We start from the raw sequence: 56764 nt of genomic DNA on the forward strand, positions 1-56764 counted from the left end.
CCGGGCGAGGCGTCCTCGCGGTGCAGCTCGTGAATCAGCATCGGCAGGTTCTTCGGGCCGCCGAACACCGGGTCGCCGCCCTCGCCGTTGAGCACCACGTCCGCCCCGTCGGCCGAAACCGCCTCGGCGAGCAGCAGGTTGGGCACGGTCAGCGGGTCGCCGACGGGGCTGTCGAGCAGCGCGACCGTCTCCGGCAGCCGGGCCGCGACCGCGGCGCCCGGCACGGTCAGCACCCGGTGTTCCGTGCCGCAGTGGGCGGCGACCAGGCCCGAGTAGGCCAGCTCGTCCTGGGTGTCCCCGCCGAAGCCGATGGAGTAGGAGCGCACCGGCGCATCGTGCAGCCGGGCGGCGAGCGCCGTGACCAGGCTGCTGTCGACGCCGCCGGACAGCAGCACCGCGACCGGCCCGGCGGCGGGCAGCCGCCGCGCCGTGGCGTCTTCGAGCAGTGCGCGCAGGCGTGCGGCGTGCTCCGCGGGCGGCAGCTCCTCGACGTCCTCGGCCGGCTCCCAGAACGTCTCCTCGGTCCGGGTGCCGTCGGCCCGCAGCCGCAGGCAGCGCCCGGGCGGCAGCTCGTGGACGCCGCGCAGCAGCGTCTCCCGGCCGGGCAGGTAGGCGAACGTGAGGAACGACCGCACCGCGGGCAGGTGCAGCCCGGTGCGCAGACCCGGCCAGCGGCCGAGCGCGCGCAGCGAGGTCGACGCGGCCCAGGCGGTGCCCGCGCGCGCCGTGAACAGAGTGCGCGCGCCCACGTGGTCGCGGATGAGGACCAGCTCGTCGCCGTCGGCGACGGCCAGCGCGAACATGCCGTCGGCCGCGGCCAGTCCGGCGGTGCCGAGCTTGGCGTAGCAGTGCAGCAGCAGTTCGCCGTCCGGGCAGTCCCGCGGCACGGCGCCCGCGCCGAGCCGGGCGCGCAGCTCGGGCGCGTTGAACAGCGTGACCTCGCCCACCGCCGTCAGCCCCGCCGCCCGGAAGGGGCCGGTGGCCGTGCCCGGACCGTCGAGCAGCCCCAGCGCCTGCCGCCCGGCGGCCGTCACGGAACGGCCGCCCGCCGCGGCGAGCAGCCCGGCCGCGCCCTCCGCGGCCAGGCAGGCACCCCATCGCGCCACGTTCCCCTCCCCCTCAGCCGAAATCGTCCTCGGCGCCGCCCGCGTCGCCCCAGTCGCCGTAACCGGCGTCCTCGCCACCCTCGCCGCCCTCGCCGCCGCCCGCCCCGCCCACCTGCGCCTCGGCCTCCCGCCGGAGCTCCTCCTCCTCGTCCGGCGAGAGGAAGGCCGGCGGCGCGAGGACCGCGCCGACCAGGGCGCCGCCCGCGACGGCGGCGAGCACGGTGCCCATACGCCCGCCCAGCGACGTCCTGTTCACCGTCAGCACGCCGTTGCTCCACAGCGTGCGGCCGTAGCCGCCCTCCCGGCCGTACAGCACCCGGCCGTTGTCGAAGGTCCGTTTGACGAGATCACGGCCGAGCGGCTCGTCGGTGCCCGCGTCGCCCCTGTCGTCGCGCCACCTGACCTCGCCGCGGCTGCCGCGGCTGCGCCACTCCTGACGGCCGTCGGAGTACCGGCGGTGCACGGAACGGTCGGCCAGCAGTTCGTCCGTGTAGGTCGTCTCCTGCGTGTGCGGCTGCGACACTGCCTCTCATTCCGTTTCTTCAGGTGAGTGGTGTGAGCGGTGTGAGCGGTGCGGGCCCGGCGTTGCTCATGCGGCGGGCCAGCTGAGGAAGCCGACTTCGCGCGCGCGGCGCAGCCCGGCGGGCGGCGGCCTGCGCCTGATCTCGCGGACCAGCCGGTGAACGGTGCGCAGCAGGGCCGCCGGGCGGACCGCGGCCACCTCGACGGCGCGCCCGCGGCCGAGCCAGCGGCGCTCCCACGGGTCGGCCGGGGTGTCCGCGGCGGCGGCACCGGCCGCGGCAGAACCGCGCGGGCGGTGCGGCAGGTGCAGCGCGCCGGCCTGCCGCGGGCGCAGCCCGATCGGCACGACCCCGACCCCGTCGGGGACTCCGGCGAGGCCGGCGGCGTGCGCGGCGAAGGCGAGCCCGGCGGGCGAGGCGTCGTGCAGCACGTACACCGTGGCCCGTTCTGCCTGGGTGAGCATCGTGGACACACCCGGGTCGAGGGGCAGTTCGCCCGCGCCGTAGACGGGGCAGGCGGACTCCATCGGCAGCCCGTTGGCCCGCAGCATGCGGGCGATGTCGTCCGACTCGCACACCAGCAGCCGCGGCAGCCCGTAGTCGAACAGGTCGGGCTCCGGCGTGTGGTGCCCGGCCGGCCGGCGGGTGGGCGGCGCGGCGGGCGGCAGCAGCCCCGGCAGGTCGCCGGCGCGGCGCAGCGCGGCCGAGAACGCGGCGGTGCGTACGGGCGGTCCGGTGCTGAACGGGAGGCGGCGCGGCGCGCGGTGCCAGGGGCGCAGCCCGCGGCACAGCTCGTAGTACAGCTGTCGCTCGGTGAACCGGAGGCCGCCGGGGTCCGCGGCCCGCTCGGCGGCGGCGCGCAGCGCGCGCTCAAGCAGGGCGTGCCGCGGGCTCACGCCGCCTCCGGCCAGGTGAGGAAGCCGAGTTGCCTGGCCTCGCGCCGGGCCGGGTCGGCGGCTTCCGCCGCACGCTCCGCCGCGCGCCCGGCCGCACGGTCGACCGCGGCGAGCAGCTTGGCGGGCGGCACCGCGGCCACCGGCGACCACCAGCCGTCGGCCACCCACGCCACCTCTGCCTCCGTCAGCCGCGCGGGCGAGGTGCGCAGGGCCTGGATCTGGGCCGCCAACTCGGCGGCACGCAGGGGTCTGGTGCGCAGCAGGACGGCTCTGGCCCGGTCCCTGTGCATCACGGAACGCGGCAACAGGCCGACGCCCTGGGCCCGTTCGCCCAGTGCGGCACGGGCCGCGGCGAAGAGGGCAAGACCGTCGGCGCCCGCGTCGTGCAGCACGAGCACCGGAACGTCCTGCGGGACCTCGTCGAGGCGGGCGGCCAGGGCCATGCGGTGCCGCTCCTGAACGCCGTTCGCGGCGAGGCAGGCCAGCACCGCGCGGTCGGGGCACAGCAGCGCCAGCGCGGGCGCCCGGACGGGGGTGGGCGCGACCCGGGTCTCGTCCACGCAGCCGGCCGGCAGCGCGCCGTAGACCTGCTGCCACCGCACCAGCTCGGTGCCGCGGAAGTCGTGGAGCTGCATCGGCACCTCGACCCGCCCCCAGCGCCTGGCCTTCCGGCGGCCGGTCACGACCGAGATCACGGCCAGCACGAGCAGCGCCAGGGCGATGAGGAGGGCGATGACGAACGCGTCGGAGCCGAAGTCGGTGGCGGCGCCGGTGATCAGCACGGCGACGGTGAGCATGCCGAACGCGACCGGCAGACAGCCCTCGTAGTCGTGGTCCACCGCGGGTATGCGCCCGCGCGCCGCGGCGTACCAGAGCTGCGGAACGGTGTAGGTGTGCCGCCCCTCCGCCCCGAGCCGCCCGGCGAGCCGGTGCACGCGGACGTCGTGGAGCTGCAACGGGTTTTCCTTGGGTTCGAGCGCGAACGGCCGCTTGCAGGACGAGCACGTCCGGTCGGTGCGCTCGGTGCGTTTCAGCTCCGTCTTGCAGCGCGGGCAGATCATGCGGTCCCCCCTTGTTCCGCGATGTGCCGGGGCGATCGTACACGAGCAACGCGCGGCACGGGAGATGCCCGCGGGGCCCGGCAACCGCGCTGTTAGCATCCGGGAGTAATTCCGCCGCGCCGTGACCGCGCCTTATCGCCCGGGGAGTTGGCCGTTTTGTCGAATGAGCGAATGAAAGTCAGCGCCGACGCGGAGAACGAGGTGCACGACGTCGTGGGTTTCACCGATGCCGCGCGGTGCGTCGTGACGCCGGTGCTCGAACTCCCGGCGGACGCGGCGCTGGCCGTCGTCGGCGCGTTCGCGCGGCTGGTGCGGAACGCGAAGTCAAGTGCTGCGGCCACGACTCCGGACGGCGACGGGATCGTGCGCTCCCAGACGTTCGAGGAGGGCGACGTCTACATGCTGGAGTCGCCTTTCGACGACTTCTTCGCGGACCGCTACCTCATGGATTTCTACAACGTGGCGGAACGGGACTTGTGTTCGCGTATGCACGTCCACACCGGTTTGCGCTTCGTGCGCATGATGACGGGCCCTGATACGAGAATCCGGGTGAGCAGTCTTTCGCCGTTCGACGTGCGGAACGTTCCCGGGGTGACGCCTTTTCTTCCCCGCATGTTCGAGGACGCGTTGCCCGACGCGCCGCCCGGGGCCGCGCGCACCCGGTACAACCTCGTGGTGCCGCCCTGTTCCTTCGTCGACGTGCAGATACCGCGGGGCGTCAGCCACCAGTTCAACGCGGTCGGCGAGCACGCGGTGATCGACTCGGTGCACCCGGAGGAGTCCATCGAGACCTTCCGGGAACGGATGTCGGGCTTCCGGATGATGGCGCAGACGGTGTTCCTCGCGGCGGAACTGCCGTCGGCGGCCAGCTGTTCCGACCTGCCGGAGTGAGCCGCGCGCCGCCCGGGGCGGGCGGCGCGCGGCGGGCGTCAGAGCGCGACGCCGAAGTCCTGCGCGATGCCCGCGAGGCCCGCGGCGTAGCCCTGGCCGACGGCGCGGAACTTCCAGTCCGCGCCGCTGCGGTACAGCTCGCCGAAGACCATGGCGGTCTCGGTGGCGGCGTCCTCGCTGAGGTCGTAGCGGGCGATCTCGGTGCCGCCGGCCTGGTTGACGATGCGGATGTAGGCGTTCCGCACCTGGCCGAAGTTCTGCTTGCGGGAGTCGGCGTCGTAGATCGACACCGGGAAGACGATCTTGTCGATGTCCGCGGGGAGCGCGGCCAGGTTGACGTTGATCTGCTCGTCGTCGCCCTGGCCCTCGCCGGTGCGGTTGTCGCCGGCGTGGACGATCGTCTGGTCCGGCGTCTGCTTGTTGTTGAAGAACACGAAGTGGCTGTCCGAGTACACCTTGCCGTTCGCGTTCACGGCGATGGCGCTGGCGTCCAGGTCGAAGTCGGTGCCCGTGGTGACGCGCACGTCCCAGCCGAGGCCGACGACGACGGCGGTCAGGCCGGGGGCCTCCTTGGTGAGCGAGACATTTCCGCCTTTGGACAGCGATACGGCCATGAGGTCTCCTTGGGCTCTGGGTGCCGGTCGGACCCGGCACCGGACAGGACTGCTCCCCAAATTACGGCACCGCCCCGGCGCGACGCGGACCGGCCGCCCGTCCCCGGCCGCCCACGGGGGCGGCCGGGGACGGCCGGGTGTCATGCCAGGGACAGCGCCTGCTGTGCCGCGCGCAGCCCGGACTCGACGGCGCCCTCGATGTAGGCACCGTGCCAGCCCTGCGCGATGTCGGCGCCGGCGAACAGGATGCGCCCGTGCGGCTCCTCGATCTGCGGGAACAGGTCGAGCAGTTGGTTGGGCCTGCGCAGCCCCCAGCCGCCGCGGGACCAGGGGTCACGCCCCCAGTCCTGCGAGCGGTAGTCCAGGACGGAGGTGCCCGGCAGCAGCTGCTGTACGGCCTGCTGCACGGCAGCCGCGTCGCTCGTGTCGAGCGAAGGGCCGGGGAAGGCCACCATCAGGCGCCCCTCGTCCAGTTCCTGAGCGGACATCAGCATCGCGATCGGCGCGCCCTCCTCGGCCTGGACCGTCACAGCCTCCTTGTTGCTCACGTGGAGCCACATCTTTTTGGAGTGCGGAACGCCGATGCCGTCGCCGGCCGCAGCCGCTTGCGCCGGGGGCAGCCCCGGCTGGAAGGAGATGTGCTTCCACACGTTGGTCGGCGTGGCCACGACGACCACCGGCGCGGCGAAGGTGGCACCGCCGGTGGTCTCCACGGTGACCTGCCCACCGGACTCGGTAATACTGGTGACCGGAGAGTCGAAGCGCACGTCGGCCTGTGCGTCGGCGAGCATGGCGTCGAGCAGCGCGGTCATGCCGCCCGCCGGCTTGTCGGCCGTCGACAGGAAGCTACCGTAGGTGCCGCCGGCGAGCTGGAACCACTGCGCCATACCGGTGAGTGCGCCGATGGTACTCGGGCCGCCCGAGTACATCGAGGTCTCGCCGTTGAGCCGCATGAACTCGGTGGGCGAGAGCGCGATTTCGTCGAGCCGGTCGGCCAGGGACTTCCAGTCGACGCCCTCCAGCAGGTCCCTGCGGTACAGGGGCTCGGAGGGGCGCTCGAAGTAGTCGTCCGCGCCGGCGTAGAACTCGGCCCACAGCGGGCTGAGGACGGCGAGGGCTTCCGTCGGCGTCATGCTCTCGAAGCCGTTTTCGGACGGCAGCATCATCCGCTCGGGGGCCACGTCGATTTCCGTGGTGATGCCGTAGCGGCTCAGCTCCCGCTGAACCAGCACCTGCTGGGCTCCCACCCAGCCGCCGCCGACCTCGACCTGTGCACCGGCAAAGGTGTCGGTCCAGATACGGCCGCCGACCCGGTCGCGTGCTTCGAGGATTATGGAGCTCATTCCCTGGGCGGACAGCTCACGAGCCACTGTTCCACCTGCATAGCCTGCGCCTATGATGATGGCGTCCGCTATCTCGTCCCCCGCCGCATTCCTCCTCGTTGCGGCTCGGGCGATTCCGGCGGTCATTCCGGAGGCTGCCGTGGCGGCGGCGGTCGCACCGGCCGCCTTCAGCAGCGAGCGTCGCCCGACGCGCCATTGGGTTGCAGGTCTTGATGCACGAGAGTTCACGAAAGTTCCTTGTTGGTCGGCTGCCTTTCAGCGAACGGCCATGGACGGCGCCTTCGCTGTCCGGCGCAATCGGTTCGGACGCCGCGCTCCCCTCGGCGCGGTGTCGGGTAGGTTATTCAACTCCCATGAGCAGAGGCCCGGTTGGGCTTCTCTGGTTCCCGATGTGAGGGAACCCTCAAAGGAGGGTGTGGCCGTCGTGGTCGGCATGGGATACCGCCTCAGCGGACACGACACCGTTCGCACGGCGGCGGCTCCTTGCCGCGTTCCGCGCGAACGGCACCATGACCGAACGGGACCCGTTTCAGACTGCGGTCATGAGCCTCACAGGTAATCGGTCCCGGGTTCGAGTCCGAGGAGGACGCGCCCCTGGGCTTCCAGCGAGCCGATGGGGGCGAGCAGCCCGTGCAGCGAAAGCGCCAGGATGTCCCGGTGAATGCGCTGGAACTCCTTGCTCCGCGAAATGGCCGAGGCCGGGCTCAGCGCGGCGAGTTCGCCGACCGCCTCCTTCGTCGTCTGCACGATGTGGGCCACTTGGCCGCGTACCGTGGCCCGTTCCGCCAGCGTCAGGGGCTCGCCGCGGTCCGCGCGCCCCTGGATCGGCCGTAGGAACGACTCCTGAAGCGCCTCGCACGAGGCGATCTTGTTGGTGGCGACCGCCACCTGGATCTGGATGTGCGGATGCTGGTTCTGCTCCGCCCAGTTCGTGTAGGTGATGCCCTTCCCGGGGAGCGCCTGGGTGAACGCGTCGAGGGCGGCCCGGCCGAGGCCGGTGAACACCGAGGCCCCGCCCGCCAGAATGTAGCTGAGCAGGTGGTAGTTCCGGCCGTGCACCTCCGCATTCCAGCGGTTGCCGGTGGCCGCCTCGTACACCGCGGCGTCAACGACGCGGTGGGCCGGCACAAAGACGTCCTTCGCCGTGGAGGTGACGCTGCCGGTGCCGGCCGCGCCGAAGACATCCCAGTCGTCGCCCGTGGACAATGCGGATGTCGGGACCAGCGGGAACAGCTCCTCGGTCCGCCCGTCCGGGTACTCGGCGACCGCCGCGCACACGTTCCACTCCGCGCCTTTGACACCGGTGTTGAACCGCCAGGTGCCGGTGAGCAGGTAGCCGCCCTCGGTCGGCACCAGGGTACCGGATGGGGTGAAGCCGCCGGAGACGCGCACGCTTCCTCCGGCGAACACTTCGGCCTGGGCGCGGTCCGGGTAGAGGCTCGCCATCCAGGCGGTGGTCACCCAGACCATGGCGACCCACCCCGTGGAGCCGCAGTAGCGCGCGATCTCGGCAAGCAGCGCCGCCTGCCGTTCCACGGGCAGGTCGAGCCCGCCGTACCTCTGCGGCACGGCGGCGGAAAAGACTCCCGCCTCGTCGAGCAGCCTGACGTTTTCCTCGGGAATCCAGTTTTCGTTCTCGGCCGACAAGGCGTTGCTCCGAAGCACGGGCGCGACTTTGCGCACCGCATCGAGTGCCGCCATGAATTCCGCTTCGCGGACGGCCATCCCACTCTCCCTACGTGACGTTTCGGGTACCGGTGTCAGCGATGACGCAAAAGGGGGGTTCGAGAAGGCTAGCGAAGCGCCGCTCACTGGCTGGTAACTCCGTGGCAGGACAGGGCTGTCGCCTGCCGCGGCCCTCCGTTGCGGACGCGTGACTGCTAATCTCGTGGGATGGAGACAACGCCACTGCGTGCCCGGAAGCGGTCGGCGGCGGGCAAACCCGTAGTCGACACCCGCGAGCGCATCCTCCGGGCCGCCTCCCGCCTGATGCAGCGTCACGGATACGACGGCACCGGGATCAAGCAGATCTCCCAGGAGGCCGACGCGACGCTCGGCTCCGTCTACCATTTCTTCCCCGGCGGGAAGCAGCAGCTGGCGATCGAGGTGATCCACCGCGGTGCCCAGGAGTTCACCGACGAGCTGAACGCCGTGTTCGTCGCCGAGGAGGACCCGGGCTGCGGTATCACGTTGTTCACCCGGCTGCTCGCGGAAGGTCTGCGGGCCTCGGACTGGATGGACGGCTGCCCCGTGACGACCACCGCGCTCGGCACCCACGGCCGCCTCCCCGAGCTCCAGGCGGCGGCGGCCGAGGCGTTCGCCGGCTGGCGCGCGCTGGTCCACGACAAGCTGCGCGCCACGGGCTTCACCGAGCAGGATGCGCTGGCCCTGTCCCACACCGTGATCAGTACGGTCCAGGGTGCTGAGCTGACCGCCCAGGTTTCGCGGGTCGGCGATCCCCTGGATGCGGCGGGGGCCCATCTGGCCCGGCTGATCGCGAGTTACCGCTGAGGGATCGGCCGGGCCGCGCGTGGCCGACGACGAGGCGACCGTGCGGGGAGGTCAGGCCGAGGGCTTCTTCATGATTTCGAACAGGCTGGTGAAGCTGTCATTGGCGTGGCCCTCGGCGATGCCACGCTCGAAGACCTTCAGAACGGCCGCGGGCAGCGTGGCATCGACGCCGGCGTCGATGGCGGTCCGCACCACGTGGTCGACGCTGGCCACGCCCATGGGGAGCCGGTCGACGTCGCCCGGGTGCTCGCCCTCGTCGATGCGCGCGGTGTAGAAGCCGAAGAAGTCGGGCATCCCGGCGACGGTGCCGGAGACGTAGGGCAGCATGTCCTGCGCGGAGATGCCATTGGCGTTCGCCACGGCCAGGGCATGCAGCCAGGCGAGCGCGGTGGTCCAGAAGACGTCGAGCTGAAGCTGGTAGTACAGCGCCGCCAGGCCCTGGTCCTCACCGCGGTAGTCGGTGCCGGTGAGGACTTCGAGCACGCTCTTGTTCGCCTCGAAAACGGCCTTCGGACCGCTGTAGAAGGTGAACGTCTTCGGGTCGCCGATGCCGACGGGCGATGCCTGCACACCGCCCGTGAGGTACTGCGCACCGTACTCGGACGCCCAGGCCGCCGCAGCGCGGGCCTTGTCCGGGGTGTCCGAGCTGAGGTTGACGAGGGTTCTGCCGCTGAACGCGCCGGTGGCGTCGTCCAGGATCGCGTACATCGCCTCATAGTCGGTCAGGCTCAGGATGACAAGCTCGTTGGCGGACACCGCTTCGGCAGGGCTCGCGGCCAGGGTGGCGCCCTTGGCCACCAGGTCGTCGGCCTTGCTGGCGGTCCGGTTCCACACCGTCACCGCGTGGCCGTTGTCCAGGAACGTGCTGGCCATGGCGTGCCCCATCGGGCCGAGCCCGATGACCGTGACCGGCTGCTTCGACATAAGGACCCCTTGTTATAACTCACTGGATGGATCGCTCTATTGACAGGGAGGCTAACACGAGCTCTGGAGCGAACGCTCTAATCTCCGTCGCGACGCGCTCAGTTGACCGTGCGTCGGGTGGCCGCGCGGTGATGCGCCGTCAGGCGTTCCAGAACGTGCACCACCTCGGCGGGAGTCGGCGCGCCGAGGACGTCGCCTCGCAGGGCAGCGGCGCCGCTTTCGAAGGAGGGGTCGTCGAGCAGCCGGGAGACCACCGCGCGCATGTCCTCCACGGTGTGCTCCCCGTGCCGCACCATCAGGCCGGCACCGGCCTCGGTCAGGTACGTCCCGACGACGGGCCCCTCGATGACGTTGTCGTCGTCGATGGCGACGAGCTGCGGAATCCCGGCGACGGCGGCGGCACTCATCGAGCCGGCCCCGCCGTGGTGGATCACCGCGGAGCACGTCGGCAGCAGCTGGGTGAGCGGGATGTAGTCGACGGTGCGCACGTTGTCCGGCAGGTGCGCGATGCCCTCCAGCTGCGCCTTGTTGAGCGTCGCGACGACCTCGACGTCCAGGGCCCCGAGCGCGTCAAGCAGGTTGGCGATGAGCGGCTTGCTGTCCTTCCCGAACGCCCGCATCGACGCGCCCAGGGTCAGCGCGACCCGCGGGCACCCCGAGGATTCGTGCAGCCAGCCGGGCATCGCGCCGGAGCCGGTGTAGGGGACGCAGTTCATCGGCACGACGCGCCGCTCGGTGGGCAGCCGCAGGCCGGCCGGCATTGGGTCCACCGTCCACTGGCCGTGGAACAGGTCGTCCTCGACCGCGAGCCCGTACCGTTCGGCCATGGGCCGCACCGCCGCGACGATCGGGTCCTCGTCCTTCAGCGCGCCCGCCAGCTCGCGCTTGCGCCGGGCGAACAGGTCCGTGGACCAGCCGATGAGGTCGAGTCCCCACAGGAGCCTGGCGTGCGCGGCGCCCACCACCCGGGCCGCGACGGCGCCGATCGGAGTCGTGGGGTCCCACAGCACCAGGTCGGGCTGCCAGTCGCGGCAGAACGCCACCAGGGCGTCCAGCACCGGTTGGGGCCCCTCCGGGTCCGCGCCGATCGGCTGGAGGTCGTTCACTGCGGGAATGGCGTAGTCCCGGTGGCTGCGCCAGACGTGGAAGCCGACCGGGTCGTCCTGGCCGATGGCCATGGCCTCGGTGATGCGGTCCATCGTCCGCAGCGTCTCCTCGGATGCCGGATTGCCCGCACCGACGGAACGCGCCAGCTCCACTTCGTCGACGAGCGGCGCCGCGGACAGGCCGACACCCGCGATCGTGTCCGTCAGGGTCGGCCGGGACGCCACGCACACCTCGTGCCCCGCCGCCCGGAGGGCCCATGCCAGGTGAACGCTCGGGTAGAGGTGCGCCGCCGCGGGCCAGACGGTGAACAAGACTCGCACGGAAGACTCCTCGGGTTTCGCCGTGTGGCGCGCCACGGCGGACCGTCGCTGCGGCGAACCACCGGGCGCCGCAGGCACGGTCGTCCCGCCGCCGCACCGAACCGAAGGAGAGCGTAGTGATGCTTAGCCACCCCTCGGTCACCCCGAGGTAATCGCCGCCCGGCAGGCGGGGCGCCGTCGTCACCCCCATCACGTCAGGCACGCCGGCGAAGCCTAGGATGGCCGGCGTGCAGCTGGAGTTCGCTGATATAGCGCCGGGGGATGACCGGCTCGAGCGTGATGTGGCGCCTCTGATCCGGGCCTTGCGGCCGGGGCTGACTGCCGAGGGGTTCTCCGCGTTCGCCGGGGAGGCGCACCGGCAGGGGCTCGTGTTCACCGCGGCCTATGACCGGGAGGGCCGCTGCCTGGGGGTGGCCTCGCACCGGGTGCTGGCGACCAGCCGGGGCAGGCTGCTGTTCGTGGACGATCTGGTGACGGAGCGGGAGCGCCGTTCCGGCGGGGTCGGGCGGCTGCTGATGGACGAGCTGGCGGGCCGGGCCGCGCGGGCCGGGTGCGTCAGGGTCGAGCTGGACTCGGGCACTGCGAACCACGGGGCGCACCGCTTCTACCACGCGTGGCGCATGTCGATATCCGCGCTGCACTTCGCGCGAGAGGTGCCGGGGGAACGCTGACGTGCTGCGGGCCCGGCCACCGCGAGGTGGCCGGGCCCGCCGGCCGCCGGGAAGGGTCAGGCGGCACGTTCGGCGAGAATCCTGGCCAGTTCGAGACGCTTGATCTTCGTGGTGGCGGTCTGCGGCAGGTCCTCGTGCTTCCACTGCACCGGCTCGGCCATCTTCGGCAGGCCCGCGACCGCGGAGCGCCAGGCGGCCAGGTCCAGCGGCTCGTCGTCCCGGGTGCAGACGATGGGCGTGGCCACGTTGTTCTCGTCCGGCACGATGACGACCTCGACGAGGTTGTCCAGCTTCCCGAACAGCTGGTCCTCCACGGCCAGGGTGCTGCCGAAGTCCTCGATGAGGTCGACCTCGCGGTCCAGCAGGTGCACGCAGCCCCACTTCGTGCGGTACCCGACGTCGCCCATCCGCCACCAGCCGTCGGTGACCTGCGCGTCGTAGCGTTCCTGCTCGCCGAGGTAGGTGACGATCCGGCCGTCGCTGCGGACCTCGATGTACCCGGGGTGCTGCTCCGACGGCGGCTTCCCGTTGCGGCTGACTACCCTGACCTCGGTCATGCCGGGGATGGCCATGCCGACGCAGCGGCCGTCCGCTTCGAGCGCGCGCCGCTTGGAGAACGCGCGGGCCACCGCGGGGCCCACCTCGCTCTGCCCGTACAGCTGCGCGAACAGCGGCGCACGGCGGCGCGTCGCGTGCAGCAGCCGGTGCACGGTGCGCGGGTGGATGGCGTCGAACGTGCTGCTGAACAGCTTCACGTTGCGCAGCGGGCCGCGCGGGTCGTCGGCCAGCTCCTCCCACTGCATGAACGAGTTGGGGTGCGCCTCCAGGATGCCCGGCCGCAGCTGCGCGAACAGGTCGGCGACGTGTTTCGCCTCCGACTCGACCAGCATCACGATCGGGAAGCCGCGGAAGAGGGAGATGGCAAGCGCGGTGAAGATCCGGGAGTGCACGAACGACACGTGCATGGCGATCGTTTCGCGCCCGCGGACGATCGGCGAGAGCGCGGACACCTGCGGCCGGTAGCGCGCCTGAAGGGTGCGGCCGGTGTGGACGGCCAGCTTCGGCGTGCCGGTGGTGCCGGAGGTGTGGGTGATCAGCGTGGGGTGTTCGGGCGGCATCGTCAGGCCCTCGACGCGCTCGGCACCGGCCAGCGCGTGCAGGTCCGTGGCGTCCGCGTGGCTACCGGAGGTCAGCAGCACCCGCTCGCTCAACTCGAAGATGTTTTCCGGCAGTTCCTGTTCGATCTTGGCCTGGTCGGTGACCAGGTGCGGCCGGTCCGTCCGGCGCACCAGTTCGGCGACGGTCTGCCCGTCGAGCTTCGGCGACAGCAGCACCGGCACCGCGCCGACCCGCGCGACGGCGCACGCGAGCAGCACGATGTCGAAGGCGTTCGACTTGTAGATGACGACTCGTTCGCCGGGCCTGACCTTTGCGGCCCACAGCCGCGACGCCATGTCGGCGACCGTCTCGGCTATTTCGGCGATGGTGGCGCGGCGCCCGAGCTGCGGCGCAATGTCGAGGTCGTGGTCCAGGACGAGGATGTTGGACGGATGACGTGCCGCTGCGCGCTCGAACAGTGACCCCAGCCGGAAACCACGGTTTGCTATGCGTTGCAGAATCATGCTTTCACGCTCTCACCAATAGATTTCGGGGCGTACGTCGGCAACACCTGTACGGAGCGGCTCCACGACACAAGGGGAGGAAGAGATGCGAAATGAGAACACGCGCCGGGCAGCTCGACCTATACGGCCCCATAGCCTGGCAGCGCCCGTTCCCGCCCTTCAAGGCGCGGCCGGTAAATTTGTCAAGTCGCCGCGGGGGGCCGGCCGCGGGCGGCAGGAGTTGACAGACAATGCGCGGCTTCCGCGGACGGGCGGGCGGATGCGCGACGATGGCGTCATGCACGCAGCCTTCATCGAGCAGCTCGGCTCCCCGGACGTCATCCGCTACGGCGAGCTGCCCGCGCCGCGGCCCGGGCCCTCGGACGTGCTCGTGGACGTGGCGGCGACGACGGTCAACCCGGTGGACACGTTCGTGCGGTCAGGTGTGTTCCGCACCCCGCTCGACTTCCCGTTCGTCATCAGCCGTGACCTCGTGGGCACGGTCGCGGAGACCGGCGGCGACGTGCGGGGCTTCGCGCCGGGGCAGCTCGTGTGGTGCAACAGCCTCGGCCACGGCGGGCGGCAGGGCGCGGCGGCCGAGCGGGCCGTGGTGCCCGCGGACCGGCTGTACCCGCTGCCCGACGGCGTGGACCCGCGTACCGCGGTCGCCGTCGTGCACCCGGCCGCGACGGCCTACCTGGGGCTGTTCACGCACGGCCGGCTGCGGGCCGGTGAGACCGTCGTCGTGGCGGGCGGCGCGGGCAACGTCGGGGGCGCGCTGGTCGCCCTGGCCGCCTGGGCCGGGGCCCGCGTCATCGCGACGGCCAGGCCCGGCGACTTCGAGCACTGCCGCGCCCTCGGCGCGGCCGAGGTCGTGGACTACCGGGCCGAGGACCAGTGGGAACGCATCCGCGCCGCCGCCCCGGACGGCGTCGACGTGTACACCGACACCTCGGGCCGCAACGATCTGGCGCGGGCGGTCGGGACACTGGCCGTGCGCGGGCGCGTCGTCGTGCTGGCCGGGTCGGGGTCGCGGCCCACGCTGCCGGCGGGCGAGCTGTACATGAAGGACGGCTCCGTCGTGGGCTTCGTCATCTCCCGCGCCCGCGTGGCGGAGCTGGCCGAGGCCGCGGACGTCATCAACACCCTGCTCGCCGGGGGCCTGCTGCGCCCGCGGGCGACGGAGGTTCTGCCGCTCGCCGCCGCGGGCGAGGTGCACCGCCGCATGGAGCGCGGCGAGCTGAACGCGCGGCGCGTCATACTCCGGCCGGCGGGCGCCGCTCCCGCTCGGTAGGGGTGCGAATAAGGGTTGGCACCCGCAGCCCGCGTGGCTAACGTCTAGTCTCCCCGGAGGGTTATGCGGAATTCCGCCCGCTCTTACCGTGAATGCCTCGCGCGCGGTTCGCCGACTGGCCGGAATCGCCGCGGCGCGCGGCTTTGCCTCCGCTTCCCGCTGCCGCCCGGCGCGTTATCCCGCCGAGTGCCGCCGTGCGGCAGGACCGGCGCCTAGGGGACGGCTAGGGGCTGACGGCGGGGGCTGACACAAGTAATCTCGCTCTCGCCAATTGACCGGGGAAACCTCACTGCGTGCATGCCGAATGCCGGCACGACTGCGTCACGCCGCGAAAAAGCCGAACCGCCTTTCGGGGGACACTTCTGCCTGCTCGGAAACGAGTGGCGTTGCGGCAATGCGGCGGTACGACTGCGCGCGTGCGGCAATGCCTTGACGATTCGGAGTTGCTTCAGATGATGACCGAGTCAGGTAACGACATGCACGCGGCGCCGGCCGACGCGTCGGACGCGGCGATCGCCGTCGCGGCACGCTGAGCGTGGCATGCCGCCGCCCGGTGCCGGGACCCTCTCCGCACCACCCGCCCGACACCACCCGCGGTGAGGTGAGCTGACCGCCCACCACGCGCCCCTCGGAACGATGTCCGCCCGCGCAACCGATCCGAAGCGAACGCCGAGCGATCACGGATACTCGGCGGAGATGGGGGAACATGATCGTGGAAGCCGATGTCGGCCTGACGCGTAACGCGCCCGCCGCGCCCGCCGCGCCCGCGTCATGGAGCGCCGAGCGCAGTAGCGAGGCGCTGCGCGACCTCTGCCAAGTGCTGTTCGCCTCCCTTCAACGCAGCGACCAGCGGCGGCGTGGCATGGACTACGTCCGCGGATTGATCCATGTGGAGGGCCGCAAATCGATCCGCAACATCGCCTCCCTGCTCGGGGGCGGACAGGCGGTCGAGCAGAGTCTCCACCACTTCGTGTGCGATTCCACGTGGCAGTGGGACCCGATACGCGAGGCGCTGGCGCGGTACGTGACCGCTGCGGCGCCACCGCTCGCCTGGGTGGTGCACCCCCTGGTCATCCTGAAATCGGGGGACAGCTCGGTCGGGGTGGAACGCCACGCCTCGCCAACCTCCTACACACAGCGGGCAGTCGGCGTGTGGCTGGCGTCGGAGCACACGGCGTGCCCGGTCAACTGGCGGCTCCTGCTGTCCCGCTCGTGGGTGGAGGACCCGCTGCGCCGCGAGCAGGCATGCATTCCGGAGCAGACACATCCCGAGACGCTGGGGATGTGCGCGGTGGAGGCAAGCCTGCGGGTGGCCCGCGGCTGGCGGCTGCCGGCCCGGCCCTTGCTCGTGGACGCCAGGGAGATGGACGCCCCGGCCGTACTCGGGCGGCTGCGAAAGGCGGGACTGCCCCAGTTGCTGCGCGTGGACGGGCGGCTGCGGCTCACGGTCGCCGACGACGCGCTACGCGCTCACAACGGCGGGCAGTTGTCGGCCGAGGAGGTCATGCGCGTCGCGGCCCCGCTGCGGCGGCCGTGTCTGTGGCGCGCGCCGGACGCATCGCCTGGCGTGCGAAGGGGCACGCTGGCCGCGGTCCGGGTGCGGGTACCTTCGCCCGCGGCCGGGGCGGCGGCCGGACGGCAGGGCGGGGAGTTGCTGCTGCTGGGCGTGGCGGAAGCCGGTCAGCAGTGGCCGGCCGAGCTGTGGCTGACGGACGCGGTATCGCTGCCCCCGATCGCTCTGGTGCAGCTTTCGCGACTGATGCAGCGCGTCAGCCGGGATCTCGCCGAGATCGGCGACCGGGTCGGCATCCGCGACTTCGTAGGCCGTTCTTTCACCGGCTGGCACCGGCATATCACGCTCGCCTCGGCCGCTCATGCGGTGGCCGCCCTGTCCCGACCGACCGCACGGCAGTTCGAACGAGCTTCGTAAGCCGATGCGTTCCTCGGGGTGTTTCTCGTGAGCAAATGCCGTTTGCCGACCACCCCCTGCGTATTTCCGCGGCTCTTACACCAACCGGAGAACACTCTTCTCCGCCTTCGACATCTTTCCGCGTCTTCGCGGTGGGTTTTCGATGGATCGAACGTCGTCCGCCGTTTGTTTCGCCACCTGTTACCGGAGGGTCGCATTCCGCGGATCGGCACGAACGACCACAACACGGGCGCATGTCACGATGCCCGCGCCGATCTCGACGGCAGATAAAAGAGCAGCCCCTCAAACCCCCCAAAAAGCAAACATCCGGTTACCGAATCGACCGGCGGCGCGGCCCCACGGCGGCGCGGCAACAACGTTGCATTAGTGTTTGTCCGCACGCCGTGTCAACCCCCTAGACGCCCGCGAATCGTCACGCCGTGCCGACGCATCATTGGGGTAACGGGCACGTGGAACGTATGCCACACTCATTGGGCAGTGATCTCCAACACGGGGCCAACGCGGGAGCATCGAACTGCGGCGAATCCGGCGGGAGCTAGCGCGGCGTACGAGCATACATGCGCCCGCGCACTATCCGCGCCGGATCGTCCCGGTGCGTACTTTGCCGTGCTCTGACCACGCACGGCGGCCGCACCGGCCGCGTGGCCCCGCGCTGGGACACACGGGGACGATCACGGCTGCCGCCATGACCAGGCGACCTCGCGCAGCGCCCCCGTGACAGCCCGACGTTCAGGGGGAACGGGGATGCATCAACAACACCGTGGCGGCGATTCAGGCCACCCGCGCGATGCGGGACGACACAAGAAGTGCGCCCGGAGGCATGGGCATCGTGCCGGTCCGCGCACAGCAGCAGGCGGACGCGGCGGTCGTGAACTACCGCCGATTCCTCCGGCGTTCCTGTCGCCACCCCCCGCAGGTCGATAGTCCACATGACTTCCCCACGCCTCACACAGGACAGCTTTGCGTCGCAATACCCCAATTGCCCGACTATCGCACACGAGGAGGCTCATCGAGTGGTGTTGGTGCAGCGCGAAGAAGAGTTCATGCAGGTCCGGATGACATTCGACGACTGCCGCGGGAAACGACGAGGTCACGCCGTCCTCATCTCAGGGGCCGTCGGCAGCGGCAAGACCTCGCTGCTCGAATCGCTGAACGAATACTTCACCGAGGAGGGCGGTCGCGTCCTGCGCGCCGTTGGTTCACAGTCCGAACGCGACATTCCGCTTGGTGTCATCGGACAACTGCTGCACGGCGCGTCCTTCCCGGAAAAGACACGACGCCTCGTGGAAGGGCTGCTTCCCGAGCACGCACCGGCGGCTCCTGCCATCAGAGGGCAAGGGGCCGGGCCGAGGCCGTCGCTGGAGGGCCGACATCAAGCCGCGGTACTGCACCGGTTGTTCACGTCCCTCAGCGAGCTGGCGCGGAGCGGGCCGCTCGTTCTTGCCCTTGACGACGTCCAGCACGCCGACTCCGCTTCGCTCCACTGTCTCCTCTACGTCATCCGCCGGCTGCGGCACGCGCCGATGATGGTGCTGATGACCGAGGCGCCCATGCTGCGGCTGCCGCACCCGCACTTCCGTGCGGAGCTGCTCAGCCAGCCGTACTTCTCGCGCATCGCCCTCCAGCCGCTGACCCGCGATTCGCTGACGCGGCTCGTCGGCCGCAGCCTCGACCCGTCCGTGGCGCGGAAGATGGCGGAGCGGGCGCGGGCCATCACCGGCGGCAGCCCGCTGCTCGCCCAGGCGCTGGTGGACGACCCGCTGGCCCAGCTGACGGAGCCGGAGTACGCGACGCCGCCGGGGGGCGGCGGACCGTTCGACCAGGCGGTGCTCGGCTGCCTCTACCGGCACGAGCCCGAGGTGCGGCAGGTCGCGCAGGCGCTGGCCGTCCTGGGCCGCAAGACGTCCGTCGACATCCTGGACCAGGTGCTCGACATCACCCACGAGTCCGCGGTGCGCGCCGTGCACATCCTGCGGATATCGGGCCTGGTGGAGGGCAACGAGCTGCGGCACCCGCGGATCACCCGCTCGGTGCTCGGGGACCTGTCCGCCGAGAGCCGCCGCTCGCTCCACTCGCGGGCGGCCGAGGCACTGCACAACCACGGGGCCGAGCCGACGGTCGTCGCCGACCATCTGGTGGCGGCCGACTGGGCGGAGGACGCCTGGGCGGTGCCGGTCCTCCAGGAGGCCGCGGCGCACGCGCTGTCGCTGGGACGGCCGGAGTTCGCCGGGGCCTGCCTGCGGCAGGCATGGCGGGCGGAAACCGACGAGTCGCAGCGGGCCGACATCAAGGCGCTGCTGGTCAAGGCGCGCTGGCAGGTCAACCCGCTGTCGGCGGAGGCCCACCTGCCGGACCTGCTGGACACGATCAGGCAGCGGGGCGCCTCGGTGCCGGGCGCGGTCGCGGCGGTGCCCTCGCTGCTGTGGCAGGGCAGGTCGGGAGAAGCCGGCCACCTGCTGGCGCAGTTCGAGCTCGACGACGAACGGGACACGGCCGCCGCGGCCGAACTGCGCGTCATGCACATGCTGGTGTCGCTGTGCCGCCCCGAGTCCCTGACCGACGCGCACTCCACGAGCGACGCGTACGGCGGCCCCGCGCGCAATCCGGTGGTGAGCCCGCATCTGGAGGCGCTGACCGTTCTCCACAAGGCGCTCTTCCCCACCCCGGACTACGACGTGGTGGCCCGCGCGGAGCAGATCATCCGGCGGCACAACAGCGAGGTCGGGGCGCCGGGACTGCTGGCGGGCCCGCTGCTGGGGATGCTGTATGTGGGGCGTTCCGACCGGGTCGCGGCCTGGACGGACACGCTGCTGCACCACTCCACGGTGCGGCACGCCCCGATCTGGCAGGCGATCCTCGAAGGCATCAGGGCCGAGGCACTGCTGCGCCTCGGCGACCTGCGCGGCAGCGAGCAGCACGCGCGATCGGCGCTGGAGTCGATCACCCCGCAGGCGTGGGGCGTCGCGGTGGCCGGGCCGCTCGGCACGCTCATCACGTGCGCGACCGAGGCGGGCCGACACCACGAGGCGGACACCTGGCTGGCGTATCCGACGCCGGCGAGCATGTTCCAGACGCCGCTGGGTCTGCACTACCTGGTCGCCCGCGGCCGCTACCACCTGGCGGCCGGCCGGCCGCACGCGGCGCGCGACGATCTCCAGCAGTGCGCGGAGCTGATGGAGAAGTGGCGTCTCGACCTGGCGGGCCTGGTGGCCTGGCGGCTCGAACTGGCGCAGGTGCACCTCGCGCTCGACAACCGGGCGGAGGCGGCGCGGCTGCTGCACGAGGAGACCTCGGGCGAACGGCGCGTCGATGACCGCACCCGCGGCAGAGCGTTGCGATTAATGTCCAGGACGGCGGTGTCCGACCGCAAGAAGAGACTCCTCTCCGAGGCCGTCGACGTGTTGCAGGCGTCGGGTGACAAGGTCGAGCTGGCCCGTGCGCTGAGCGACCTCGGGCACGCGCTGCACCGTTCGGGGGATTCGGGGCGACCGCACATGCTGATCCGCCGCGCCTACCAGCTGGCGCTGGAGTCGGGGGCGGAATCGCTGGCGGACCGGCTGATGCGCAGCGGCTCCGCGGAGGGGCTGGTGGCGCAGCAGGAGGTACCGCAGGGCGGGCACGGGCTGAGTGAGGCCGAGCTGAGGGTGGCGGCCCTCGCGACCCTCGGCGACACCAACCGGCAGATATCGAACAAGCTGTTCATCACCGTGAGCACCGTGGAGCAGCACCTGACACGGGTGTACCGCAAGCTCGGGGTGAAGCGCCGGGTCGACCTCCCGGCCGAGCTCGTCGCATATGCCGAAGAGACGCGCGACGCGTCGTCGGAAGCGGTGTGACGGCGGAGAGTCCGCTCACTTTCCGTCGGTCCCCCGGTGTCGCAGCCGGGCCGGGCAGCCCGACAGGCCGCCCGGCCCGGCTCTCTCATGTCCGCAGCAGCTCCGCCACGACGCCGCCGAGTATGTCCTCGCCGCCGCGGGTCAGCACCGATTCGGCGTGGAACTGGAGGGACGCGAAGTGCGGCCCGCGCAGCGCGTGCACCTCGCCCGTCTGCCGGTCGCGACTGACCTCCACCACGCCCGTTCCGGCGCATTCGACCTTGTCCTCCCGGCTGTGGGCGGCGAACGTGTTGTAGAAGCCGACGTGCCGCGCGGCGCCGAAGAAGTCGATCTCGTACTGCGTGCCCTGGTTGGGCACGGCACGGCGCCGCACGTCGAAACCGAGCCGCAGGCTGAGGACCTGGTGGCTGAGGCAGACCGCGAGGAACGGGCGGCGTTCGCGCAGCAGCCGCGCCGTCGTCGCGTGCAGGTGCGCGATCTTGCCGTTGCCGGTGTCGAGCGGATCGCCGGGGCCCGGCCCCATCACCACGAGATCCTGGCCGTCGAACGAGTAGGGCTCGTCGAAGCGGCGCACCGAGACGGCCAGGCCGAGCGAGCGCAGCTGCTGTCCGAGCATCGAGGTGAAGTTGTCCTCCGCGTCGACGACGAGCACGCGGCGGCCGGCCAGTGCCGGATCGTGCCGCGTCCGTTCGGTGTCGGGGCGCAGCCAGAAGTCCGCGATGGTCCCGTTGCGCCGCTCCATCGCGGCCCGCACGTCGGGGTGTTCGGCGAACCCGCCCTCGGCGCCGGTCAGTGCCCCGATCAGCGCGGACGCCTTCGCCCTGGTCTCGGCGACCTCGCCCGCCGGGTCGGAGTGGCGCACGAGGGTGGCGCCGGTGGCGATGCGCGCGGTGCCGGAACTGTCGATGTCGGCGGTGCGGATGAGGATGGAGGAGTCGAGCGTCTGCTCGCCGTGCCGGTCGCGGCCGATGAGGGCGACGACGCCGCTGTAGTAGCCGCGTCCCTCCCGTTCGAAGGCGCTGATGACGCGGGCGGCGCTCTCCAGCGGGCTGCCGGTGACGGTGGGCGCGAACATGGTCTCGCGCAGGATCTCGCGGACGTCGCGGCTGGTGGTGCCCTGGATGAAGTACTCGGTGTGGGCCAGCTGCGCCATCTCCCGCAGGTGCGGCCCGGTGACCCAGCCGCCGCGTTCGCAGATGCGGGCCATCATCTTGAGTTCTTCGTCGAGGACCATGTAAAGCTCTTCCGTCTCCTTCCTGTTGGAGATGAAGTCCATGACGTCCGGCAGGCTGGGCCCGGCCGGCGGGTAGCGGTAGGTGCCGCTGATGGGGTTCATCACGGCGGTGCCCTCCCGCAGCGTGATGTGCCGTTCCGGGGTGGCGCCGACGAACGTGCGCTCGCCGGTGTGCACCAGGAACGTCCAGTACGCGCCGGACTCGCGGCGCAGCAGGCGGCGCAGCACGACGAGCGCGCTGTGCACCGAGTAGTCGGTGATGTCGGCGACGAACGAGCGCTTGATCACGAAGTTGGCGCCGGCGCCCTCGCCGATCTCCGTGTCGATGATGCGCCGCACGATGCCCGCGTAGGTGTCGTCGTCGATGTCGAAGTGGCCGCCGGTGATGCGCACCGCCACGTCGGGGATCGCGGCCATGACATCGGCGACCGGCACGGTGGCGTGCTCCGCCACGGTCATCGCCAGCAGCGGCGCGCCGTCGTCGACGCAGGCGAAGCCGCGTTCGGCGATCTGCCGGTAGGGAATCAGCGCGAGCACTTCCTGCCGCGGGCCGCCGACGGTGGAAGGGGCCGAGGAAACCGGCAGGTCGGCCAGCGCCTCGTAGGTGCCGACGTCGCCGACAAGGACGTCCAGCGCGTCCGGCCCGGTCTCGGCGGGCCGGTGCAGCAGCGCGAACGGGGGCGGTTCCGCGGCCAGGACGCGGCCGAGCAGCCCGGCCGCGGCCCCGGCGGCCCCGGCGGCCCCGTCCACGCCGTCCGCGCCGTCCGCGCCGTCCGCGCCGTCCGCGCCCGTCATGCGGCACCGCCGGAACGGGCGGGTCCGCCGGCGGTCACCGGGCGGCGGCCCGGGCGCCCGAGCGCGGCGCGGACGTCGACGCCGGTGAGGACGACGGCGCATCGTTCGGCGGCGTACTGGAGGGCCGAGTGGTGGTAGGCGGCGGAGAAGTCCGCGGTCGCGTCGGCGACGAGGAACGGCTGGATGCCGTGGCTGAACGCGTCCACCGCCGTCATCAGCACCCCGACGTGCGCGTACACGCCGCAGATGATGAGCTGGTCGCGGCCCTGCTCGTGCAGCCACTCCAGCAGGCCGGACTGGTGGAACGCGCTGTAGCGCCACTTGGTGAAGACGCGGTCGCCGAGCGCGGGCGACAGGCTGTCGTCGATCTGCCGGTGCTCGGGCTCGGGCGACATGCCAGGGCCCCAGAAGTCCGCGAGGAGTCCGCGCTGATCCGGTGTCATGCCGCCGGGCTGCGCGGTGTAGGCGACGGGCAGGTCGAGCGCGGCACAGTGGTCGCGCAGCCGCGCCACATTGGTGGTCAGGTCGCTGCGCAGGGTGTCGGCGGGCAGCGGTGCGAGAAAGAACCGCTGCATGTCGTGCACGAGGAGCGCGGCGCGCTCCGCGTCGGGCGCCCAGCGCGCGGTGTTGGCGGGCAGTTCCTCCCGGGCCGGGAGGGAGTACGGTTCGATAGGCGGTATGCCTGACATGGCAGTTCCTCTTCTGGTGTCCTGGACGAATTCGACGTGACGCTGGGCCAGCACCGAAGAACGTCACCGAACGTCACCGACAGGGACCGCGCGGTCCTGGGTGTTCAGACGCCGAGGGTGGCCCCGCCGTCGACCGTGAGCGCGTGCATGGTGATGTGGGCGGCTTCTTCGGAGAGCAGGAAGACGACCGCGTCGGCCACGTCCTGCGGGGTGGCCAGCTTGCCGAGCGGAATGCCCAGCTTGTACGCCGCCAGGTCTCCCCGGATGGTGGCTTCCCGGCCGCTGTCGTCGTGCCACATGGAGTTGAGCATCGGCGTATCGGTGGAGCCGGGCGCCACCAGGTTGCAGCGGATGCCGTACTCGGCGACCTCAAGTCCGAGGCACTTGGTGAACATGGTCGCCGCCGCCTTGGAGGCGGCGTAGGCGGCCATGAGCTTCCTGGGGGTGCCGGCGGCGTTGGAGGCCACGGTGACGACCGCGCCGGAGCGGCGCGGCACCATCCGGTTGACGACGGCCTGGGACATGTGGAAGACGCCGGTGGCGTTCACGGCGAGGGTGTCGGCCCAGTCCGTGTCGGACAGGTGCCTGGCCTCGGCGAGGCGGAGGATGCCCGCCGCGTTGACCAGGTAGTCGACGGGGCCGAGCTGCGCCTCCACGGCGGCGACCGTGGCGTCGGCCTCGTCGCGCCGGGTCACGTCGGCGGTGAAGCCCTCCGCGCGCAGCCCCTCGGTGGACAGGGCCTCGATCTTCTCCTTCAGCGCGACGCCGTCGGCGTCCACGGCCGCGGGCACACCGCCGCGTTCCGCTATCGCGCGGACCACCGCGGCGCCGACGCCCCCGGCCGCACCGGTCACGAGCGCGGTCTTTCCTTTCATCGGGCGAACCTCCATCGTGCGGACCTCCGTTGGCTGTGCGGCGCGCCGCGCTCTTCGCGCGGGAGGGTGCTCAGCGCCAGGCGGTGACGATGCGGTCGGCCTGCTGTGGGTCGAGACGTGGATCGCATAGCGTCGTGTACTTCTTCCCTACGTGGTCGAGTGAGGACTCGTTGAGCACGCATTCGGTGACGTCCTCGGGTGTGATCTCCAGGTGGAGTCCGGCGGCGGTGCCGCCGGAGTCGCGGACGGCGCCCTGGAAGTCCTCCGTCTCCCGCAGCACGGTCTCCACCAGGCGGGTCTTCAGCTGGTTCGGCGCGGTCAGCGTGTTGCCGTGCATCGGGTCGCACAGCCAGATCGCCGGGTGCCCCGCGGCGCGGACGGCGCGCACCAGCGGCGGCAGCCGGTGGGCGACGGCGTCGGCACCCATGCGGGAGATGAGCGTCAGGCGGCCAGGATCGCGGTCCGGGTCGAGCCGTTCGCACAGCGCCAGCAGGTCCTTCGCGGTCATGCCGGGACCGACCTTGCAGGCCACCGGGTTGGCCACCGCGGCGACCAGCGCGACGTGCGCCCCGTCCGGCTGCCGCGTGCGCTCCCCGATCCACGGCCAGTGTGTGGAGGCCAGGTACAGCCGCCCGTCCTCGGCGCGGCGGGTCAGCGGCACCTCGTAGTCGAGCAGCAGCGCCTCGTGGCTGGTCCACAGGGTGGGGCTCGGGTCGGGCGGTCCTGCCGGGTTCCCCGACCAGCCGAGGTGGCCCATCACCTCGGACGCGGCCCGGTAGCACAGCAGCAGCCGCGACGCGTCTGGTGTTCGCAGCGCCGGATCGGGTTCGGGGCTGTTGACCATGTGGCCGCGGTAGACGGGCAGTTCCTGCCCGGCGACGCGCTCGGTGGGGCGGGAGCGCGGCTTGGCGTACTGGCCGGCGATGCGGCCGACGCTCAGCACCGGCTTGTGGGTGAGCATCTTCATGCGGCCGGCCAGCATCTCCACCAGGCCCACCTTGCGGGCGACATAGCCGCCGGTGCTCTCCCCCGGGTCCTCGGCGCAGTCGCCGGCCTGGATGACGTAGGCCCTGCCGTGCGCCACGTCGGCCAGCCGGGCGCGCAGCCGCGCCGTGTCGGCGAACGACACGAGCGGCGGCAGTGCGGCCAGTTCCTTCCTGGCCGCGGCCACGGACTCCAGGTCCGTCCACTCCGGCTGCTGGTGCGCGGGGCGGCCGGCGAGGAAGGGATAGGAGGCGATCTCGGGCTCGCCACCGGGGTCCGTGCCGGATGTCTGCAACGAAGCCAAGCCGGGCCCTCCCCGTTTCCCAACCTTCAGCGAACGTCTGCGGCCGACCGGTTGGCGACGGCCGCCGACCGGGCGCGCATGACCGGCGCGGCGCCGGCCCGGATTCCGGTCGGCATGCCGCCGCCCTCCTCGGGTGCCGGGCCCCTATCGTCACTTCGATAAAGCGCTCCGGCTGTTAATGCAATTTCTCAGGTCATGCTTCCGATGGGCGGTGCCCGGCAGTTCGCCGCTCCTGGACGAACGGCAGGAGAAGGTGGTGCCGAACCGCCGCTATTCGAGTCGTTGTCAGCCGCTCCACAAATCATGGTGGAAACCCGGGCCCGTTGGACACCCCTAAAGTGCGGCACCGGGAAATGATGTCCTTGAGGCACCCGGGAGCCCGGACCGCACCCGACCGGAAACGGGAGGAAAGTGCGGCCCCCGCGGCTGTCCCGACCCCGACCAGCAGTTGCCTCCGCGGGAGTGGTGGCAGGCCCGCTCAACGTTCGGGGCAGGCGTGTCGCACGTCTTTCTCGTTCAGGGCGGACTTTAGGGGCCGGTTAGGGGGCCCGGCTCTGCCGGCTCCGGCGAGTGCCACGGGGCCGTCCCGGGTGCGGGGCGACTTGACGGACACCCGGCGCCTGCGTTGACCGGTTCCTCCGGGGCCCGCGACTATTCACGCGGCCGGCAATTCTGGGAACCGGAATGGAGTATCCGCATGAGCAGCAGCAACGTCGAGGTCTGCATCGTCGGCGCGGGCCCACGTGGATTGTCCGTGCTGGAGCGGCTGTGCGCGAACGAGCGGGCCGCGCCCTCCTGCTCCGAGTTGCTCGTGCACCTCGTCGACCCGTGGCCGCCCGGTGCCGGGCAGGTGTGGCGGTCGGAGCAGTCGCGGCATCTGCTGATGAACACCGTGGCGTCGCAGGTGACGATCTATTCCGACGAAAGCAACCGGATCGAGGGGCCGATCGAGCCGGGGCCGAGCCTGTACGAGTGGGCGAAGCAATTGGCGCTGCTCGGGCCGCTGGAGGACCACGACCCGTACGACGGGGAAACCCTCGACGAGGCGAAGTCCCTGGGCCCCGACTCGTATCCGACGCGGGCGTTCTACGGCCACTACCTCAACGACTGCTACCGCCGCATCGTGTCCGGCGCGCCGGAGCACATGACGGTGCGGGTGCACGAGTCGCGGGTGGTCGCGATGGCCGACACGCACGGGGTGACCGGCGGGCCGCAGGGGGTGCGGCTGGCCTCGGGGACGCGGCTGAACAACCTGGACGCCATCGTGCTGGCGCAGGGCCACGTGCCGAGCCGGCTGACGCCGCGGCAGGAGCGCACCGCGACGCTGGCCCGCATCCACTACCTGACGTACGTGACGCCGTCGAACCCGGCGGACGTGGACCTGAGCGCGATCCGGCCGGGTGAGCCGGTGCTGCTGCGGGGTCTCGGGCTCAACTTCTTCGACTACATGGCGCTGCTCACCGTCGGCCGCGGCGGCTCGTTCGACACGGTGGACGGGCGGCTGGTGTACCGGCCGTCGGGGCAGGAGCCGGTGCTGTACGCGAGTTCGCGGCGCGGCGTTCCGCATCATGCGCGCGGGGAGAACGAGAAGGGCCCGTTCGGGCGCTACTTCCCGCGGCTGCTGACGCAGGAGCGGGTGGCGGCGCTGCGGGAGCGCGGTGCGGACGGCGAGCGGGTGCACTTCTCGACGGACCTGTGGCCGCTGATCTGCCGGGAGGTGGAGAGCGTCTACTACGAGGCGCTGCTCGCCGCGCGGGGCCGGGGCGCGGAGCGGGCGGCGTTCACGGAACGGTTCCTCGCCGTGCCCGCGGACGAGGACGCCTCGCCGGTGCTGGACGCGTTCGCGATCGCGGCGGCGGACCGGTGGGACTGGGAGCGGATCGCCCGCCCGGCGCACCTGGAGCGGTTCGCGGACCGCGAGGAGTTCCGCGGCTGGCTGCTCGACCACCTGCGCGACGACCTGAGCGAGGCGCGGGCGGGAAACGTGACGGGGCCGCTGAAGGCGGCGCTCGACGTGCTGCGCGACCTGCGCAACGAGATCCGGCTGGCCGTGGATCACAGTGGTCTTGAGGGGAATTCGCACCGGGACGATCTGGAGGGCTGGTACACGCCGCTGAACGCGTTCCTGTCCATCGGGCCGCCCGCGTCGCGGATCGCGGAGATGATCGCGCTGATCGAGGCGGGCGTGCTGGAACTGACGGGTCCTGGCACGGAGATCAGGTTCGACACGGCGGACCCGTCGTTCGTCGCGGAGTCGGCGCTGGTGCCGGGGCCGCCGATCCGCAGCAGGGCGCTGATCGAGGCCAGGCTCCAGGAGCCGGACCTGCGCCGCACGGACGATCCGCTGCTGCGGCACCTGCTGGCGACGGAACAGGCCGGACCCTACCGGATTCCCGGCGCGTGCGGGACGACGTACGAGACGGGCGGGCTCGCGGTCACCGAGCGCCCGTATCATCTGCTGGACGCGCGCGGCCGGTCGCATCCGCGGCGGTTCGCCTTCGGGGTGCCGACGGAGTCGGTGCACTGGGTGACGGCGGCGGGGATCAGGCCGGGCGTGGACTCGGTGACGGTCGGCGACTCGGACGCGATAGCGCGGGCGATGCTGGCGCTGCCGCCGGTGGCCCACGTGCCGAGTTCGGTGCGTCAGCAGTCCACCGACACGGACCTCACCGGAGTGATCGTATGAGCGAGGCGGCGTCCCCGGCCGATGCGGGGCTGCTGTCCCCGGTGCGGGCCGGGACTCCCGCGGAGGCCGCGACCTGCGATACGGCGTGGCTCCAGGCCATGCTGGACGCGGAGGCGGCGCTGACGCGGGCGCAGGCCGGTCTGGGTCTGGTGCCGGCGGACGCCGCCGCCACCATCACCCGGCTGGCCCGCGCCGAGCTGCTCGACGTGCGGGCGATCGCGACGGGCGCGCGGGAGACGGCGAACCCGGTCGTCGGCCTGGTCGCGGCGCTCAGCCGCGTGGTCGCGGCCGAGGACAAGGCGGCGGCCGAGTACGTGCACCGCGGCTCGACGAGCCAGGACGTGCTGGACACGGGCGCGATGCTGGTGTCGGCGCGGACGCTGCGGATCATCCGTGCCGATCTGGCGCGCGCCGCCGCGTCGTTCGCGGGGCTGGCGGAGGCGCACCGCGACACGCTGATCGCGGGGCGGACGCTGACGATGCACGCCGTGCCGACGACGTTCGGGCTGAAGGCCGCGGGCTGGCGGCAGTTGCTGCTCGACGCGGACGCGCGGCTGGGGCGGGTGCTCGACGAAGGGCTGCCGATCTCGCTGGGCGGCGCGGCGGGCACCCTGTCCGGCTATCTCGCGTACGCGCGGATCGACGGCTGGTTCGCGGCGCATCCGGGGGCGGGCGACGAGGCGTACGTGGCGGCGCTGTTCGAGGCGTTCGCCGCGGAGACCGGCCTGGCGCGGCCGGCGCTGCCGTGGCACACGCTGCGTACGCCGATGGCGGATCTGGCGGCGGTGCTGGCGTTCACCGCGGGGGCGCTCGGCAAGATCGCGGCGGATGTGCAGTCGCTGACGCGCACGGAGGTCGGGGAGGTCGCGGAGCCTTCGGTGGCGGGCCGCGGGGCGTCCTCGGCGATGCCGCAGAAGCGGAACCCGGTGCTGGCGACGCTGCTGCGCACCGCGGCGCTCCAGGTGCCGGTGCTCGCGGCGGGGCTGACGCAGTGCCTGGTCACGGAGGACGAACGGTCCGGCGGCGCGTGGCACGCGGAGTGGGAGCTGCTGCGGGAGTGCCTGCGGCTGGCGGGCGGCGCCGCGCACACGGCCGTCGAGCTGGCGGCGGGCCTTGAGGTGCGGCCGGGCCGGATGCGGGAGAACGTGGCGCTGACCGGCAGTGCGCTGGTGTCGGAGCGGCTGGCGGCCGAGCTGGCGCCCCGGGTGGGGAAGGCCACGGCGAAGCGGCTGCTGACCGGGGCGACGGAGCGGGCCGCCGCGGAGGGGCGACCGCTGCACGAGGTGCTTGCACAGGTGCCGGAGCTGGCCGGGGAGTTCGGCGCGGAGGAGCTGGCGCGGCTGTGCGATCCGGCGGACTACACGGGCGCGGCCGGGGTGCTGGTCGACCGGGCGCTGGCGCGTTAACGGCCGGCAGCGCGCGCGGCGGAACGGACAACGGCCCGCCGGTGGCGGGCCGTTGCGCTATTCGGCGATGCGGGTGCGGCCGACCCAGCGGAAGACGATGGGCGCGGCGGCCCCGCTGCCGCCGGTCTGGTCACCGCGGTCGCTGCGGACGAAGTGTTCGTAGCCGCCGTAGTGCTGGACCTTGACGACGTGCTGGGTACCGGTGATCCGCACCGAGCGGCGCTCGGGCGGCAGGGTGGCCGGGCCGCCCTGGAGAACGGCCTCGATGGTGCTCGACGTGCCGGAAAGCTCGCTCATGAAGCAGATCCTCCGCCATTCGAAAGTGCGAAAGATGCATCAATTGCATCAATCGGTCGATTCACTTGTCACGCTACCGAGGCAGTGGCCCGGCTCACACCCTTAACCACCCTTAACTCTGTTTCCTTCTCCGGTAGGGGCCCCTAGCTCCGGATGGCTCCGGTCCTTGGTCCTTGGTCCTTCACCCGGCGGCGGACTTGAATGCGGCGATGCTTTCCTTGATGGCCGCGGTCACTTCCTGCTGCCTGGTGTTGAGGTAGAAGTGCCCGCCGGGAAAGATCCGCAGCGAGAATGCGCCGGTGGTCACTTCTTCCCAGGCGCGTGCTTCTTCTTCCGTGACCCGCGGGTCACTTGCGCCGGTGAGCACGCTGACCGGGGCGCGCAGCGGGGTGCCCGGCCGGTGCCGGTACGTTTCGACGGCGCGGTAGTCGGCGCGCAGGGTGGGCAGGACGAGCTGCATGAGTTCTTCGTCGGCGAAAATGCCGGGGTCGGTACCGCTCAGCTCCTGCATTTCCGCGATGATTCCCGCGTCGTCGCGCCGGTGCACGGACTCGTCGCGGTGCCGGGAGGGAGAGCGGCGGCCGGAGACGATGACGCCCAGCGGCACGTCGTCGGCCTCGCGTTCCATGCGGCGCGCCACCTCGTAGGCGAGGATGGCGCCCATGCTGTGCCCGAACAGCACCAGCGGCGTGCCGGGTTTGGCGTCCAGCACGTCGAAGAGCTGGTCGGCGAGGGTGTCGAGGCTCTCCGGCGCCGGCTCCCTGCGGCGGTCCTGGCGGCCGGGGTACTGGACGGAGACGACGTCGACGGCGGGCGCCAGCGCGCGGGCGAGGGGCAGGAAGTACGGCGCCGAGCCGCCGGCGTGCGGCAGGCAGACGAGCGTCAGCGCGCCGGGCGTCGCCTGCTGGAAGCGGCGCAGCCACGTCTCCTGGGTGCTGGATACTGATGTCATGAAGAGCGAATCCTTCTTCTGTTGACCGGTGTTGCTGCCGGTGATGCCGACGCCGACGGTACGGGACCGCGGGTGCTGACGGCGCTGTCAGCCTGGGGGACGTCGTCGGGGTCACCGGCGTTCCCGGTGCCGCCGGGATATGAGGGAGGCACTGCGTGCGGCATTACCCGGCGGGCGCGGCCAGGGTGCCGGCGCCGAGCAGGTTGCGGTGTATCTCGACGGTCGCCGCCGACTTGTTGAGGGTGAGGTAGTGCAGCCCGGGGGCACCCTCGTCGAGGAGCCGCTGCGCCAGTTCGGTGGCGTGGTCGACGCCGATGCGGTGTGCGGCGTCCGCGTCGTCGCCCGCCTCGGCGAGCCGCCGGGCGAGTTCGGCGGGGAACGAGGCGTTGCTCAGCTCGGCGAACGTGCGGATCTGGCGGGCGTGGGTGGCGGGCATGATGGCCGGGATGATCGGGGTGTCGCAGCCCGCCGCGGCGACCCGGTCGCGCAGCCGGAGGTAGTGCTCGGGGTGGAAGAACATCTGGGTGACGGCGAAGTCGGCGCCGGCGCGGCACTTGGCGACGAAGTGCGCGATGTCGCTGTCCCAGTCCGGGGAGCGCGGGTGCCGTTCGGGGAACGCGGCGACGCCGACGCCGAAGTCGCCGGAGGCGCGCACGAGCCGCACCAGTTCGTGGGCGTGCGTGAAGCCCCGCGGGTGCGGGGCCCAGGTGGCGCGCGGGTCGCCGGGCGGGTCGCCGCGCAGCGCGAGGATGTCGCGGATGCCGGCGTCGGCGAACTGGCCGATGATGTTGCGGAGTTCGGCGACGGAGTGGCCGACGGCGGTCAGGTGTCCTACGGTGCGCAGCGTCGTCTCGCCGATGATGCGGTGCAGGACGGAGACGGTCCTGCTGCGGGAGCTGCCGCCCGCGCCGTAGGTGACGGACACGAACGCGGGGGCCAGTGCCTCGACGCGGCGGATGGTCCGCCACAGGCTGCGTTCGCCCGCCTCGGTCTTCGGCGGGAAGAACTCGAAGGAGTAGCAGCGGCCCGGCGCGGCCAGGACGTCCCGGACGGTGCTCATGGCGGTCTTCCCCCCGTTGTGGTCAGGCGCCCGCGGCGGTGCGCAGGGCGTCGACGCGGTCGGTGCGTTCCCAGGTGAACTCGGGCAGTTCGCGGCCGAAGTGGCCGTAGGCCGCGGTCTGTGCGTAGATGGGGCGCAGCAGGTCCAGGTCGCGGATGATGGCGGCCGGGCGCAGGTCGAAGACCTGCGAGATGGCCCGCTCGATACGGTCGGCCGGGACGGTGGCGGTGCCGAAGGTCTCCACGAAGAGACCGACCGGCTCGGCCTTGCCGATGGCGTAGGCGACCTGCACCTCGCAGCGGGCGGCGAGCCCGGCGGCCACCACGTTCTTGGCGACCCAGCGCATCGCGTACGCGGCGGAACGGTCCACCTTCGAGGGGTCCTTGCCGGAGAACGCGCCGCCGCCGTGCCGCGCCATGCCCCCGTACGTGTCGATGATGATCTTCCGGCCCGTGAGCCCGGCGTCGCCCATCGGCCCGCCGATCTCGAACCGCCCGGTCGGGTTGACCAGCAGCCGGTACCCGTCCGTCTCCAGCTTCACGCCGTCGCGCTCCAGTCCGGACAGCACCTCGTCGACGACGTGCCGCCGCACGTCGGGGGCGAGGCGCGTGGTGAGGTCGACGTCGCTCGCGTGCTGGCTGGAGACGACGACGGTGTCGAGGCGCACGGCCTTGGGCCCGTCGTACTGGATGGTGACCTGCGTCTTCCCGTCGGGGCGCAGGTAGGGGATCGTACCGTCCTTGCGGACCTCGGACAGGCGGCGGGAGAGCCGGTGCGCGAGGTGGATGGGCAGCGGCATCAGCTCGGGCGTCTCGTCGCACGCGTAGCCGAACATCAGGCCCTGGTCGCCGGCGCCCTGCCGGTCCAGCTCGTCCTCGTCGCCCTCGACCCGGTTCTCGTAGGCGGTGTCGACGCCCTGCGCGATGTCAGGGGACTGCGCGCCGATGGACACCTCGACGCCGCAGGAGGCGCCGTCGAAGCCCTTGGCGGAGGAGTCGTAGCCGATGCCGAGGACGCACTGGCGCACGAGGGTGGGTATGTCGGCGTATCCCGTGGTGGTGACCTCGCCCGCCACGTGGACAAGTCCGGTGGTGATCAGGGTCTCCACGGCGACCCGGGAGGCGGGGTCAGCGGCGAGCAGCGCGTCGAGGATCGTGTCGCTGATCCGGTCCGCCATCTTGTCCGGATGGCCCTCGGTGACGGACTCCGAAGTGAAGAGCTGATACGCCATGGTGCCACGCTAGGGAGCCGCCGCATGCGCAGGTACCCCTTAGGGCCCCCTAAAAACACCATGCACAAAACGGCACGTCAAAGGGGTCAGCCGGCGTCCTCGGCTCAGCCGGCGTCCTCGGCGAGGCGGCCCATCACCGGGCGCCATTCGGTCGCGGTGACCTCGGCGACCAGCCCCGCCACGCGGAACGGGTCCTGTTCGGTGCACGCGAGGGCCGCGTCCTTGGTGTCCGCGCGGATGAGGAGCAGGGCGCCGGGCCGCTCGCCCGCGCCCCACGGCCCCGAGGACAGGTTGACGCCGCGCTCGACGAGGCCGCGCAGGTAGTCCCGGTGCACGGGGCGGTGCCGTTCGAGGGCAGCGGCGTCGTCGACGTAGGTGTAGGTGACGGCGAAGACCGGCATGGGCGCGTGGTTCCTTTCTCGGTGACGCCGGGGACGGACCCGCCCCCGGCCGAACGCCCACGAGCGTAGGCGCAGGACGCCGGGGGCGCGGTACGGGGGGGCGGGTGCGGGGGGTGCGGTGCGGGCCGGCCGTGGGCGGCATTATTCTTCCGTCCGGGATCGATTTCCGAGCCATATCCGACGTGTATGGCTCCATCTCTTCTTCGTATGGCTTTGCCTCTGTTCGCAGGTTGTTCGCCGGTGATAGAAAACCGGCGTTGACTGCGATTGAGGAGGCGTTCGGATGGAATACACCCCCTGGTCACTTCTGAGTGACGCGGGGCTCATCGCCGCCCTGCTCGTCGTGGGGGCGCTGGCCCGCGCCCACCTGGGGATCGTGCAGCGGCTGATGCTTCCCTCCAGCGTCATCGCGGGCTTTCTCGGACTACTGCTCGGCCCCGAAGTGCTCGATGTGCTGCCGTTCTCCGACCAGTTGGGCACGTACGCGTCCGTTCTCATCGTGGTCGTATTCGCCTGTCTCGCGCTCTCCAATGAATCGGGCTTCAGTGGATTCGGTCGTTCGACCGGTAATTTCTCGCTCTATTCGATCGGCATGTATACCGTGCAGGTCGGCATCGGGGTGGCTTTCGCGCTGCTTCTCCTCGGCCCGGTGTGGGATACCCCCGACGCGTTCGGCACGCTGCTGTTCGCCGGCTGGGCGGGCGGTTTCGGCACCGCCGCCGCGCTGGGCACGGCGTTCGAGGAGGACGGCTGGCAGGAGGCGACGTCCCTCGGCTTCACCGCCGCGACCGTCGGCATGCTGGTCGGCATCGTCGGCGGCATCATCATCACCAACTGGGGCGCGCGCCGCGGGCACGCGGGCGGCATCGGCCCGTTCCGCAACCTGCCGGACGAGCTGCGCTCCGGCCTGATCCGGGAGAAGAACGACCGCACCTCCACCGGCACGGCCACCACCTCTCCGGTGTCGATCGAGCCGCTGGCCCTCCAGGTCTCGCTGGTGGCCGCGGTCTCGGCGGCGGCCTACGGGCTTTCGGAGTGGATCGGCGACCTGTGGCCCGACTTCGCGGTGCCGGTGTTCGCCGTCGCGTTCCTCGTCGGCCTGCTGCTGCGCCTGCTGGTCGGCCGCACCCCGGCCTGGGGCTACGTGGACCCGCAGACGATCAGAAGCGTGTCCGGATCGGCCACGGACGTGCTCATCGTGTGCGGTATCGCCTCCATCGTGCCGAGTTTCGTCGCCGACTACCTGACGCCGCTGCTCCTGCTGTTCGCACTGGGGCTGGCGATGTGCCTCGTGCTGTTCCTCGTCGTCGCGCCCCGCGTGTTCGACGCGGGCTGGTTCGAGAAGGCGCTGTTCACCTGGGGCTGGGCGACCGGCTCGGTGTCCACCGGCGTGGCCCTGCTGCGCATGAGCGACCCGAAGCTGAAGTCCGGCACGCTCGACGAGTTCGGCCTCGCCTACCTGCCGCTCGCGCCGCTGGAGACGCTGACCGTCACCCTCACGCCCACCATCATCGCGGCGGGCGCCGTCTGGGCCCTGGCCGGCAGCTACACGGCGCTCGGCCTGGTCCTCACCGCCCTCGCGCTGCTCCTGGCCCGCGGCACCCGGCGGCCCTCCCCCGAACATTCCTGATCAGGACCGATCCGAAAGGACCTTCACGCATGGATGCCGACATCGCAGTCATCGGCCTGGGCGCCATGGGCTCCATGACCGCCTGGCAGCTCGCCCGCGCGGGCGCGTCCGTCATCGGCTTCGAACAGTACGGCCTGGGGCACGACCGGGGTGCCTCGGCCGGCGAGTCCCGGCTGTTCCGCATGGCCTACCACGAGGGCGCCGCGTACGTTCCGCTGCTGCGCCTGGCCCGCGAGCTGTGGCAGGACCTCTCGGAACTGTCCGGGCAGCGGCTGTTCCACCCCACCGGCTGCCTGTCGATCGGGCGGCCGGGACTGCCGCAGATGCGCAACGTCCTCGCCTCCGTCGACGAGCACGGCCTCGACCACGAGGTCCTGGACCCGGAGCGGCTGGCGGCCCACTACCCGCAGCACCTCGTCCACGACGGCGAAATCGGCATCCTCGACAGCGGCGGCGGCGTCCTGCGCCCCGAGCCGGCCGTCCTCGCCGCCTGCGCACAGGCGCGCGAGCACGGCGCGCGGCTGCTGCCGCACACCCGCGTGGCGGCCGTGCGGTACGAGGACGACCGGGTGCGGATCACGGCGGGCGGCACCGAGTACACCGCCCGCACCGTCATCTTCACCGCGGGCCCGTGGAGCGAGCAGCTGATCCCGGCCCTCGCCCCGCACCTGACCGTCCGGCCGCTGGTCCTGACCTGGTTCGCCCCGGCCGGCGACCCGGCGGTCTACGCCGAGGACCGCTTCCCCGCGTTCATCCGCGACACCGAGGGCGTGCACCTCTTCGGCGTGCCGGTGCTGGACGGGATGTCCGTCAAGACCGGGTTCGCCGACGTGTTCGGCGACCTGCCAGGCACCGAGGCGTACACGCGGGACCTGGACGAACGGCGGCTGCGCCCCGTCGGCGAGGCCGTCCGCCGCTTCCTCCCGGGGCTGCACCCCGACCCGCTGCGGTACGCGGTGTACATGGAGGGCTACACGGCCGACAGGACCGCGGTGGTCGACCGCCTCCCGGGCACCGACCGCGCGCTGGTGCTGGCGGGCTTCTCCGGCCACGGCTTCAAGATGGCCCCGGCCTTCGGCCGGATCGCCGCGGACCTCGCTCTCCACGGCGGCACGGACCTCGACCTGACCCCCATGTCCGCCACCCGCTTCCCCGCACCCGCGGCCTGAGACGGCCGCCCCGCCCCCGCCGGGGCGGGGCTCAGCGGGACGGGCGGGCCGCGTGGAGGGCGTCGCGCAGCAGGAGGGCCGGTTCCGGCGGGCTGGCCGCGTGGACGATCACCGACAGCGGGGTGACCGCGTACGGCTCGGCGAGCGGCAGGTAGGACACGCCGCGGACCGCGACCCGCGTCGTCATGTCCGGGACCAGGGCGAGACCGAGACCGCAGGCGACCAGGCCGAGAATGGCCTGGTCGTTGTGCGCCTCCTGGCTGAAGCGCGGCGAGAAGCCGGCCCGCATGCACACCGCCACGATCGTGTCGTAGGCCACCGGCGCGAGCGACCGCGGGAAACCGATCAGGTCCCGGTCCGCGAGCGTCCGCAGCGGAACGGGCCCGGCGGCCGGCGGGTGCCCCTCGGGAACGGCGCAGCACAGCCGCTCGTCGCCCAGCGGCAGCACCCGCACCGCCGCGCCGTCGTCCGCCACGCGCGGCAGGCGGCAGACGCCGATGTCGATGTCCCCGGCCCGCACCGCCTCGACCTGCCTGCGCTGCCCCATCTCGTACACGCGCGGCAGCACCCACGGGTGCCGGACGAGGAATGCGGGCAGCACGCGCGGCAGCAGCCCCGAGACGGCCGAGGCGATCGAGCCGATCCGCAGGACCGTGCGTTCCGGGCTCTGCGCATGCGGCACCAGGTCGGTGATCTCCTGCGCGCGCTCCAGCAGTGCGCGCGCCTCCGGCATCAGCAGCCGCCCGGCGGCCGTCAGCCGCAGCCGCCCGCCCGCGCGGTCGAACAGGGCGGCGCCGAGCTGCCGTTCGAGCTTGGTGATGGCCTGGCTGAGGGCGGGCTGCGCCATGTGGAACCGGCGGGCCGCCGCCGTCACGCTCAGCTCCTCCGCCACGGCGAGGAAGTACCGCAGCTGCCTCAGCTCCACCACACGCGCCCGCCTCGTCCACCCGGTATGCCCGGTCCGTTCGGTCGGACCCTCTCATATCCCCGGCGCACCGGGGCGCTCCGGCCTGCCGCCGGAAGCACCAGATGTACAATTTCGAAGGAGGGCACCTTTCGCCATGTACATAGGAGCGAGATGTCACTGACGCACATCGACATCGATGACGAGTCCCTGGAGACGGCGAAGCGGCTGGGCGGCCACCGGACCAAGACGGCGGCCGTGGCAGCGGCACTGCGGGAGTACAACAAGCGCCGGAGCCGGGCCGCCGCCTACGACCGCTACTTCGAGCTGGCCCAGGACTGGGACCTCGAAGGGGCGGAGGCGGCCCGCCGGGCCGAGAAGGGGCAGCCCCCGGCGTGATCCGATACCTCGTGGATTCGTCGGCGCTGTGGCGCCTGCTCCGGAGCGGAGATCTGCACACCCGCTGGCGGCCGGTCGTCGCGGACGGGGACATCCTGTCCTGCTATCCGCAGCGTGCCGAGTTTCTGAGGTCCGCCCGCGGGCTCAAGGAGTACGAGCTGTTCCGGGACATGTTCGACGAGCTGTACGACGACGTCGCTCCGCCGAAGTCGGCCGGCGGCTGGATCGGTGGGCTTCAGTGGCGTGCGGCGGAGCGAGGGCTGCACCAGGCCCTCTCCTCCGTGGATCTTCAGATCTGCGCGACTGCCGCCTACCACGGTCTGGTCGTTCTCCACGACGACACGGACTTCGTCACGGCAGCGCGCTGCGCGGTCGAGCTGCGCCAGCACAATGTGCACGAAGGCCCGCTGAGCTGACCCACCACGGCAGTTCCGCACGCGGCCGAACGTGGCCGAACGCGGCGCAGGGCCGGGGCCGCCCTGCGCCGCCCCGCGCCGGGGTCAGTGCGGCTCGGCGGCCGGCTCCAGCACGAAGACCGGGATCTCGCGGTCCGTCTTCTCCTGGTAGTCGGCGTAGTCCGGATACGCCTCGACGGCCCGGTCCCACCACACGGCCTTCTCCTCCCCGGTCACCTCGCGCGCCACCATGTCCTGGCGCACGGGGCCGTCCTGGAGCTCAACCCGCGGGTCGGCCACCACGTTGTGGTACCAGACCGGGTGCTTGGGGGCGCCGCCCAGGGAGGCGACCACGGCGTAGGCCCCGTCGTGCTCCACCCGCATGAGCGGGGACTTGCGGATCTTGCCGCTCTTCGCGCCCAGGGTCGTCAGGATGACGACGGGCAGGTCCCGCCGCTTCGCATCGTCCGGACCGACCATATTGCGCAGCGTCGTGCCCTCGGTGCCGCCGGAGCTCTCGTACTGCTCGACCTGGTCCCGGATCAGCTTAACCGTGCTCGGCTCGTACTCGCCCTTGAGTGGCATGTAACCCATCTCCACGCTGTAGAAGGTTTTGCGCTCCCCCAACGTACGAGACGGAGGGGATCATCCCGCCACCCCCCGAAGCCACCCGACCGGCGGCACCCACCCGTTCGACCGCTTACTTGTCCCAGCGTCCTCCCCGTGGTGGGCTCGTCAACGTCCGTACGCGCAGGGGAGTTTGCATGACGCTTCGTAAACGAATACCGGCCGGGGCCGCCGCGGCCTTAACCGTGGTGCTGGCAGGGGCGGCGCTCGGGGCACCGCCCGCCGCGGCCACCGCCACCGGCACCGCCACCGCCGCCTTCGACGGCGCGGCTGGCGGCCCAGGGGACACGGTGCTGCTGGTCACCGGGGACCGGGTCCGCCTCGACGCGAACGGCGGCTTCGCGCAGTTCCTTCCGGCCGAGGGCCGGGAGGGCATCGGCGCGACGGCGCACCGGGACGGTGACCACCTGTTCGTCGTGCCGGACGACGCGCGGGGCCTGGTCGAACGCGGCGTCGTCGAACGGCAGTTGTTCGACGTCACGGAGCTGAACCGGCCGGAGTACGACCGGCTGGCGGACGGCGGGCTGCCGGTCATCGTCACCTACGAGAACGCCGCCGCCGCGGCCGAGGCCCGCGCCGACCTGACCGCCGTCGACGGCCGGGCGCGGGTCCTGGACGAGACGACCGCCGCCGAGACCTGGGCCTCCCTGACGAACCCGCGGGCCGCCGGGAACGACGGGGTGGCGGGTATCGCGCTGGACGCCGTCCGGCAGGCCCTGCTGGACACGAGCGTTCCGCAGGTGGGCGCCCCCGCGGCCTGGGAGGCCGGGTTCGACGGAACGGGCACCCGCATCGCGATCCTGGACACCGGCATCGACACCTCGCACCCGGATCTGGCGGACGGCAAGGTCGTCGCCGCGGAGAACTTCTCGGAGGCCGCCGATCTCGCGGACCGCCAGGGCCACGGCACGCACGTGGCGTCCACGGCCGCCGGAACGGGCGCACACTCCGGCGGCGCCTTCACCGGCGTGGCGCCCGGCGCCGAGCTGCTGAACGCGAAGGTCCTCGACGACGACGGCTACGGCCTGGAGTCGGGCATCCTCGCGGGCATGGAATGGGCGGTCGAACAGGACGCCGACGTCGTCAACTTGAGCCTCGGCGGAGCGGACGCCCCCGGGGTCGACCTGCTGGAGGAGGCCGTCAACCGGCTGTCGGCCGAGACCGGCACCCTGTTCGTCGTCGCCGCGGGCAACAGCGGGAACCAACCCGGCTCGGTGTCGAGCCCGGCCACCGCCGAGGCCGCTCTCGCGGTCGGCGCGGTCGACGACGCCGACGCGCTCGCCGAGTTCTCCTCGGTCGGCCCCGTAGCGGGCGGCGGCGGACTGGTCAAGCCGGACCTGACGGCCCCCGGCGTCGGCATCGGCGCGGCAGCCGCCGAGGGCAGCGCGGTGGCGGAGGACGGCGAGCCGGTCGCCGACGGCTACGTGGCGATCTCCGGAACGTCCATGGCCACGCCGCACGTCGCGGGCGCGGCGGCGCTGCTGGCGCAGGCCCACCCGGACTGGGACGGTGACCGGCTGAAGGCCGCGCTGGTCGGCTCGGCCACCGACCCGGCCGACGACGACTCGACGGAGATGCAGCAGGGCTCCGGCCGCCTGGACGTGGCCCGCGCCATCGAGCAGACCGTCGTCGCGGAACCGGTGTCGCTGGACTTCGGCACCGCCGCCTGGCCGCACGAGGACGACGAGCCGGCCGTCCGCGACCTGACCTACCGCAACGTCGGCGAGCAGGACGTCACGCTCGGCCTGTCGCTCTCGACCTCCGCCCCCGAGGGCATGTTCACGCTCGGCGCGGACGAGGTCACCGTCCCCGCGGGCGGCACGGCCACCGTGCCGGTCACGGCCGACACGCGTGTCGGCGGCGAGGCCACCGGCCACTTCACGCTGACCGTCACGGCCACGGACGACCGCACCGGCGCGGGCACCGAGATCCGCACCGCGGGCGCGGTGGAACGCGCGGAGGAGACCTACCGGCTGGCCGTGGAGATCACCGGCGACGACGGCAACCCCGTCGACGTGTGGACGGCGTTCGCGGAGAACCTGGACACGGGCGACGTCTACTGGCTCGGCGAGGGCGGCAACTCCCCGGCGGAGGTCAGGGCCACCCCCGGCACCTACGCGCTCGTCGTCGAACAGGCCAAGTGGTCGCCGGACGGCCAGGAGGTGATCGAGCGCGTCCGCCACACCGCGGCCCTGCCGGATGTCGGCGCGGACACGACGGTCGCGCTGGACAACCGGGAGGCGGAGCCGATCGACCTGACCGTCTTCGACGAGGGCGCGGAACCGGGCGGCCAGGCGTTCAACGTCAGGACGCCGCACGTCATGGAGATCGGCAGCGACATCGACCGCCCGCTGATCCGCACCCGGCACATCGGCCCCGACCTGCCCGCGGACGCCCTGGTCGCCGCCGCGTACCAGAGCTGGCACAGCGGCGAGGACACCGAGTACCACTCCGCGTTCCGCCGCGAGGGCACCGGGTTCACCGGCCTGACCGAACGGGTGGCGGAGTCCGACCTCGCCCGCATCGAACTGACGCAGAACGCGGTGACCGAGGGCACGAGCGGGTCGCTGTGGCTCAACGCCGACGCCTACGGTTCCAACTCCGTTTCGCGCCCCCTGCCCGCGACGACGGACGTCTACGTCACCGGTGGTGACACGGCGTGGACGTACAGCCTCTCGGTGTCGGGCAGCCCCAACGAGTACGAGGGCTTCGACAGCGAGCCCCGCACGTACCGGGCGGGCGAGCACGTTCAGGCCGCCGTCAACGTGCCGGTCTTCGGCCCGGGACTGGGCTACTGGGACGGGTATTACCGGCAGGGCGACATGATGTGGGGCTCAGTGGGCCTGTTCAGCGACGCCGCGGGCAATACGGGCGAGTCCGTCCTCACCTCGGGCCTGACGACGCTCACCCACGACGGCGAGGAGATCGCCCGGTTCGAGGACGCCGGGTACATGGAGATGACGGGACTGCCCGCGGAGAACGGCCGGTACGAGCTGGCCATGACGGCCGGCCGGGCGGGGCCGCTGAGCAGTGAGGTCAGTGTGTCGTTCGGCTTCGACTCCGCGCACGTGTCGGAGGAGAGGGCGGAACAGCTCCCGCTGTCGGTCGTGCGGTTCGCGCCCGAGGTGGCGCCGGACGGCACCTCACCGGGCGGCGCGGCACTGACCGTTCCGGTCGCCGTCCAGGGCCCGGCCGACGGCGACGTATCGGCCGAAGTCTCCTTCGACGGCGGAACGACCTGGCAGGACGCGCCCGTTGCGGACGGCGCGTTCACGGTGGAGAACCCGCCGGCCGGGGGAACGGTGTCGCTGCGCGGCTCCGTGTCCGGCACGGACGGCACCACGTCCACCGTGACCGTCATCGACGCCTACCGCACGGCCTGATCCACGTGCGCCTGGCCGGTCGTCAGGGCTGGAACTGATAGGCCCCGGCGTCCGGCCCGGTGGCGGGGACCGGACGGCCGGCGAGGTCGAAGGTGTAGCCGGCGGGGGCGCCGGCGCCGATGGCCGGGCTGCCCGCCCGCAGGCGCAGGTCGGTGTCGCTGACGAACAGCGGATCGGCGTGGCGGGAGTGCGGGCCGGGCTCGAACCGGGACCGGGACCCTTGGTAGATGCCGTGGTCCTCGTCGGCGCCCTCGCCGTCCTCGAAGCCGGTCTGCCCGCCCACCGACACGACGTTGCTGCGCAGGGTCAGGATGTCGGGGCCGCAACCGGCGTAGCAGACCCAGCCCTCGGTGTCCTGGCCCGGCAGGCTGACGGAGTTGTTGACCGCCGTGGTGCCGCGCACCGGGCCGTTGACGTCCTCGGCCCCCCTGGTCACCAGGAACGCCCCGCCCTCGTGGCGGGAGGTGACGGCGTTGTAGGCGAACAGGTTGCCGTCGGCCGTCGCGCCGGGACCGCGGCCGAGCTCCGCGAAGGTCAGGTTGTCGCGCGCGATGGTGTACTCGACGCGGTTGCGGTCGCCGTCGAAGATCTCGACGGCGGCGCCGTCGTAGCCGTAGTCGTGGCTCTCGGCCCGGCTCCCGGTGATGACGTTGCGCGTCACGGTGTTGTCGTCCCCGTTGATGAGGATGCCGAACGCGCCGGAGTCGTCGGAGCCACCGGGGGTGTTGACGCTCATCTTGTTGTTGTCGGCGAACGTGCTGTTCCGGATGGTGTTGAACGCGGCCCCGTCGCCGATGACGACTCCGGCGGCGTTTGCGTCGGCGTGCACGTCGGCCAGGGTGTTGTGACTCCCCCGGATCTCGAAGCCGGACCAGGCACAGCCGGTGGCGCGCAGCCCGGTGAGGTGCCAGCGGGACCCCACGATGAGCACGCACTCGGTGGCCGCCGGGCCCCCGATGGCGGGCGGGGCCGCCTGGTCGTCGCCGTAGGCGGTCACGGTGATGGGCGCGGCGGCGGTGCCGCTGTCCGACAGGCGCAGCGCGCCGTCCCACTCCTGACCGCGGCGGAACGCGACCGTGTCGCCGGGCGCGAACTCCGCGTCGTTGACCTTGTCCAGCGTCCGCCAGGGCGCGTCCGCACTCGTCCCGTCGTTGCCGTCCTCACCCGCGCGGACGTCCACGTAGTAGGTCGTCCCGGCGGCAGCCGTCGCGGGTGTGGTGCCCCCGATACCTGCCATGGCGACGAGACAGACGAGCGCGGACACCCACTTTTGTGCTGACACAGATCCTCCGAGTGATGGTGGCGAGAGCCACGCATCATTCTTGGGCCCGGCCACGGCACTGGACAGCCTTCCCGCTGTCCGGAACACGTTCCGAACAGGTGGCGGCGACCACGGAGGCCACCGCCACCCGCACTCACACGGCGACGTACCGGATCAACGCGTCCCAGGCATCGGACGGAACGGACAGCACCGGCCCATCCACCACCTTCGAATCACGCACGGGCACGATGCCGGTGACCGCGGCAACCCCCGGCGCCCACTCGACGCACCCGCCGCCGTCCCCGTTGCTGTAACTCGACTTGACCCACTCAGCGTCCGACATGCCGAACCAACGCCTCCCAGGCATCCAACGGAACGGCAAGGGTCGGGCCATCCGTCACCTTCGAATCACGGACCGGAACCACACCGGACACGACGGCAACCCCCGGCGCCCACTCGACGCATCCACCGCCGCCCCCATTGCTGTAACTCGACTTGACCCACTCAACGCCGGAGAGGTCAGGGGTGTTGCTCATGCGGGCAGGGCCTCCATTACTGATCGGATGAACGTTGCGGTCTCACTCGGCGACAGCGCGTGCGACCGGAGCAGGTCGTACGCGTGCAGCCGGGCGTTGACGCGCTCCCGGTCCTCCATCAGGGTCCCGGAGTCGATGCTCTCCTCGTAGGCGAAGGTCGCACCGTCCTTGAGCGTCATCAAGGTCAGTGTGCCCCCGAGCAGGGCGTGTTCGCCATGGTTGAAGGGCAGGAGCTGCACCACGCTGGTGGCGGTGTTCACCGCATCGATCAGGGCGGACAGCTGAGCCCGCATCACGGCTGGACCGCCGAGTGAGCGACGGATGGCTGCCTCGTCGAGGACCACCGAAACGTCCGGTGCGTTGTCGCCGATGAGCAGGCGCTGCCTGCTCAGCCGGGCGGCCACCTTCTGCTGCACGTCTTCCTCGGTGGCCTTGGGGTTCGTGGCGCGGAATAGGGCCTGCGCGTAGTCGCGGGTCTGGAGCAGGCCGGGCACCAGCAGACCGGCGTACTCGCGAATAGTGCGGGCGCGGGACTCGATCTCCATGCGCCGCCGGTACTGCTCTGGATGGATTTCGCGGCTGACCAGTCCGTAGAGCCGGGTGAAGTGACCATCCGTGTCGAACACCCGGTCAAACTCTTCGGACAGGCCGGGAGGCGGTATTGACTCGGCCGTCTCGATCCGCGCCAACTGGCTCTTGCTACAGGGCACTTCTCCGGCCAGCGCGGCCAGCGAAAAATCGGCGTTCATGCGATGCCTGCGCAGGTCCGCTCCGTAGAAGTGCCGCGCGGAGCGGTCCGGCGTCAGCTCGCCGGGCTCGAATGTCATATGCCTCCCCGTCCCATCAAACCTGTCGGGACCTACCCCTCCTGTGCAGGGGCTTTCCCACTGCGTAACGCTAGAGACACGTCAAGTAGTTGGGCAACCCACCTCAGGGAGGAAAACCCCCATGACCCCCCTCGTCGAGACCGTGGCCGCTCCGGCCCGGCCGTGCTGCCGGCTGTGCGCGGCGCCCGGAGAATATGGCGCGATTCTGCCGTCGGTGCCGTACTCCGGGCTCTGCCAGGACTGCATCACCGCGGCACGGCCGACACGGGCCGGACTCGAACAGGCGGTGGTGATCGTCGCGCGCCAGACCCTCGCGGAGGCCGAGGCACTGGCGCTCCCCCTGGCCACGCCCGACGAGCTGACGTACCACGTCTGCGTTCTGAAGCGCAGCCTGTGCGGCATGCTGCAACTTTTCGCCGTGGTGAAGGGCAACCGGCGGTGACCTCGGGAGAGAACGGCGTGCTGGTGTCGGTGGAGGTCGACGCCGGGACCGTGCGGCGCGGCGATCAGATCATGCTGGGGGGCCAGGTGTTCATCGTGCTGGACATGGCCGCGATGCGCGGCGGCGCACGGCGGCTCCAGTTCGCGTCGGGCGAGTCACTGACAATGCTCCGGACCACCGTCCTATGGGCCGCCCGCCGAGTCGACCCCCGCCTCAAACGCCGCCGCCTCCCCGGCCCCCCGGCGTGAACGCGAAGGCGTGCATCACATGCTGCTTGACGTTCCATCAGGCAGGCTGTTGAGCTGGATGGGTCTGTCTTCGTGGGATGGGGTGCTGGGTGTCCGGGTCTGATCTGCGTGCGCTGTTCCGGTCCAACGACCGCGTGCTGAAGGCGGTCGATTTCTTCGCCGACCGGCAGGGCGAGTGGGCGTCCGTCGCCGAGAGCCTGGTACGTCATGCCGAACGGGTACGTGCGCCCGGGTTCGATGTCGAGGATCTGGAAGCCCCGCGCCGCAACGTTCTCGTTTTCTACGGCGTCGGCGGCATCGGCAAGTCGACCCTGTCCCGTGGCGTGGCCGACCGGCTCGCGGACGAGACGACCGGCCGGAAGGACTGGCCGCCGCTCGACCCGAGCGTGGGCCGCGTACTGCCCCTCCGCATCGACCTCTCCCGCGAGACCGGGGCGGACCTGGAGTCGTTGATGCTGGCTCTGCGGCTGGCGGTGGCGGAGCTGGGCCGTGCGATGCCGGCCTTCGACGTCGCCTTTCAGCGCTACTGGCACACCACACACCCGGGCGAGCCGCTGGATGAATACCTGCGGCGCCGGACGTGGTTCAGTCGGCTGCCCGGCTCCGGCACCATCTCCCAGCAGATGCAGTCGGTGCTCGCCGACGCCGCCGCGGCCATTGCTTTCCCCGGCACTACCGGATCGCTGGTCGGTCTCGGCCTGCGGTCGCTGGTGGGCGCGCTGCGCGACCGGCGCCACCGCGTGCGGGCGCTGGCCGGCTGCCGGCGGCTGACCGACCTGCTGGAGGCCGAGCCCAACCAGGACACGCTCAGCTACTTCGCTCACCTGCTCGCCTGGGATCTGTCGCAGCTCCCGGAGGAGCACCGCGTCACGCCGGTCGTTCTGCTGGACACGTTCGAGGACGTCGGCCACCGGGGCCACCGGGATCTGGAGAAGCTGATCCAGCGCGTGGTGTGGCTGATGCCGAACGCACTGTTCGTCATCACCGGCCGGAACCGGCTTCAGTGGACCGACGCGGCCTTCGAGGGACAGCTGGACTGGGCGGGCCCGGAGTTCTGGCCGCAGCTCGTCGGCGGCGTCCACGAGGAACCCCGGCAGCACACGGTGGGGTACCTGTCCGCCGAGGACTGTGAGATCTACCTGCGCGAGCGGCTGACCATCGGCGGGGAGCCGCTGCTGGACGACCGTTCGCGCCACTTGATCACCCGGAACTCCTATGGCCTGCCGCTCTACCTCGACCTCGCCGTGATGCGGTTCCTGGACCTGTACCGCCGCAACGGACGCACACCTGCGGTGCACGAACTCGACCTCGACTTCCCCGCCCTGGTCGTCCGCACCTTCCGCGACCTGCCGCCGGAGACACGACGGGTCCTTCGCTCGGTGAGCCTGCTCGACTTCTTCTCGATCAGCCTGGCCACCGCCGCCTCCGGCCTGGACCACGATGCTCCCGCGATGGACCTGGTCGAGCGCCCCTTCGTCGACGCCGACCCGGCCGCCCCCTGGCCGTTCCGGCTGCACGACCTGATCCGCGAGACCGTCCGGGAGGCGGACTCCACCAGCGAGGACCGCTGGAGCGACGCCGACTGGCAGCGGGCAGCCTTACGCACGTTCCATGCCCTGGGCGGCGAGGCGGACCGGGACCGCACCCGGCTGGTGGCCTCCCTCCGCCAGGGACTGCGGCTGGCGAACGAGTACCGCCTCGACCTCGGCTGGCTGGAAGAGGCCGCCTTCCAGTACGTGGCGGACTCCCTCTGGGAACCCCTCGGTGCGGCGGGGACCGATGTGAACGACTCGGCCTCGATCACCACCCCGGCTCACGCGCTGTCGGTGACGCTGGTCGCCATCGCCGACCGGCAGCGCCGACACCGCAGCCTGACCGCCGAAACGCTGCGGGCGGTCCTCGCCTCCGGCCAACTACCGGCGGTGCTACGCGAGCTGCCGCAATACTTCCTCGCCGAGTGTGACCGGGACCTGGGCAACTTCCAGGCTTCCCTGGCCGGCATGCAGCAGGTCATCGGCGTCGGGGGCCGCCTGGCCGCGACGGCCGCCCGTGGACAGGCCCACCTCGCCCGCCGGGTGGGGCGATTCCCGCAGGTCCGCGACGCGGCCGAGACACTGGGCGCCGAGGGCCGACGTGACCGCGTTCTGGGCGACCTGTGGTGGAGCCAGGGCGCCATCGCGCCGGCCTGCTCCTCCTATGCCGCCGGCCGGGACGAGGCCCTGAGCACGGGACAGCCCGGCGAGGCTGCGCTGTCGCAGGCGTGCCTGGCCTTTGCCGCTGCCTTCCAGGACCGGCCACGGGCCGCGGAACAGATCAGTCGAGCACACGAGTTGCTGGGACAGGCAACCATACGCTGGGCGGAGATCCAGGTGCGGATCGCCGAGCTGGTGCGGGATGCGGGCATGGCACCGGATCTGCCGGAACGCGCCGAGCAGGTGGCCGCCCTGGCCCAGGAAGCCGGACTCAGCTCCTCCGTCGCTTACGCGCACCTCGCCGGCTGCTTCCACGCCGCGGTCCTCGGCTCACCCTCCCTGCTGGCGGAGGCACGGGACCGGCTGCGCGCCTCGGTGCGGGGCGAGGAGTTCGCCTACCTGCTGGAGCTGGCCCACCTCATGGCAGGGGACCCGCCGCCCCCCGGGCTGCCCGCCGCACAGTGGCTGGACGGCAGGCAGCAGACCCAAGCCCGATGGACGGCGCTCGTCGCCGACCGGCAGCGGGAAGTCGCTGCAATCAGAGGAGATTGACCCCGTGGCGAACTACACCACGCTCGACCAGATCGACGTGCCAGTGCTGGCCGGTCGCTACGGCATCGAGCAGCCGAAGCTGACGGGTCTGACCGGCGGCGCCGCCAACTCCAGCTTCCGCGTCTCCAGCCCGAGCGGCGAGTTCGTCCTCACCGTCCTGGACAACCACGATGCCCACAGCGCTCAGCGCCTGGCCGTGCACACCCAGGCGCTGTTCCGTCTGGGCATCCCCACCACCGAGGTCGTGCCCGCCCGCGACGGGTCGCTGACCGTTCCCTTGGGCGACTCCACGGCGATACTGAAGAGGTGGGTGGCCGGTGAGGTGATCGAACCGCTGCCGGTGGCCCTGCTTCCGGAGGCGGGCCGCGCCCTCGCGCAGCTCCACCTCCTCGACCCCGCCTCGTCCGGCCTCGAAGAAGTCCCGATCGGCACCCGGCGCCTCTCCCCGGCTCACCTGGAACGCATCCCGCAGTTCGAGGACCGCGCCTTCGCCGACTGGCTGACCACCGGACTGCGCCGCGTCCGTGCCGCCGAGAGCGAGGCCCGACGGCAACCCAGGATCGTTCACGGCGACCTGTTCGCCGACAACCTCGTCGTCAGCGAGAACTCTCGGCTGACAATTCTGGACTGGGAGACGGTGTCCCTCGACGACCCGCTTCTCGACCTGGGTATGGCCGCCGTCGGCCTCGCGCAGGAGAACAACATGCTCATTCCCACGCGGGTGCGAGCCCTGGTCGACGGCTATTGCTCCGTCATTCCCCTGACCGACCAGGACGCCGCCACGCTGCCCGTGGAGATCGAGCACGCCGCCTTGATCATCGCTTTCCACCGCTACTTCCGGCACAACATCCGCTTCCCCGATCCGGACAAGCGGACCGCTCACCGCGCCTTGATCGACTTCGTGAACTCGATCGACGGCGCTACGCCGGTGTAAGACTTCGGCATACTTCTTCGCATGGGGCGGATACGCGGGGTGACCGTGGTCGGGGCGGCCGGGTTCGCGGGGTGGGGGTGGTGGCTCGGGCAGCGGCTCGCCCGGCGGTTCGTGGTGACCCTGGACCCCGAGACCGGTGCCACCGGGGCCTTGACCATCTCGGGCTATGGGTCACTCCCCAAGCACTCCTCAGCGCCGCGCTGGTGCTGCTGGTCGCCACCGTCCTCCGGCGGCGACGGGTCGATATCCGCATCGGGTTCGCCGCCTGGCGGAAGCGGCCCGCGGCGCTGTCGCTGGTCATGCCGCTCTGGGCCGCCTGCTGGTCTTCTGCCGCCCGACCGGACCCCGCCCCTGACGCGGCGGGCGGCGGGCCACCGGCGTGAACGGGAGCGGACGTGGGAGCGGGCGTGGGAGCGGGGAGAGGGGTCAGAAGCCCCACTGTGATTCGGAGATGTAGTAGCAGTCGCTGTATGCCGTGCCGTCGGTCAACTCCCAGCTGCCGTAGAACGGCGAGACCGACCCGTCCGACGGCGCGCGGACCACGACCTCGTACGAGCCGGCCGGCAGCTCCAGCGTCAGGGTGGGACGGTCGATGTCCGAGGCGCACGCCGAGCCGCCGTAGCCGCCCAGGAGGTCGTTGTGTGTGGTGCAGCCCTCGCAGGGGCTGACCCGCTGTGTGCCGGTCTCCTCGCCGCTGTAGAGCACTTCCAGCGCCTCGGGCGAATCGTTGATGATCTCCACCGTGACCGAGCCGCCCGAGGTGCTGCCCGCCTCCGTGGGCGGGGGGAGTTCACCGGCTGCGCCCGCCTGGATCTCGTCGATCTCGATGGCGACGAGCAGGTCCGACGCCCGGTCAATGCGCGCGTCGTCCGGGTGGTAGGTCACCAACTCCTCAAGGGCCTCCCGGGCTTCGGCGTACTCCTCCCCTTCGTAACGGGCCTCCCCGCACGCGAACAGCGCATCGGGCAGCACCCCCTCGGCGCGCCCGGCCAGCTCGTCCGCCTCCGGCCCCGCCCTCCGGTCCGGCAGGGTGGTCAGCCCTTCGAGGGCGGTCAGCGTCTCGCAGGGGCGCCCGTCGGCCATGGGCGTGGTGGCCGTGTCGAACATGGCGTTCAGCCGGCCGGGGACCTCCTCGGCCGCCGGGGTGTCCGGGTGTTCGTCCCGGACCGTCATGTACTGCTCGAACGCTTCGTGATAGCGGCCGACCTGCCCATCGGCGGTCCCCTGGTCCAGCAGCATGGCGGCGTGGTCCAGGCGCAGTTCGGCCAGCCGGTCCTCGGCCGCGGGCCAGGGCGGCTCGCCATCGTGACGGTTCAGGTAGATGTTGTAGTCGGAGATCGCCTGCGGCAGGGCGCCCTGCTCCGCCGCTTCCTCGCCGTTGAGCAGGAAGCGGCAGGAGATGCGGCCGGCGCGGGCGTCGGCCACCGCCGGACTGAGCGTGAACTCGTAGCGGCTCGCCGCCGCCCGGTCGTAGTGCACCTGGGCCTGTTCGCAGTCCCCGGCCGCATGAGCGTCCTCCGCCTTCGCCAACTCGTCCGCCGACGCGCCGCGGTAGATCACGAGGCCGGCCGCGACCAGGGCGAACAGCGTCGCGCCGACCGCCACCGGCAGCCACGCGCGAGAGGTCGCCTCGGGGCCGCGCCGGCCCACGTGCCGGCCGAGTAGCCGGGCGTCGGCGACCATGACGGCCAGCCACAGCACGTAGACCACGCCCCAGAACAGGGGCGTGTCACTGGCGTTGAGCGCGTTGGCCAGCACCACCAGCAGCAGCGTCACGATCCACGATCCCACCGCCCTGCCCCACAACCGCAGGTAGAGATAACCCGCGCCCAGGCCACTGGCGTTGCATAACGCCGCGATCAGCCCTCGGCGCCGGTCCTCCCGCGAACCGGGCCCATTGATGACCATCATGTCGCCCCCACCCCGTAGCCGAAGTTGCCGACTTGTACGACACTCACCGTCCCCGAAAAGTTGCACGACCGCCGGTCAGGGGGCGGCCTCAGCCGGGGAAGCGCACGGCGGAACGGCGGCGGGCGCGCAGGATGTCGCGGACGGCCGCCATCGGGAAGAGGACGAGGGTCCAGAGGAGCATCATGGCCACGGGGATGCCGAAGAGGAGCGCGGCGAGGACGAGATCGCCCTCGGAGGCGTACCCCTGGTCACCGGCCACGTGGACCGTGGACCCCTCGGGCACCTCACCGGGCTTGGCGTCGATCCGGCCGTCCCCCGCGGTGCCGTCCGCGAACCGCCAGCTCACGTGGCAGGACGCGGGCGGGCTCGTGTGGCCGCCGCCGTCGTGACATTGACCGCTGCTCGTGACCGTCGCTTCCTTCGCGCCGAAGTAGTGCACCGGGGCCCCGTCGGACAGCGTGAGTGCCAGCCACACGATCGCCCCGCTCGCCGCCAGCGTCGCGACGAACTCTCCCAGCTTTTTCCACAGCGTGTCCCACCAGTTGGTGTACTCGGATAAGCGAGACATGTTCCCCCCACACCTCGGCCACTTCTGCCCTACCCGCGCCGCCCGGCCGCCGACCGCGCTCGAACGCTTGTTGCGGACCTGTGACAACCGCGCCACCGCCTGCGGGGTCGACGCGGTGTCGCGGGACATCGCGACGGGGGCAACAGAGAGCGAGCCGCACATGGGCAGCCACCGGCAGCACCAACGAGACCAGCAGCAGGAACCGTCACCGTCCGGGCCGCGCCGCAGGAGCCTGCTCGGGTTCGGCGTCACCGCCGGCGTCCTCGGCGCCGGCGGCTACGCGGCGGCCCGGTACGGCTCGACCGGGTCAGGAACGGCCAGCGCGCTCGAACACTTCCCGACGCCGGGCAGCGGGAACGGCGCCGGCGGCGAAACGCCGGAAGGGCCGAGCGTGGAGAACCCGCGGCTCATAGGCGACGGCTCCACCGCCGACACCGGCCCGCAGCCAGGCCAGCCCGAAGCGCGGGCCCTCGACCCCGGGGAACGGCCGCCGCAGTTCGTCGTCGTCTCCTGGGACGGCGCCGCCTCGCTGGACGACGGCCTCTTCGACCGGTTCCGCGGTCTTGCGGGCGAACTGGGCGCCGGCATGACGTTCTTCCTCACCGGCCTGTACCTGCTGCCCGAGGCGAAGAAGGACCGCTACCTGCCGCCCCGCAACGCGCCCGGCGCCTCCGACGTCGGCTATCTCGACGACGGCCACATCCGGGAGACGCTGCGGCAGCTGCGCGCCTCCTGGCTCGAAGGGCACGAGATAGGCACCCACTTCAACGGGCACTTCTGCGGCGGGACCGGCTCCGTCGAGCACTGGGACCAGGCGGACTGGCACAGCGAGATCGAGCAGGCCCACGCGTTCGTCAGCCAGTGGCGGACCAACACCGGGTTCGACGACCTGGAGCCGCTGCCGTTCGACTACCGCAAGGAACTCGTCGGCGGCCGGACCCCGTGCCTGCTCGGGCAGCAGAACCTGCTGCCCGTCGCCGCCGAACTCGGCTGGCGCTACGACGCCAGCTCCCCCGGCGGGCTCCAGCAGTGGCCCGCCCGCACCGACAGCGGGATATGGGACTTCCCGCTCCAGTCGGTGCCGTTCCCCGGGCACGGCTTCGAAGTGCTGACGATGGACTACAGCATGCTGGCCAACCAGTCCGGCGGCGACACCGACGGCGACCCGGCCCAGTACGCGACCTGGCAGGGGCAGGCCACCGGCGCGTTCCTCGCCGGATTCGAGCGCGCCTACGGCACCAACCGGGCGCCGCTGTTCCTCGGCAACCACTTCGAGCAGTGGAACGGCGGCATCTACATGGACGCCGTCGAGGACGCGCTGCGCGAAATGGCCACGTACGACGACGTGCGCTTCGTGTCGTTCCGGCAGCTCTGCGACTGGCTGGAGGCGCAGCGCCCGCAGGTCCTGGACAACCTCACAAGCCTGGGGGTGGGGCAAGCTCCCCCGAACGGATGGGGGAGGGTGGTAACGGGTTGATGCGAGACGGAAAGCACCGGCGGCACGAGCGGCGGTGAGCACACGGGCGAGGGAAAGACGGACCGGTTGTGAGGGCGGAGACGTGAGCGGGGCCGACGAGGCCGAGGCGCTGTTCGAGGACTTCTACCCGCGGCTGGCGGGCTGGTGCCGCGGACTGGTCGAATCCGACGCGGCGGCGCACGACATCGCGTCCGAGGCGTTCACCCGCCTGTGGTCGCGCTGGTCCAGCGTCGAGCGGCCCGAGGCGTACCTCTTCGGCGTGGCCGCCAACCTCGTCAAGGACCACTGGCGCGGCCGGGACCGCGAACGCCGCGCCACCCGGCACCTGAGCGCCGCGGCGAAAGAGCACTCCCCTGCCGCCGACGACGGATTCGACGTGCGCAGCCTCGTCGAAGACCTGCCCGACCGCCTGCGCGCGCCGGTGCTGCTGTACTACTACGCCGGTCTGCCGGTGAACGAGATAGCCACGGCGCTGCGGCGCCGGCCAGGCACGGTCAAGAGCGACCTTCACCGCGCCCGGCAACGGCTGCGGATCGCACTGAGGGGACTGCATGACACCACCACATGACGCGTACCAGCCACCCGATCCCACCGACGGGCCGGACGAACCATCGGAGCTGACCGACGCGTTCCGGACGCAGGAGGTGCGGCTCGCGCCGCCGCCCGGCGCGTTCGCGGCCGTGCGCCGCCGGGCCGCGGCCCGGCGGCGGCGCCGCGTGCTGGCCGTGGGCACCGGCGTCGCCGTGTGCCTCGCCGGAGCCACCGTCGTCGTCGCGATGGCGCGGCCGGGCGACGACGGGCCCGTCACCGCCGGGCCCTCGGCCCAGGACCCGGCGCCGCCCGGCCCGGAACGGTCCTCCGCCGCGCCCGAGGCCGAGGAGGACGACAGACCCGAACGCCCCACCGAGGAGGACCGGGACACCGGCACTTCGCCCGAGCCGGACGACCCCGGCGGCAGCGGCCCCACCGACGGCGCCGGGGACGGCGGGCAGCAGGACGGCAGCGGCGGTACCGGGGAAACCGAAGGCGGCGACGGGCCCGGCGCGGCGGGCGTCGGGCCACCGGACTGCGACGCCCGCCAGCTCGGCGTCTCGCTCGGGCGCCCGGGCGGGGCCGCCGGGTCCGTGACGTACGTGCTCACGTTCATCAACAACGGCACCGAACCGTGCGCGGTGCTCGGGTTCCCCGGCGTCGCGCTCGTGTCCGGCGAAGGCGGCGAGCCGATCGGCAGCCCGGCCGCGCAGGGCCGGGAACGCGGCCCGGCCGCCGCCGTCGAGCTCGCGCCGGGCGGCACCGCGCAGGCCGACCTGCGGATCGCGCGGGCCGAGAACTACCCCGAGGCCGACTGCTCCCCCACCCCCGCCCCCGGTCTGCGGGTGCAGGCCCCCGAGGCGGCCGGCGGCCAGTACCTGCCACTGGACGGCATCACCGGCTGCACCGACCCGGACACCGGCCTGCTGAGCGTCACCGCGCTCTACGGCCAGCAGGAACGGTGAACGCACACCGGCCCGGGGCGGACACCACACTCCGGGCCGGGTCGGCGTGATCCACCTGGGCAGGGTCTGACCGGCGGCGGAATCCATGGGCGGAGTTGTCGCGGGGGTGCGGTCCCGCGTCGACCGGTTTTTCCGGGCCGCGGGGCGGCCCGGGTGACCGGTCGGCGGCACGGCGTCCCGTGGTGCGACGACATGTGCCGTGATCGGTGCGATACGTCAGCGGTGGGCCTTCACGCGGTCGAGGGCTGCCACGCCCGCCGCGGCCAGTGCGATCTGGATGAGCCACTCGATCCAGTCGACCCCGTCGGTGTCGCCCACGCCGAGGCCCGCGGCGATGGCGGTGCCGATGAGCGCGGCGACGACGCCCACGGCCATCGTCCACAGGATGCCGATGCGCTGCCGACCGGGCAGGACCAGCCGGGCCAGCGCCCCGATGATCAGCCCGATCACGATGGCGCTGATAATTCCGGAGATCTCCACTTTCTTGGCCTTTCCGTGCGTGAGTGATCTCCGAGTGCCCATCTTCCGGCGGCGCAGTCCTCGCCGCCCGCCCGTTCAGCCCGGCGGGACCGGACCGCGCTGGCAGTGCGGGCACCAGTAGGCGGGGCGCTCCCTGCCGGGCTCGCCGTGCGCCGTGGCCGCCATGCGGACGGGCGTCCCGCACCGCAGGCAGGAACGTCCCGCCCGCCCGTACACGTACAACCGCGGCGCTGCCCGGCCCCGCACGCCGCGCTCCCGCGGGTGGGTGGCCGTGGTCGTGGTGCGGTCGGGGCGGTCGCGGTTGGCCAGGAGCAGCCGCCTCGCCTCGCCGACGAGACGGCCGGGATCGGCCAGCTCTCCCACCGGCAGCCACGGCGTGACCCCGGCCAGGAAGCACAGCTCCGCCATGTACACGTTGCCGAGGCCCGCGAGATTCCGCTGGTCGAGCAGGACCGCGCCCAGCGGGCGGGCCGGATCGGCGGCGAGCCGCCGCAGCGCCTCGGCCGCGTCCCAGTCGGGGCCGAGCAGATCGGGCCCCAGATGGCCGACGACGCGGTGCTCCTCCGCGGTGCGCAGCAGATCCAGCACCTGGAGGCGGTAGCCCACGGCCACGAGCCCCCCGGTGTCCAGCACCGCCCGGATCTGATGGGCCGGGCCACCGCTCCAGCGCCGGCCGGCCGGGAACACCCGCCAGGAGCCGTCCATCCGCAGATGCGAGTGGAGCGTCAGGCCGCCGTCGAGGCGCGCGAGCAGATGCTTGCCGCGGGCCACGACCTCCCGCACGGTGCGGCCCCGCAGATCGGCGGTCGCCAGCCGGGGAACGCGCAGGTCCGCCCGCACCAGACGCCGCCCGGCCAGCGCCTCGTGCAGCCGCGCCGCGGCCTGGCTGACGGTGTCTCCCTCGGGCATGCCTCCCATGATGCGCCACCCCGCGCGACCGGGCCGCGCCGCAGGTCAGGACGGTCAGGACAGGTCAGGACGGGTCCGCCGGGGCGGCCAGCGCGCGCAGCAGCACGTACGCCTCCTGGATGAACCGCCCGCGCAGGGTCGGGGCCGTCGCGGCCAGGGCCACGACGTGCACGCGCGGCGCCGGGCAGAAGCCGACGAACGTGGACGTGCCGCGCGTGCCGCCGGAGTGGAAGTACAGCGCGTGGCCGGGGCGCGCCCTTCGGCTCCAGGCCAGCGGCAGCTCGGGCCCGCCGGGCCCCGGGCTGCGCGGGCGCACCACCTCGCGCAGCGCCGCGTGCAGCGGGCCGTTCGGTGCGGCCGCGTCGGGCGCGGTGTGCGCGCCGAGGAAACGCAGCAGGTCGGCGGCGCTCGACCGCAGGGCCCCGGCGCCCGGCAGCGCCGGGATCTGCCAGGGCGGCAGCGGCCGGCCGCGCCAGTGGCCCGTGGCCTGCGGCAGCGTGGGGTCGGTGGTGGTGTCGCCGAGACCGAGCGGGCCGAGCAGCCGGGCGTCGAGCAGCGCGGCGTAGTCCGTGCCCGCTTCCTCGGCGAGGAGCCGGCCGAGCAGGCCGACACCGAAGTTGGAGTACCGCACGCGCGTGCCGGGCGTGCGCCTGACCCGGGTGCGGGCCAGCGCGGGCAGCAGCCGTTCCGGCGGGTAGCGGCCGTAGGGGTTGGTGAACCAGCCGGGCAGGGCCGTGCGCAGCAGGCCGCGCGGCAGGCGTGGCAGCCCCGATGTGTGGGTCGCCAGGTGCTCCAGGGTGATGGGCCGGCCGCGGGCCCCGGCCGGGTCGCCCAGCGCGACCTCGCCGCGCGCGGCCATCTCGGCCAGCAGCAGCACGGTGAAC

50 protein-coding genes (2 of these 50 running past the window's edge) are annotated in these 56764 nt (G+C 72.1%); 20 read left to right on the plus strand and 30 right to left on the minus strand.

Annotated features, from left to right (window positions below; all coding sequences use genetic code 11):
* From STBA_RS09840 to STBA_RS09855, 4 genes are all read right to left on the minus strand, one after another.
* On the minus strand, positions 1-1106 hold the 5' portion of the coding sequence (locus tag STBA_RS09840; protein WP_077058883.1) for an asparagine synthase-related protein. Its footprint begins 619 nt before the window's first position; 1106 of the gene's 1725 nt are visible here — the first part of the coding sequence; the start codon lies at positions 1104-1106; its stop codon lies off the left edge, out of view.
* Positions 1107-1119: 13 nt separating this feature from the next.
* Positions 1120-1629: a hypothetical protein gene (locus STBA_RS09845; RefSeq protein ID WP_077058884.1), complete on the minus strand. Its 510-nt coding sequence runs from the start codon at positions 1627-1629 to the stop codon at positions 1120-1122.
* Between the two features lie 66 nt (positions 1630-1695).
* Positions 1696-2523: a hypothetical protein gene (locus STBA_RS09850; RefSeq protein WP_077058885.1), complete on the minus strand. Its 828-nt coding sequence runs from the start codon at positions 2521-2523 to the stop codon at positions 1696-1698.
* Positions 2520-3584, minus strand: a complete 1065-nt coding sequence (locus STBA_RS09855; RefSeq protein WP_077058886.1) for a hypothetical protein — start codon at positions 3582-3584, stop codon at positions 2520-2522. Before STBA_RS09855 ends, STBA_RS09850 begins: the two co-directional genes overlap by 4 nt.
* A gap of 171 nt (positions 3585-3755) precedes the next feature.
* Between STBA_RS09855 and STBA_RS09860 the strand changes: the two genes are divergently transcribed.
* Entirely contained in the window at positions 3756-4475 is a 720-nt protein-coding gene (locus STBA_RS09860; RefSeq protein ID WP_077058887.1) for a hypothetical protein, read from the plus strand.
* A 38-nt stretch (positions 4476-4513) separates the two neighbouring features.
* Here STBA_RS09860 and STBA_RS09865 read toward each other — a convergent pair whose 3' ends face one another.
* From STBA_RS09865 to STBA_RS09875, 3 genes are all read right to left on the minus strand, one after another.
* Complete coding sequence (locus STBA_RS09865; RefSeq protein ID WP_077058888.1) at positions 4514-5089, minus strand: TerD family protein; 576 nt, start codon at positions 5087-5089, stop codon at positions 4514-4516.
* Positions 5090-5229: 140 nt separating this feature from the next.
* Positions 5230-6660, minus strand: coding sequence for an FAD-dependent oxidoreductase (locus tag STBA_RS09870; protein ID WP_077058889.1), 1431 nt, complete (start codon positions 6658-6660; stop codon positions 5230-5232).
* A gap of 321 nt (positions 6661-6981) precedes the next feature.
* Positions 6982-8157 (minus strand): acyl-CoA dehydrogenase family protein, encoded by a 1176-nt coding sequence (locus STBA_RS09875; protein ID WP_077058890.1) that lies wholly within the window; start codon positions 8155-8157, stop codon positions 6982-6984.
* A gap of 168 nt (positions 8158-8325) precedes the next feature.
* Here STBA_RS09875 and STBA_RS09880 point away from each other — a divergent pair, with 168 nt between their 5' ends.
* Positions 8326-8943, plus strand: a complete 618-nt coding sequence (locus tag STBA_RS09880; protein ID WP_077058891.1) for a TetR/AcrR family transcriptional regulator — start codon at positions 8326-8328, stop codon at positions 8941-8943.
* Positions 8944-8994: 51 nt separating this feature from the next.
* Here STBA_RS09880 and STBA_RS09885 read toward each other — a convergent pair whose 3' ends face one another.
* Together STBA_RS09885 and STBA_RS39250 are read right to left on the minus strand one after the other, a co-directional pair.
* Positions 8995-9867 (minus strand): NAD(P)-binding domain-containing protein, encoded by an 873-nt coding sequence (locus tag STBA_RS09885; RefSeq protein WP_077058892.1) that lies wholly within the window; start codon positions 9865-9867, stop codon positions 8995-8997.
* Between the two features lie 98 nt (positions 9868-9965).
* Positions 9966-11294: a nucleotide disphospho-sugar-binding domain-containing protein gene (locus tag STBA_RS39250; protein WP_077058893.1), complete on the minus strand. Its 1329-nt coding sequence runs from the start codon at positions 11292-11294 to the stop codon at positions 9966-9968.
* A gap of 302 nt (positions 11295-11596) precedes the next feature.
* On the opposite strand from STBA_RS39250, the gene STBA_RS09895 reads away from it, so the two are divergent.
* Positions 11597-11965, plus strand: a complete 369-nt coding sequence (locus tag STBA_RS09895) for a GNAT family N-acetyltransferase (protein WP_253194607.1) — start codon at positions 11597-11599, stop codon at positions 11963-11965.
* Between the two features lie 56 nt (positions 11966-12021).
* Here the strand turns inward: STBA_RS09895 and STBA_RS09900 are convergent, their stop codons facing one another.
* Entirely contained in the window at positions 12022-13587 is a 1566-nt protein-coding gene (locus STBA_RS09900; RefSeq protein WP_077058894.1) for an AMP-binding protein, read from the minus strand.
* 277 nt (positions 13588-13864) lie between these two features.
* Between STBA_RS09900 and STBA_RS09905 the strand changes: the two genes are divergently transcribed.
* The 3 genes from STBA_RS09905 (at position 13865) to STBA_RS09915 (ending at position 20626) form a co-directional block, all read left to right on the plus strand.
* The gene (locus tag STBA_RS09905; protein ID WP_077063215.1) at positions 13865-14860 is read left to right on the plus strand and encodes an NADPH:quinone reductase; all 996 of its coding nucleotides are present in this window, start codon (positions 13865-13867) and stop codon (positions 14858-14860) included.
* A 706-nt stretch (positions 14861-15566) separates the two neighbouring features.
* Complete coding sequence (locus tag STBA_RS09910; RefSeq protein WP_253194609.1) at positions 15567-16790, plus strand: transposase; 1224 nt, start codon at positions 15567-15569, stop codon at positions 16788-16790.
* Positions 16791-17803: 1013 nt separating this feature from the next.
* Positions 17804-20626, plus strand: coding sequence for a LuxR family transcriptional regulator (locus STBA_RS09915; RefSeq protein WP_253194611.1), 2823 nt, complete (start codon positions 17804-17806; stop codon positions 20624-20626).
* Positions 20627-20711: 85 nt separating this feature from the next.
* On the opposite strand, the gene STBA_RS09920 is transcribed toward STBA_RS09915, so the two are convergent.
* The 4 genes from STBA_RS09920 to STBA_RS09935 form a co-directional block, all read right to left on the minus strand.
* Entirely contained in the window at positions 20712-22655 is a 1944-nt protein-coding gene (locus tag STBA_RS09920; RefSeq protein WP_079251831.1) for an anthranilate synthase family protein, read from the minus strand.
* Positions 22652-23344: an isochorismatase family protein gene (locus STBA_RS09925; RefSeq protein WP_077058895.1), complete on the minus strand. Its 693-nt coding sequence runs from the start codon at positions 23342-23344 to the stop codon at positions 22652-22654. The genes STBA_RS09920 and STBA_RS09925 overlap by 4 nt, the downstream gene beginning before the upstream one ends.
* A gap of 104 nt (positions 23345-23448) precedes the next feature.
* Complete coding sequence (locus STBA_RS09930; RefSeq protein WP_077058896.1) at positions 23449-24219, minus strand: 2,3-dihydro-2,3-dihydroxybenzoate dehydrogenase; 771 nt, start codon at positions 24217-24219, stop codon at positions 23449-23451.
* Between the two features lie 70 nt (positions 24220-24289).
* Positions 24290-25507 carry a 3-deoxy-7-phosphoheptulonate synthase gene (locus STBA_RS09935; RefSeq protein WP_077058897.1) on the minus strand — a complete coding sequence of 406 codons (1218 nt, stop codon included), beginning with the start codon at positions 25505-25507 and terminating at the stop codon, positions 24290-24292.
* Positions 25508-26204: 697 nt separating this feature from the next.
* On the opposite strand from STBA_RS09935, the gene STBA_RS09940 reads away from it, so the two are divergent.
* Both STBA_RS09940 and STBA_RS09945 read left to right on the plus strand, forming a co-directional pair.
* Positions 26205-28193 (plus strand): FAD/NAD(P)-binding protein, encoded by a 1989-nt coding sequence (locus STBA_RS09940; protein ID WP_077058898.1) that lies wholly within the window; start codon positions 26205-26207, stop codon positions 28191-28193.
* Complete coding sequence (locus STBA_RS09945) at positions 28190-29599, plus strand: adenylosuccinate lyase family protein (protein WP_077058899.1); 1410 nt, start codon at positions 28190-28192, stop codon at positions 29597-29599. Before STBA_RS09940 ends, STBA_RS09945 begins: the two co-directional genes overlap by 4 nt.
* Positions 29600-29656: 57 nt before the next feature.
* Here the strand turns inward: STBA_RS09945 and STBA_RS09950 are convergent, their stop codons facing one another.
* The 5 genes from STBA_RS09950 to STBA_RS09970 all read right to left on the minus strand — a co-directional run bounded on the left by STBA_RS09950 (position 29657) and on the right by STBA_RS09970 (position 33540).
* Entirely contained in the window at positions 29657-29896 is a 240-nt protein-coding gene (locus tag STBA_RS09950; RefSeq protein ID WP_077058900.1) for a DUF5988 family protein, read from the minus strand.
* Between the two features lie 181 nt (positions 29897-30077).
* Positions 30078-30848: an alpha/beta fold hydrolase gene (locus tag STBA_RS09955; RefSeq protein WP_077058901.1), complete on the minus strand. Its 771-nt coding sequence runs from the start codon at positions 30846-30848 to the stop codon at positions 30078-30080.
* A gap of 163 nt (positions 30849-31011) precedes the next feature.
* The gene (gene metF, locus STBA_RS09960) at positions 31012-31908 is read right to left on the minus strand and encodes a methylenetetrahydrofolate reductase [NAD(P)H] (protein WP_077058902.1); all 897 of its coding nucleotides are present in this window, start codon (positions 31906-31908) and stop codon (positions 31012-31014) included.
* Positions 31909-31930: 22 nt separating this feature from the next.
* Positions 31931-33139: a methionine adenosyltransferase gene (gene metK, locus STBA_RS09965; protein WP_077058903.1), complete on the minus strand. Its 1209-nt coding sequence runs from the start codon at positions 33137-33139 to the stop codon at positions 31931-31933.
* Positions 33140-33243: 104 nt separating this feature from the next.
* Positions 33244-33540: a YciI family protein gene (locus STBA_RS09970; RefSeq protein ID WP_077058904.1), complete on the minus strand. Its 297-nt coding sequence runs from the start codon at positions 33538-33540 to the stop codon at positions 33244-33246.
* A gap of 283 nt (positions 33541-33823) precedes the next feature.
* Here STBA_RS09970 and STBA_RS09975 point away from each other — a divergent pair, with 283 nt between their 5' ends.
* Positions 33824-35170, plus strand: a complete 1347-nt coding sequence (locus STBA_RS09975; protein WP_077058905.1) for a sodium:glutamate symporter — start codon at positions 33824-33826, stop codon at positions 35168-35170.
* A 29-nt stretch (positions 35171-35199) separates the two neighbouring features.
* Positions 35200-36339 (plus strand): N-methyl-L-tryptophan oxidase, encoded by a 1140-nt coding sequence (gene solA, locus STBA_RS09980; protein ID WP_077058906.1) that lies wholly within the window; start codon positions 35200-35202, stop codon positions 36337-36339.
* A 31-nt stretch (positions 36340-36370) separates the two neighbouring features.
* Here the strand turns inward: solA and STBA_RS09985 are convergent, their stop codons facing one another.
* On the minus strand, positions 36371-37267 hold the full coding sequence (locus STBA_RS09985; RefSeq protein ID WP_079251832.1) for a LysR family transcriptional regulator: 897 nt from the start codon (positions 37265-37267) through the stop codon (positions 36371-36373).
* A gap of 150 nt (positions 37268-37417) precedes the next feature.
* Here STBA_RS09985 and STBA_RS09990 point away from each other — a divergent pair, with 150 nt between their 5' ends.
* Both STBA_RS09990 and STBA_RS09995 read left to right on the plus strand, forming a co-directional pair.
* Positions 37418-37642, plus strand: coding sequence for a type II toxin-antitoxin system VapB family antitoxin (locus STBA_RS09990; RefSeq protein WP_077058907.1), 225 nt, complete (start codon positions 37418-37420; stop codon positions 37640-37642).
* Positions 37639-38058, plus strand: a complete 420-nt coding sequence (locus STBA_RS09995; RefSeq protein ID WP_077058908.1) for a PIN domain-containing protein — start codon at positions 37639-37641, stop codon at positions 38056-38058. The genes STBA_RS09990 and STBA_RS09995 overlap by 4 nt, the downstream gene beginning before the upstream one ends.
* Before the next feature lie 84 nt (positions 38059-38142).
* Here STBA_RS09995 and STBA_RS10000 read toward each other — a convergent pair whose 3' ends face one another.
* Positions 38143-38622 (minus strand): nitroreductase family deazaflavin-dependent oxidoreductase, encoded by a 480-nt coding sequence (locus STBA_RS10000; RefSeq protein ID WP_077063220.1) that lies wholly within the window; start codon positions 38620-38622, stop codon positions 38143-38145.
* Positions 38623-38801: 179 nt separating this feature from the next.
* On the opposite strand from STBA_RS10000, the gene STBA_RS10005 reads away from it, so the two are divergent.
* On the plus strand, positions 38802-42047 hold the full coding sequence (locus STBA_RS10005) for a S8 family serine peptidase (protein WP_143659464.1): 3246 nt from the start codon (positions 38802-38804) through the stop codon (positions 42045-42047).
* A 22-nt stretch (positions 42048-42069) separates the two neighbouring features.
* Here the strand turns inward: STBA_RS10005 and STBA_RS10010 are convergent, their stop codons facing one another.
* The 4 genes from STBA_RS10010 to STBA_RS10025 form a co-directional block, all read right to left on the minus strand.
* Positions 42070-43329: a right-handed parallel beta-helix repeat-containing protein gene (locus STBA_RS10010; protein ID WP_253194613.1), complete on the minus strand. Its 1260-nt coding sequence runs from the start codon at positions 43327-43329 to the stop codon at positions 42070-42072.
* 133 nt (positions 43330-43462) lie between these two features.
* Positions 43463-43651, minus strand: a complete 189-nt coding sequence (locus STBA_RS10015) for a DUF397 domain-containing protein (RefSeq protein ID WP_077058910.1) — start codon at positions 43649-43651, stop codon at positions 43463-43465.
* Complete coding sequence (locus tag STBA_RS10020; protein WP_077058911.1) at positions 43638-43844, minus strand: DUF397 domain-containing protein; 207 nt, start codon at positions 43842-43844, stop codon at positions 43638-43640. Before STBA_RS10020 ends, STBA_RS10015 begins: the two co-directional genes overlap by 14 nt.
* Positions 43841-44671, minus strand: coding sequence for a helix-turn-helix transcriptional regulator (locus STBA_RS10025; protein WP_077058912.1), 831 nt, complete (start codon positions 44669-44671; stop codon positions 43841-43843). Before STBA_RS10025 ends, STBA_RS10020 begins: the two co-directional genes overlap by 4 nt.
* 121 nt (positions 44672-44792) lie before the next feature.
* Between STBA_RS10025 and STBA_RS10030 the strand changes: the two genes are divergently transcribed.
* The 4 genes from STBA_RS10030 to STBA_RS10045 all read left to right on the plus strand — a co-directional run bounded on the left by STBA_RS10030 (position 44793) and on the right by STBA_RS10045 (position 49039).
* Positions 44793-45113, plus strand: a complete 321-nt coding sequence (locus STBA_RS10030; protein ID WP_077058913.1) for a hypothetical protein — start codon at positions 44793-44795, stop codon at positions 45111-45113.
* Positions 45110-45361, plus strand: coding sequence for a hypothetical protein (locus tag STBA_RS10035; protein WP_077058914.1), 252 nt, complete (start codon positions 45110-45112; stop codon positions 45359-45361). Before STBA_RS10030 ends, STBA_RS10035 begins: the two co-directional genes overlap by 4 nt.
* An 89-nt stretch (positions 45362-45450) precedes the next feature.
* Entirely contained in the window at positions 45451-48105 is a 2655-nt protein-coding gene (locus STBA_RS36345) for an ATP/GTP-binding protein (RefSeq protein ID WP_107485200.1), read from the plus strand.
* A gap of 4 nt (positions 48106-48109) precedes the next feature.
* A complete protein-coding gene (locus STBA_RS10045) occupies positions 48110-49039 on the plus strand; it encodes a phosphotransferase (protein WP_077058916.1) in 930 nt (309 codons plus the stop codon).
* A gap of 426 nt (positions 49040-49465) precedes the next feature.
* On the opposite strand, the gene STBA_RS10050 is transcribed toward STBA_RS10045, so the two are convergent.
* On the minus strand, positions 49466-50950 hold the full coding sequence (locus STBA_RS10050; RefSeq protein ID WP_077058917.1) for a tetratricopeptide repeat protein: 1485 nt from the start codon (positions 50948-50950) through the stop codon (positions 49466-49468).
* An 88-nt stretch (positions 50951-51038) separates the two neighbouring features.
* Positions 51039-51518, minus strand: coding sequence for a hypothetical protein (locus tag STBA_RS10055; RefSeq protein ID WP_143659465.1), 480 nt, complete (start codon positions 51516-51518; stop codon positions 51039-51041).
* On the opposite strand from STBA_RS10055, the gene STBA_RS10060 reads away from it, so the two are divergent.
* From STBA_RS10060 to STBA_RS10070, 3 genes are all read left to right on the plus strand, one after another.
* Positions 51517-52995 (plus strand): hypothetical protein, encoded by a 1479-nt coding sequence (locus STBA_RS10060; RefSeq protein WP_253194615.1) that lies wholly within the window; start codon positions 51517-51519, stop codon positions 52993-52995. The two genes, STBA_RS10055 and STBA_RS10060, sit on opposite strands and share 2 nt — an antisense overlap.
* Positions 52996-53077: 82 nt before the next feature.
* Positions 53078-53563 (plus strand): sigma-70 family RNA polymerase sigma factor, encoded by a 486-nt coding sequence (locus STBA_RS10065; RefSeq protein ID WP_077058919.1) that lies wholly within the window; start codon positions 53078-53080, stop codon positions 53561-53563.
* Positions 53547-54491: a DUF4232 domain-containing protein gene (locus STBA_RS10070; RefSeq protein WP_077058920.1), complete on the plus strand. Its 945-nt coding sequence runs from the start codon at positions 53547-53549 to the stop codon at positions 54489-54491. The genes STBA_RS10065 and STBA_RS10070 overlap by 17 nt, the downstream gene beginning before the upstream one ends.
* A gap of 216 nt (positions 54492-54707) precedes the next feature.
* On the opposite strand, the gene STBA_RS10075 is transcribed toward STBA_RS10070, so the two are convergent.
* From STBA_RS10075 to STBA_RS10085, 3 genes are all read right to left on the minus strand, one after another.
* On the minus strand, positions 54708-54971 hold the full coding sequence (locus STBA_RS10075) for a GlsB/YeaQ/YmgE family stress response membrane protein (RefSeq protein WP_077058921.1): 264 nt from the start codon (positions 54969-54971) through the stop codon (positions 54708-54710).
* Positions 54972-55046: 75 nt separating this feature from the next.
* Positions 55047-55880, minus strand: a complete 834-nt coding sequence (locus tag STBA_RS10080; protein WP_077063223.1) for a DNA-formamidopyrimidine glycosylase family protein — start codon at positions 55878-55880, stop codon at positions 55047-55049.
* Between the two features lie 64 nt (positions 55881-55944).
* Positions 55945-56764, minus strand: partial view of a serine hydrolase domain-containing protein gene (locus STBA_RS10085; RefSeq protein ID WP_253194617.1) — the 3' portion only. 182 nt of this gene lie beyond the right edge of the window; the window shows 820 of its 1002 coding nt (coding positions 183-1002); the start codon falls outside the window, past its right edge; its stop codon occupies positions 55945-55947.

Origin of the sequence: Streptomyces sp. MP131-18, assembly GCF_001984575.1 — a bacterium.
Classification (GTDB): Bacteria; Actinomycetota; Actinomycetes; order Streptomycetales; family Streptomycetaceae; genus Streptomyces; species Streptomyces johnsoniae.

Bases quoted from the DNA above. Each gene is read 5' to 3' on its own strand.
- STBA_RS09920 (WP_079251831.1), bottom strand. From the start codon at position 22,655: ATGACGGGCGCGGACGGCGCGGACGGCGCGGACGGCGCGGACGGCGTG.
- STBA_RS09910 (WP_253194609.1), top strand. From the start codon at position 15,567: ATGATCGTGGAAGCCGATGTCGGCCTGACGCGTAACGCGCCCGCCGCG.
- STBA_RS09855 (WP_077058886.1), bottom strand. From the start codon at position 3,584: ATGATCTGCCCGCGCTGCAAGACGGAGCTGAAACGCACCGAGCGCACC.
- STBA_RS10005 (WP_143659464.1), top strand. From the start codon at position 38,802: ATGACGCTTCGTAAACGAATACCGGCCGGGGCCGCCGCGGCCTTAACC.
- STBA_RS09955 (WP_077058901.1), bottom strand. From the start codon at position 30,848: ATGACATCAGTATCCAGCACCCAGGAGACGTGGCTGCGCCGCTTCCAG.
- STBA_RS09940 (WP_077058898.1), top strand. From the start codon at position 26,205: ATGAGCAGCAGCAACGTCGAGGTCTGCATCGTCGGCGCGGGCCCACGT.
- STBA_RS09970 (WP_077058904.1), bottom strand. From the start codon at position 33,540: ATGCCGGTCTTCGCCGTCACCTACACCTACGTCGACGACGCCGCTGCC.
- STBA_RS09975 (WP_077058905.1), top strand. From the start codon at position 33,824: ATGGAATACACCCCCTGGTCACTTCTGAGTGACGCGGGGCTCATCGCC.
- STBA_RS09865 (WP_077058888.1), bottom strand. From the start codon at position 5,089: ATGGCCGTATCGCTGTCCAAAGGCGGAAATGTCTCGCTCACCAAGGAG.
- solA (WP_077058906.1), top strand. From the start codon at position 35,200: ATGGATGCCGACATCGCAGTCATCGGCCTGGGCGCCATGGGCTCCATG.
- STBA_RS09900 (WP_077058894.1), bottom strand. From the start codon at position 13,587: ATGATTCTGCAACGCATAGCAAACCGTGGTTTCCGGCTGGGGTCACTG.
- STBA_RS09950 (WP_077058900.1), bottom strand. From the start codon at position 29,896: ATGAGCGAGCTTTCCGGCACGTCGAGCACCATCGAGGCCGTTCTCCAG.
- STBA_RS10070 (WP_077058920.1), top strand. From the start codon at position 53,547: ATGACACCACCACATGACGCGTACCAGCCACCCGATCCCACCGACGGG.
- STBA_RS09905 (WP_077063215.1), top strand. From the start codon at position 13,865: ATGCACGCAGCCTTCATCGAGCAGCTCGGCTCCCCGGACGTCATCCGC.
- metK (WP_077058903.1), bottom strand. From the start codon at position 33,139: ATGGCGTATCAGCTCTTCACTTCGGAGTCCGTCACCGAGGGCCATCCG.
- STBA_RS10020 (WP_077058911.1), bottom strand. From the start codon at position 43,844: ATGAGCAACACCCCTGACCTCTCCGGCGTTGAGTGGGTCAAGTCGAGT.
- STBA_RS10055 (WP_143659465.1), bottom strand. From the start codon at position 51,518: ATGTCTCGCTTATCCGAGTACACCAACTGGTGGGACACGCTGTGGAAA.
- STBA_RS10015 (WP_077058910.1), bottom strand. From the start codon at position 43,651: ATGTCGGACGCTGAGTGGGTCAAGTCGAGTTACAGCAACGGGGACGGC.
- STBA_RS09990 (WP_077058907.1), top strand. From the start codon at position 37,418: ATGTCACTGACGCACATCGACATCGATGACGAGTCCCTGGAGACGGCG.
- STBA_RS09945 (WP_077058899.1), top strand. From the start codon at position 28,190: ATGAGCGAGGCGGCGTCCCCGGCCGATGCGGGGCTGCTGTCCCCGGTG.
- STBA_RS09880 (WP_077058891.1), top strand. From the start codon at position 8,326: ATGGAGACAACGCCACTGCGTGCCCGGAAGCGGTCGGCGGCGGGCAAA.
- metF (WP_077058902.1), bottom strand. From the start codon at position 31,908: ATGAGCACCGTCCGGGACGTCCTGGCCGCGCCGGGCCGCTGCTACTCC.
- STBA_RS10050 (WP_077058917.1), bottom strand. From the start codon at position 50,950: ATGATGGTCATCAATGGGCCCGGTTCGCGGGAGGACCGGCGCCGAGGG.
- STBA_RS09875 (WP_077058890.1), bottom strand. From the start codon at position 8,157: ATGGCCGTCCGCGAAGCGGAATTCATGGCGGCACTCGATGCGGTGCGC.
- STBA_RS10025 (WP_077058912.1), bottom strand. From the start codon at position 44,671: ATGACATTCGAGCCCGGCGAGCTGACGCCGGACCGCTCCGCGCGGCAC.
- STBA_RS09885 (WP_077058892.1), bottom strand. From the start codon at position 9,867: ATGTCGAAGCAGCCGGTCACGGTCATCGGGCTCGGCCCGATGGGGCAC.
- STBA_RS10080 (WP_077063223.1), bottom strand. From the start codon at position 55,880: ATGCCCGAGGGAGACACCGTCAGCCAGGCCGCGGCGCGGCTGCACGAG.
- STBA_RS10030 (WP_077058913.1), top strand. From the start codon at position 44,793: ATGACCCCCCTCGTCGAGACCGTGGCCGCTCCGGCCCGGCCGTGCTGC.
- STBA_RS09925 (WP_077058895.1), bottom strand. From the start codon at position 23,344: ATGTCAGGCATACCGCCTATCGAACCGTACTCCCTCCCGGCCCGGGAG.
- STBA_RS09860 (WP_077058887.1), top strand. From the start codon at position 3,756: ATGAAAGTCAGCGCCGACGCGGAGAACGAGGTGCACGACGTCGTGGGT.
- STBA_RS10060 (WP_253194615.1), top strand. From the start codon at position 51,517: ATGTTCCCCCCACACCTCGGCCACTTCTGCCCTACCCGCGCCGCCCGG.
- STBA_RS10000 (WP_077063220.1), bottom strand. From the start codon at position 38,622: ATGCCACTCAAGGGCGAGTACGAGCCGAGCACGGTTAAGCTGATCCGG.
- STBA_RS09930 (WP_077058896.1), bottom strand. From the start codon at position 24,219: ATGAAAGGAAAGACCGCGCTCGTGACCGGTGCGGCCGGGGGCGTCGGC.